At 39.0% G+C, this 57,671-nt stretch carries 45 protein-coding genes (2 of these 45 running past the window's edge); 20 read left to right on the plus strand and 25 right to left on the minus strand.

Features of this window, described 5'->3' with window-relative positions:
* On the minus strand, window positions 1–357 hold the 5' end (the start) of the coding sequence (locus ABD769_RS15245) for an anthranilate synthase component I family protein (RefSeq protein WP_344852260.1). Its footprint begins 1,041 nt before the window's first position; the window shows 357 of its 1,398 coding nt (coding positions 1–357); the start codon lies at window positions 355–357; its stop codon lies off the left edge, out of view.
* 450 nt (window positions 358–807) lie between these two features.
* A complete protein-coding gene (locus ABD769_RS15250; protein ID WP_344852261.1) occupies window positions 808–1,251 on the minus strand; it encodes a cytochrome B in 444 nt (147 codons plus the stop codon).
* Between the two features lie 112 nt (window positions 1,252–1,363).
* Here ABD769_RS15250 and ABD769_RS15255 point away from each other — a divergent pair, with 112 nt between their 5' ends.
* The gene (locus tag ABD769_RS15255) at window positions 1,364–4,384 is read left to right on the plus strand and encodes an amidohydrolase family protein (RefSeq protein WP_344852262.1); all 3,021 of its coding nucleotides are present in this window, start codon (window positions 1,364–1,366) and stop codon (window positions 4,382–4,384) included.
* A complete protein-coding gene (locus tag ABD769_RS15260) occupies window positions 4,374–5,690 on the plus strand; it encodes an amidohydrolase family protein (RefSeq protein WP_344852263.1) in 1,317 nt (438 codons plus the stop codon). The genes ABD769_RS15255 and ABD769_RS15260 overlap by 11 nt, the downstream gene beginning before the upstream one ends.
* A gap of 550 nt (window positions 5,691–6,240) precedes the next feature.
* Here ABD769_RS15260 and ABD769_RS15265 read toward each other — a convergent pair.
* A complete protein-coding gene (locus tag ABD769_RS15265) occupies window positions 6,241–6,735 on the minus strand; it encodes a hypothetical protein (RefSeq protein WP_344852264.1) in 495 nt (164 codons plus the stop codon).
* A gap of 51 nt (window positions 6,736–6,786) precedes the next feature.
* Window positions 6,787–7,470, minus strand: coding sequence for a hypothetical protein (locus ABD769_RS15270; RefSeq protein WP_344852265.1), 684 nt, complete (start codon window positions 7,468–7,470; stop codon window positions 6,787–6,789).
* 1,018 nt (window positions 7,471–8,488) lie between these two features.
* Between ABD769_RS15270 and ABD769_RS15275 the strand changes: the two genes are divergently transcribed.
* The 3 genes from ABD769_RS15275 (at window position 8,489) to ABD769_RS15285 (ending at window position 13,788) form a co-directional block, all read left to right on the plus strand.
* Window positions 8,489–11,698: a TonB-dependent receptor gene (locus ABD769_RS15275; RefSeq protein WP_344852266.1), complete on the plus strand. Its 3,210-nt coding sequence runs from the start codon at window positions 8,489–8,491 to the stop codon at window positions 11,696–11,698.
* Window positions 11,699–11,802: 104 nt separating this feature from the next.
* Entirely contained in the window at window positions 11,803–13,554 is a 1,752-nt protein-coding gene (locus ABD769_RS15280; protein WP_344852267.1) for an ABC transporter ATP-binding protein, read from the plus strand.
* 18 nt (window positions 13,555–13,572) lie between these two features.
* On the plus strand, window positions 13,573–13,788 hold the full coding sequence (locus tag ABD769_RS15285) for a PLDc N-terminal domain-containing protein (RefSeq protein ID WP_344852268.1): 216 nt from the start codon (window positions 13,573–13,575) through the stop codon (window positions 13,786–13,788).
* 643 nt (window positions 13,789–14,431) lie between these two features.
* Here ABD769_RS15285 and ABD769_RS15290 read toward each other — a convergent pair.
* The 7 genes from ABD769_RS15290 to ABD769_RS15320 all read right to left on the minus strand — a co-directional run bounded on the left by ABD769_RS15290 (window position 14,432) and on the right by ABD769_RS15320 (window position 25,792).
* Entirely contained in the window at window positions 14,432–15,718 is a 1,287-nt protein-coding gene (locus ABD769_RS15290) for an MFS transporter (protein WP_344852269.1), read from the minus strand.
* Between the two features lie 164 nt (window positions 15,719–15,882).
* A complete protein-coding gene (locus tag ABD769_RS15295) occupies window positions 15,883–17,757 on the minus strand; it encodes a RagB/SusD family nutrient uptake outer membrane protein (RefSeq protein WP_344852270.1) in 1,875 nt (624 codons plus the stop codon).
* 32 nt (window positions 17,758–17,789) lie between these two features.
* Window positions 17,790–21,062 carry a SusC/RagA family TonB-linked outer membrane protein gene (locus tag ABD769_RS15300; RefSeq protein WP_344852271.1) on the minus strand — a complete coding sequence of 1,091 codons (3,273 nt, stop codon included), beginning with the start codon at window positions 21,060–21,062 and terminating at the stop codon, window positions 17,790–17,792.
* Window positions 21,063–21,513: 451 nt separating this feature from the next.
* Window positions 21,514–23,619, minus strand: a complete 2,106-nt coding sequence (gene recG / locus ABD769_RS15305) for an ATP-dependent DNA helicase RecG (protein ID WP_344852272.1) — start codon at window positions 23,617–23,619, stop codon at window positions 21,514–21,516.
* A 199-nt stretch (window positions 23,620–23,818) separates the two neighbouring features.
* On the minus strand, window positions 23,819–24,199 hold the full coding sequence (locus ABD769_RS15310) for a RidA family protein (protein ID WP_344852273.1): 381 nt from the start codon (window positions 24,197–24,199) through the stop codon (window positions 23,819–23,821).
* An 11-nt stretch (window positions 24,200–24,210) separates the two neighbouring features.
* Window positions 24,211–24,348 carry a DUF6728 family protein gene (locus ABD769_RS15315; protein ID WP_344852274.1) on the minus strand — a complete coding sequence of 46 codons (138 nt, stop codon included), beginning with the start codon at window positions 24,346–24,348 and terminating at the stop codon, window positions 24,211–24,213.
* Window positions 24,349–24,445: 97 nt separating this feature from the next.
* A complete protein-coding gene (locus tag ABD769_RS15320; RefSeq protein WP_344852275.1) occupies window positions 24,446–25,792 on the minus strand; it encodes an OmpA family protein in 1,347 nt (448 codons plus the stop codon).
* 171 nt (window positions 25,793–25,963) lie between these two features.
* On the opposite strand from ABD769_RS15320, the gene ABD769_RS15325 reads away from it, so the two are divergent.
* Window positions 25,964–27,253 (plus strand): aminopeptidase P family protein, encoded by a 1,290-nt coding sequence (locus ABD769_RS15325; RefSeq protein WP_344852276.1) that lies wholly within the window; start codon window positions 25,964–25,966, stop codon window positions 27,251–27,253.
* Window positions 27,254–27,501: 248 nt separating this feature from the next.
* Here ABD769_RS15325 and meaB read toward each other — a convergent pair whose 3' ends face one another.
* On the minus strand, window positions 27,502–28,398 hold the full coding sequence (meaB, locus tag ABD769_RS15330) for a methylmalonyl Co-A mutase-associated GTPase MeaB (RefSeq protein WP_344852277.1): 897 nt from the start codon (window positions 28,396–28,398) through the stop codon (window positions 27,502–27,504).
* A 58-nt stretch (window positions 28,399–28,456) separates the two neighbouring features.
* Here meaB and ABD769_RS15335 point away from each other — a divergent pair, with 58 nt between their 5' ends.
* The 3 genes from ABD769_RS15335 to ABD769_RS15345 all read left to right on the plus strand — a co-directional run bounded on the left by ABD769_RS15335 (window position 28,457) and on the right by ABD769_RS15345 (window position 32,270).
* Window positions 28,457–29,332, plus strand: coding sequence for a glycosyltransferase family 2 protein (locus tag ABD769_RS15335; RefSeq protein WP_344852278.1), 876 nt, complete (start codon window positions 28,457–28,459; stop codon window positions 29,330–29,332).
* On the plus strand, window positions 29,333–30,319 hold the full coding sequence (locus tag ABD769_RS15340; RefSeq protein WP_344852279.1) for a glycosyltransferase family 2 protein: 987 nt from the start codon (window positions 29,333–29,335) through the stop codon (window positions 30,317–30,319).
* 130 nt (window positions 30,320–30,449) lie between these two features.
* A complete protein-coding gene (locus tag ABD769_RS15345; RefSeq protein WP_344852280.1) occupies window positions 30,450–32,270 on the plus strand; it encodes an ABC transporter ATP-binding protein in 1,821 nt (606 codons plus the stop codon).
* Here the strand turns inward: ABD769_RS15345 and ABD769_RS15350 are convergent.
* Window positions 32,267–33,403, minus strand: a complete 1,137-nt coding sequence (locus ABD769_RS15350) for a glycosyltransferase (RefSeq protein ID WP_344852281.1) — start codon at window positions 33,401–33,403, stop codon at window positions 32,267–32,269. The two genes, ABD769_RS15345 and ABD769_RS15350, sit on opposite strands and share 4 nt — an antisense overlap.
* Window positions 33,404–33,507: 104 nt before the next feature.
* Between ABD769_RS15350 and ABD769_RS15355 the strand changes: the two genes are divergently transcribed.
* Genes ABD769_RS15355 through ABD769_RS15375 form a run of 5 tightly spaced genes read left to right on the plus strand, consistent with a single transcriptional unit; the run spans window position 33,508 to window position 39,489 of the window.
* A complete protein-coding gene (locus tag ABD769_RS15355) occupies window positions 33,508–34,500 on the plus strand; it encodes a glycosyltransferase family 2 protein (protein WP_344852282.1) in 993 nt (330 codons plus the stop codon).
* Window positions 34,501–34,506: 6 nt separating this feature from the next.
* Complete coding sequence (locus ABD769_RS15360) at window positions 34,507–35,406, plus strand: glycosyltransferase (RefSeq protein WP_344852283.1); 900 nt, start codon at window positions 34,507–34,509, stop codon at window positions 35,404–35,406.
* A 21-nt stretch (window positions 35,407–35,427) separates the two neighbouring features.
* Window positions 35,428–37,560 (plus strand): glycosyltransferase, encoded by a 2,133-nt coding sequence (locus ABD769_RS15365; RefSeq protein WP_344852284.1) that lies wholly within the window; start codon window positions 35,428–35,430, stop codon window positions 37,558–37,560.
* Between the two features lies 1 nt (window position 37,561).
* Complete coding sequence (locus tag ABD769_RS15370; protein WP_344852285.1) at window positions 37,562–38,392, plus strand: glycosyltransferase family 2 protein; 831 nt, start codon at window positions 37,562–37,564, stop codon at window positions 38,390–38,392.
* Window positions 38,393–38,397: 5 nt separating this feature from the next.
* A complete protein-coding gene (locus ABD769_RS15375) occupies window positions 38,398–39,489 on the plus strand; it encodes a glycosyltransferase family 4 protein (RefSeq protein ID WP_344852286.1) in 1,092 nt (363 codons plus the stop codon).
* 26 nt (window positions 39,490–39,515) lie between these two features.
* Here the strand turns inward: ABD769_RS15375 and ABD769_RS15380 are convergent, their stop codons facing one another.
* From ABD769_RS15380 to ABD769_RS15405, 6 genes are all read right to left on the minus strand, one after another.
* Window positions 39,516–40,490 (minus strand): nucleotide-diphospho-sugar transferase, encoded by a 975-nt coding sequence (locus ABD769_RS15380; RefSeq protein ID WP_344852287.1) that lies wholly within the window; start codon window positions 40,488–40,490, stop codon window positions 39,516–39,518.
* Window positions 40,491–40,664: 174 nt separating this feature from the next.
* Window positions 40,665–41,744, minus strand: a complete 1,080-nt coding sequence (locus tag ABD769_RS15385) for an acyltransferase (RefSeq protein ID WP_344852288.1) — start codon at window positions 41,742–41,744, stop codon at window positions 40,665–40,667.
* 317 nt (window positions 41,745–42,061) lie between these two features.
* Window positions 42,062–45,154, minus strand: a complete 3,093-nt coding sequence (infB, locus tag ABD769_RS15390; RefSeq protein WP_344852289.1) for a translation initiation factor IF-2 — start codon at window positions 45,152–45,154, stop codon at window positions 42,062–42,064.
* Between the two features lie 62 nt (window positions 45,155–45,216).
* Window positions 45,217–46,461 (minus strand): transcription termination factor NusA, encoded by a 1,245-nt coding sequence (nusA, locus tag ABD769_RS15395; protein ID WP_025143392.1) that lies wholly within the window; start codon window positions 46,459–46,461, stop codon window positions 45,217–45,219.
* Between the two features lie 2 nt (window positions 46,462–46,463).
* The gene (gene rimP / locus ABD769_RS15400) at window positions 46,464–46,928 is read right to left on the minus strand and encodes a ribosome assembly cofactor RimP (protein WP_344852290.1); all 465 of its coding nucleotides are present in this window, start codon (window positions 46,926–46,928) and stop codon (window positions 46,464–46,466) included.
* 121 nt (window positions 46,929–47,049) lie between these two features.
* The gene (locus ABD769_RS15405; RefSeq protein ID WP_344852291.1) at window positions 47,050–47,286 is read right to left on the minus strand and encodes a hypothetical protein; all 237 of its coding nucleotides are present in this window, start codon (window positions 47,284–47,286) and stop codon (window positions 47,050–47,052) included.
* A gap of 213 nt (window positions 47,287–47,499) precedes the next feature.
* Between ABD769_RS15405 and ABD769_RS15410 the strand changes: the two genes are divergently transcribed.
* Window positions 47,500–47,844, plus strand: a complete 345-nt coding sequence (locus ABD769_RS15410) for a phage holin family protein (protein ID WP_344852292.1) — start codon at window positions 47,500–47,502, stop codon at window positions 47,842–47,844.
* 60 nt (window positions 47,845–47,904) lie between these two features.
* On the opposite strand, the gene ABD769_RS15415 is transcribed toward ABD769_RS15410, so the two are convergent.
* The 4 genes from ABD769_RS15415 to panC all read right to left on the minus strand — a co-directional run bounded on the left by ABD769_RS15415 (window position 47,905) and on the right by panC (window position 51,840).
* Window positions 47,905–49,044 carry an acyl-CoA dehydrogenase gene (locus ABD769_RS15415; protein WP_344852293.1) on the minus strand — a complete coding sequence of 380 codons (1,140 nt, stop codon included), beginning with the start codon at window positions 49,042–49,044 and terminating at the stop codon, window positions 47,905–47,907.
* Between the two features lie 391 nt (window positions 49,045–49,435).
* The gene (locus ABD769_RS15420) at window positions 49,436–50,419 is read right to left on the minus strand and encodes a lysylphosphatidylglycerol synthase transmembrane domain-containing protein (RefSeq protein WP_344852294.1); all 984 of its coding nucleotides are present in this window, start codon (window positions 50,417–50,419) and stop codon (window positions 49,436–49,438) included.
* A gap of 4 nt (window positions 50,420–50,423) precedes the next feature.
* Entirely contained in the window at window positions 50,424–50,774 is a 351-nt protein-coding gene (gene panD / locus ABD769_RS15425) for an aspartate 1-decarboxylase (RefSeq protein WP_205057665.1), read from the minus strand.
* Window positions 50,775–50,994: 220 nt separating this feature from the next.
* On the minus strand, window positions 50,995–51,840 hold the full coding sequence (gene panC / locus ABD769_RS15430) for a pantoate--beta-alanine ligase (protein ID WP_344852295.1): 846 nt from the start codon (window positions 51,838–51,840) through the stop codon (window positions 50,995–50,997).
* A gap of 149 nt (window positions 51,841–51,989) precedes the next feature.
* Between panC and ABD769_RS15435 the strand changes: the two genes are divergently transcribed.
* Together ABD769_RS15435 and ABD769_RS15440 are read left to right on the plus strand one after the other, a co-directional pair.
* On the plus strand, window positions 51,990–52,814 hold the full coding sequence (locus ABD769_RS15435) for a glycogen/starch synthase (protein ID WP_344852296.1): 825 nt from the start codon (window positions 51,990–51,992) through the stop codon (window positions 52,812–52,814).
* 21 nt (window positions 52,815–52,835) lie between these two features.
* Entirely contained in the window at window positions 52,836–54,257 is a 1,422-nt protein-coding gene (locus ABD769_RS15440; RefSeq protein ID WP_344852297.1) for a DUF4270 domain-containing protein, read from the plus strand.
* Window positions 54,258–54,461: 204 nt separating this feature from the next.
* On the opposite strand, the gene ABD769_RS15445 is transcribed toward ABD769_RS15440, so the two are convergent.
* Window positions 54,462–54,899, minus strand: coding sequence for a single-stranded DNA-binding protein (locus ABD769_RS15445; RefSeq protein ID WP_344852298.1), 438 nt, complete (start codon window positions 54,897–54,899; stop codon window positions 54,462–54,464).
* Between the two features lie 55 nt (window positions 54,900–54,954).
* Window positions 54,955–56,016 carry an A/G-specific adenine glycosylase gene (mutY, locus tag ABD769_RS15450; RefSeq protein WP_344852299.1) on the minus strand — a complete coding sequence of 354 codons (1,062 nt, stop codon included), beginning with the start codon at window positions 56,014–56,016 and terminating at the stop codon, window positions 54,955–54,957.
* Window positions 56,017–56,185: 169 nt separating this feature from the next.
* On the opposite strand from mutY, the gene ABD769_RS15455 reads away from it, so the two are divergent.
* The 3 genes from ABD769_RS15455 to ABD769_RS15470 form a co-directional block, all read left to right on the plus strand.
* Window positions 56,186–56,488, plus strand: coding sequence for an HU family DNA-binding protein (locus ABD769_RS15455; protein WP_025143406.1), 303 nt, complete (start codon window positions 56,186–56,188; stop codon window positions 56,486–56,488).
* An 11-nt stretch (window positions 56,489–56,499) separates the two neighbouring features.
* On the plus strand, window positions 56,500–57,378 hold the full coding sequence (locus ABD769_RS15460) for a tetratricopeptide repeat protein (RefSeq protein ID WP_344852300.1): 879 nt from the start codon (window positions 56,500–56,502) through the stop codon (window positions 57,376–57,378).
* Window positions 57,379–57,659: 281 nt separating this feature from the next.
* On the plus strand, window positions 57,660–57,671 hold the start of the coding sequence (locus ABD769_RS15470) for an Rne/Rng family ribonuclease (protein ID WP_113949101.1). It continues 1,539 nt past the right edge of the window; 12 of the gene's 1,551 nt are visible here — the first part of the coding sequence; the start codon lies at window positions 57,660–57,662; its stop codon lies off the right edge, out of view.

Raw genomic sequence — 57,671 nt, forward strand, 5'->3', positions numbered from 1 at the left:
ATGCTGTACGGCGTTCCAGGTGAAGTAACCGAACAATCCGCTCGAAATAAACTTGATTTCAGGTAATTCGGTTTCTTTAAATTTATCTTTAAAATCCGCTATTTCATCAATCAGGTTTTTGCTTTCGGTAATTTCTACCGCTACATCAGGGAAATAGGTTTCCAGCCGCGATCCCTTTAAGATAATTCCGGCAACAGGATCGGCACAAACGAAACTCATTGAGTTTTCCCTGCTGTGGTAATCAGAACTTTCGAGTAAGATGCTGTTGGGGTACACATCCCGTAAACGTAAATAAATGCTCACTGGTGTAGTGGTATCGGCAAGCATTTTTTTGTAAGTCGTATTTATTTTATACATGATAAAGGTAAATGGTGTAAGCTATAGGGCTTAAGGTTTGCATTTCCGTGTTTTTTTAACAATAAAAAGCCCGGCGTGTGGTTCTACGCCGGGCTTTAATGGTTCTTTAATAAGGTTTAGGTTGATAAACTATATTTTTTTCATACGCAGCCAGCGCAATCCGTTTTCGAATTACTTTGCCAAAGCCATGTATGTATATTGTTGATCATGAGCCACAAAAATATAAAGAATTTTGAAAAAGCGAAATATTTATGAAAATAAGTTTAGTCCGGAGTCGGAAGTCTGAAATCATGAGCCTTAATTCCCGTGTCATCCTGAGCGTAGCGAGGGATCCTTTAAAGCCTGTGATCCTTCGCTTTCAGATGCTTCATTGCATTCAGCATGACAGCAACGAAAAAATCCCGCTCGGTTAAAGCAGGATTCTATATTTAATTCACCAGAAATATCCTGTTAAGAAACCCCAAAAAAAGATCTTCCGGGAACATCTTTAACCATTAACAAAATGGCCACGATAATCAGGATTAACGCTAAGCTGAAGAAAACGGCAATGGTTCGGTGTTTTGCTACGGCTTCGGTTACTTTTTTCGATTTAGCATTACCTACGGTAATCAAAATGATGGCAATAATCATCATCGAGGTATGCTCGGCCTTAAAATAACGACCAATGGCATCGCTCATTGGTAATTTTGTTAAAGGACTCAGGAAATACAGCACCAACCCGATCAAAAATTGAATATGTACACTAATCAGTGTAAATACATTCAGTTTGCGGTTACCTTCTGTGTAAGTTTTATTACCCAACCAGCCCGATAAAGCATTGATTACCGCAATAACCAATAGAATTAATACGATGTAGCGCCATCCGGAGTGCGCAGATTTTAAGATGTTGTACATTTTTATCAAATATGTTTAGTCAAAAATAGACATTAATTGTAAAAAATAGGATATTCAACCAAATGAAGGCTAATTTATATTAGTTTTAAACAAATTAAACCCTAAACTTATTATGAAGAAAATTTTACTCGCCATTGGGCTGGTAATTTCTACTACATTTCTGTTTGCACAGCAAACTACCTTCCCGGTTAATGGCTCTTTTGATACCCGACCCGGAATGTTTGCCTTCACCAATGCAACAATAGTAGTTAATGCCAATCAAACCCTTACCAATGCAACACTTTTAATTAAAGGACAAACCATACAGGGCGTTGGCGCCGGTTTAGCCGTACCAAAAGGTTATGTCGTGATCGATTTAAAAGGAAAATTTGTTTATCCTTCCTTAATTGACGCATTTACCAGCTATGGTCTTGCAGAGGCGCCAGCACAGCAACGTGGTTTTGGCGGTCAGCGCCAGTCTATTTTCGTATCAACCAAAAAAGGTGCTTATGGATGGAACGAATCGATCAGACCGGAAACTTATGTGAAAAACATTTTTTCTACCGACAGCAAAAAAGCTGACGAACTGCGTAAAGTGGGTTTCGGAAGCGTAAATGTAATTAGCCGCGATGGCATTGCCCGTGGTGTTTCGGCAGCGGTAACCTTAAATGAGGGTGCAGATAACAGTGTGATTTTGAAAGACCAGACCGCAGCAAATTATTCGTTTAACAAGGGAACATCATCAAACGATTATCCTACTTCGTTAATGGGTTCGATTGCTTTGTTGCGCCAAACCTATTACGATGCACAATGGTATGGTAAACAAAAAGAGGAGTACAATATCTCGCTTGATGAATTTGGTAAACAACAAACCATGCCACAAATTTTTGAGGTTGATGGATGGCAGAACATCCTCCGTGCCGATAAAATAGGTAAAGAATTCGGCAAGAAATACATCATCAAATCAACAGGTGATGAATACCAACGCATCAACGAAGTTAAGGCAACAGGTGCAAGCTTGATTATTCCTTTAACTTTCCCTAAAGCTTATGATGTAGAAGATCCTGCAGAAGCCAGGAACGTTAGTTTATCGCAGATGAAAGGCTGGGAGCTGGCGCCAACCAATCCGGCCAGTCTGGAAAAAGCAGGCGTTAAATTTGCCTTAACAGCTTTCGGATTAGAGAACAGCCGCGATTTCTGGACCAATATCCGCACGGCTATAGAAAACGGTTTAACCGAAAAACAAGCTTTACAATCGGTTACAGAAATCCCTGCCTCATTATTAGGCATCAGCGATAAGGTAGGCTCGCTGGAAAAAGGAAAAGTTGCCAACTTTTTGATCTCTTCGGATAATCTGTTCAAAAACGGGAACATCATTTTTGAAAACTGGGTGCAAGGCAAACGTTTTGTGGTCAACAAAATGGATGTGAGCGATGTACGCGGCACTTATAATTTAAACGTTGACGGTGTTGGTGCCCTCACCTTAAAAATTACCGGTACCAGTGGCGGATCAACCGCTGCGATTGAAAGAAGTGGTGCCGATAGCGTAAAAACAACCGCTACTTTTACCCGAAACGGCGATTGGATTAGCGTTAATTTCAACTTAAAGAAAAAACCTAAGGGCGATGTCCGTTTAAGCGGTTACATTACTTCGGCAAATCCGGTAACCATTAAAGGAGAATCGGCTTTGGCTGATGGTAGCACCGGAAAATTTACAGCTATCTACAAAGAAGCAGCAAAAGAAACACCTAAAAAAGACGAACCTAAAGCTGCTTTAGCCATGGGTCCGGTAATTTATCCTTTCTCTGCCTTTGGCAGTACCGAATTGCCTAAACAGGAAACGGTGCTGATTAAAAACGGTACGGTTTGGACGAACGAGAAAGACGGCATCCTTCAAAATGCTGATGTACTTTTAGAAAACGGAAAGATCAAAGCCGTTGGCAAAAACCTTTCGGCAAGCGGTGCAAAAGTAATCGATGCTACGGGTAAACACATTACGGCGGGAATTATTGACGAACACTCGCACATTGCAGGTGCTGGTGGTATTAACGAGGGGGCACAATCGGTTTCGGCCGAGGTACGTGTGGCCGATATCATCAACTCCGAAGATGTAAATATTTACCGTCAGCTGGCGGGTGGGGTTACCACTTCACATATTTTACACGGTTCGGCTAACCCAATCGGCGGACAGTCGCAACTGATCAAATTACGTTGGGGTAAATCGCCCGAAGAGTTGAAATTTGCTGGTGCCGATGGTTTCATCAAATTTGCATTGGGTGAAAATGTTAAACAAAGTAACTTCGGTACGGGCGCCCGTTTCCCGGTTACACGTATGGGGGTTGAGCAAACCTTTGTTGATGAATTTACCCGGGCAAAAGAATACCAAAAAGCATTATCGGTAAAAGGTAACAGTGTACGTAAAGACCTTGAACTGGATGCCATTGTAGAAATTTTGAACAACAAACGTTTCATTACCTGCCACTCTTATGTACAAAGCGAGATCAACATGTTGATCCATGTTGCCGATAGCTTAGGCTTCAAAATCAACACCTTTACACACATTTTAGAAGGTTATAAAGTAGCCGATAAAATGAAAGCACATGGCATTGCAGGTTCTACCTTCTCTGATTGGTGGGCTTATAAAAACGAAGTTGCCGAGGCGATCCCTTACAACGGGAAAATTATGCATAATGTGGGCATTACCACTGCTTTCAACTCCGATGATGCTGAAATGGCCCGTCACCTAAACCAGGAAGCCGGAAAATCAGTTTTATACGGTAACGTTCCGGAAGAAGACGCTTTGAAGTTTGTAACGCTTAATCCCGCCAGGATGCTGCACATTGATGATAAAGTGGGCAGTTTAAAGGCAGGTAAAGATGCCGATGTGGTGATCTGGACAGCTAATCCGCTTTCTATTTATGCCAGGGCTGAGAAAACATTTGTAGATGGTGTGGCTTACTGGGATATCGATAAAGATGCTCAAATTATCAAAGCACAACAGGTAGAGAAAGCCCGTTTAATCCAAAAAATGTTAGAGAGCAAAAGCAAAGGTGGCCGCATGCAACGCCCGATGGGTGATGCCCCGCGCCTGTACAATTGCGAAACTTTAGAAAACTATTCAGCAGAATTAAACGAGAAAGAACATGCACACTAAAAGATATATTTTAAGTCTGGCTTTATCGGCAACAAGCTTGCTGTGTTTTGCACAGGCAAACATTTCGCCAGCTAAAAAACAGAGTAAAACCATTGCCATTACAGGTGCAACGGTACATGTGGGCAACGGAACCGTGATTGAAAACGGAACCATTCTTTTTGGCAACGGTAAAATTATTTCGGTTACGGCCAACGGGCAGGTACCACAGGATGATGTAGTGCGCATTGTAGCCACAGGCAAACACATTTATCCGGGTTTTATTGCGGCAACCACCAACCTGGGTTTAACAGAAATTGAAGCGGTAAAAGCCACGTTGGATTTTCAGGAAATAGGCGATTTTAATTCGCATATCCGTTCTATCGTGGCTTACAATACCGATTCGAAAGTTCCGGCTACATTACGCAGCAATGGCGTATTAATGGCACAGCCAACCCCACAGGGCGGCACCGTTTCGGGCAGTTCATCAGTGGTTCAGCTCGATGCCTGGAACTGGGAAGATGCAGCAATTAAAACAGATGATGCCATGCATGTTACCTGGCCGGTTATCCCGCGTTTCAGGGGCGGTTTTGGTGGTTTCGGCCGTCAGCAGGCATCGCCCGAGGCTTTGGCCGAAAGAACACAGGCTGCCATTGCGCAGTTAACTTCTTTCTTTGCCGAGGCGAAGGCTTATTCAGAAATCAGCAAACCTGAGGTAATTAATACCCGTTTCGAAGCGATGAAAAAGGTATTCGCCGGTAATGAGAAATTATTTATTGCGGCCGATAGTCAGAAGGATATCGTTGCGGCCGTTAATTTCGCTAAGAAATTCGGCATTACCCCGGTAATTACAGGCGCAGATGAAGCTTATCTGGTAATCGATTTCCTTAAAGACAACAACATTACTTTGGTGGTGAAACAGCCTCATGCTTTGCCGAATAACAATGATGATGATGTAAACATGCCCTATAAAAATGCCGCGGTATTGGCCAATGCGGGTTTAAACGTCGTGCTGAGTATTGATGGTTACTGGCAACAACGCAACCTGCCTTTTATGGCCGGTACGGTTACAGCCTGGGGACTGGATAAAGAAAAAGCATTATCAACCATTACCCTAAACGCAGCAAAAGCGATGGGTGTTGATAAAACCACCGGAAGTATTGAAACGGGCAAAGATGCAACATTTTTTATCTCTGCCGGCGATGCTTTGGATATGCGCACCAATAAAGTAGAACAGGCTTTTATTCAGGGAAGAGACATCAACCTGGATAACCTGCACAAACAATTAGATAAAAAATTCAGCGATAAATATACTGCTGAGAAGAAATAACCCTTGGGGTTAACTGGTTAATTGTTTGAATTGGTTAATTGATGCGAAACGCCTAATTGTTGCATTGCTTGATTGTTAAATTGTTAACTGAAAACTGCCATAATGGTTAATCGGTTAACTTTTTACCCTTCGACTACGCTCAGTGGGTTAATTGTGAATAGCGAACCGTTCAATTGCCTAACTATAACATTGTTAAATTGCTTACCGCAAATGGCCAACTGAAAACTGTTATGCATGGTTAACTGTAAAAGCGTAAAAATGAGAAACGGCCGGTATTAGTTTATCGGCCGTTTTTTGTCTTATATGATTTGTTTATTAATGAATAATTAACCAAACGTTCCTACGGAACGAAAACGCCAATTAAAAATTGGCTACCCGGCATACGTCCCGATGGGACGATATAAGACACCTTAGATTGGTCCACGCCGAAGTTATAAACTATAATATTAACAGATCGTCCCATCGCGACGAATCCCAGGTGAAAAAAAAATTTTATGTATGCAGGCTCGTATCCGCCTTTCATGATACAAGTCCGTCGGTATGCTTCCATTTAATCCATATTTAGTATTTCAAGCGCTTCTTTACTAAATTTTAAATAGACCACAGATACCTTTGTTCCTATTGCGTAACGCGAATAATCTTCTGGTTTTACCCTGATTCTTATTTTTTCATTTTTAGCAGGCCCGGCAAAAGTAAGGTATTCTGCATGTTCTGTTTTATCGCGGTTAATTACCACACTAATCAATTTGTTTTTACCCTCTTCTCTATCTTTTTTCCAATTGGCGCTATCGTAGCTCATTAACAGCCAGGCAAAGCAATAGCAAAAACCATAAATGGCAAAGCCGGCACCTACAAACAAAATATAATCGTAGTATTTAAAATCTGCAAAATGATGTTTCAACAGTAGCGCCGTAAATGCCATCAATAAAAATACACTTCCTCCTAACACCATCGGGAGCACCTTCTTAAATCCTTTTTCCTGAATTTCTATGTGCTTTAAATCTGCTTCGTTTAAAGGAATATTTTCTTCTAACTGTATTTCCATGTGTTTCGTCTATCGGTGGCGTGTTTCCACCCACCGAAATAGATTTGTTATCTACATTTGCGCCGGTGGCGTTCCGTCCTTTTTATGCCTTGCCCCTAAAGGAATCACAGTCCTGCCATTTTCATAATCCCTTACAAACTTTTCATTTGTGCTTTCCCAGATTTTAATTAAACGGTCAAGTTTAAAAAATGATGTTTTAAGCTCCATTATCAAGGTTGGTATGGCATTGTTAAATCCTTTTCGTTCGGCTATAACTACTCTTGGCTGGTCTTTATGCTGTTTAAAGTTTTCAATATGTTTCTGAAACAGTTCCAGGTCATCCTTCGATACACCATAAGGTTTAAGTTTATCTTTTAAGGCATTAATTCGGCTATAAATATGTTCCAATGTAGGGATTAATTGTTGATCAGTTAATCGTTCTAAGCTCCAGGCAGATATTTTAAGCTCATCAAATAATATGGTATTATTAGTTTCCAGCGCATGGATCTGCGCCAAACCGGAGTATTTAACCGCACAGTTAATGGCCGCATCTGCAGTTTGATATTTGGTTGCTGTTACCCCGGTGCTTTTAATACCAGCACTGTTTATGGCCGAATTAATACTGTGTACATCTTCCTCTATATCAGTAACAATTTTACTAAATACAGACTGCTCAGACCAGATCGACTTGTTCGCATTCAATACCTGAAGTGTTACATTGGCCATTGTTAAATAATTCTCTTCTTTTTGTGTCATTGTTTTTCGTTTTTAATAGATTATTACTAAATGATTTTCCTTTATTCAATGCGTTGTTAAGCAAGCCTGTTCCATCGATCTATTCCACTATCCTTTGCGAAACCGCCAGTATCAATTGCGCTATGTTCACTATCGAGTGCGCACCTGCCACTATCCTATGCGAAGCCGTCAGTATCAATTGCGCGATGATCACTATCAAGTGCGCACCTGCCACTATCTTATGCGAAGCCGCTAGTATCAGGTGCGCTATGTTCACTATCAAGTGCGTACCTTACAGTATCCTTTGCGAAGCCGTCAGTATCAATTGCGCTATGTCCACTATCAAGTGCGCACCTGCCACTATCCTATGCGAAGCCGCCAGTATTGATTGCGCTATATTCATTATCAAGTGCGCACCTTCCACTATCCTATGCGAAGCCGCCAGTATTGATTTCTACCCCTCCACCATCGATTGCGATCCTGACAGCATCAAATGCAGCCCCTTACGCATGCGATTTGTAGCTGCAACTACAGATTAATCTGCAGAGCGCATTAAAAAATATTCAAAAAATGCACTAAGGCTCTATGCCTAAGCACTGTTATTATTATGGGATGATTGGCTTTCGCCTTTTTTGGGATGAGATCAGGTAATTAAAACACCTGATAAAGAAAATATTGCTATTGGCCATGAAACAGATCTGTTTGCCTGGCAACCACATCACTAATTTAATAATTCTTTGTAAAAGCGAAAAGCAATTAAATTTTTTTTAGTGTTTGTGTTTGCGGGGTATGAATATAACCTAACATTGGCTTAACATAAATGGCCAATATTAAGTTATCTGACGTGATTTATTTTAATATCCCCCCAAAAAAACAGCAGACAATAACTTTTTATTAATACAAAATCAGAATTGAGTTAACAGCACAGTAACATCTTTGTGGTCATAAAATCAGAAAACTAATCATGATGAAACCTGCCTGAGCAACCTCAAAATTAATATGCTCAGGCAAGCTTCGTCACAACTAAAGAAAACAAACAATGACGAAAAATTTACTAGTTGCAGTGTTGCTACTGCTGTGCTGTACCTATCATGCAGCCCTGGCGCAAACTACACAGGCATCCATTTCGGGTATTATTACCGATCAGCAAAAGAAACCCATTCCTGGTGTTTCAGTACAGATCCGGAACAACTCAACCGGTTTTACCACCAAAACCTCTACCAATGCACAGGGAGAGTACACTTTTAAAGAGCTTCCGTTGGGCGGTCCTTATTCGGTAAAAGCTATTTATGTGGGCTTTGGTGAGCAAACCAGAACCGGTTATTATCTAAACCAGGGTGATGCGGTTAAAGTTGCCATCAATATGCAAGAGGCCTCTCAGGATTTAGAAGCCGTGCAAGTAGTAGGCACAACCTTAAAAAACAAAATTGAAAACATTGGTGCGGCTACCGCTATATCAGCAAAAGCAATAACACAGTTGCCGGTTAACGGGCGTAACTTTACCTCATTAATGGATTTATCCCCATTAAGCAGAGGTGGCAATATTTCAGGTCAGTTAGGTTCTTCTACCAACTATACCATTGATGGTATGAATGCAAAAAATCCAACATCGGCAGGAAGTACAACCAGTCGCAGCGGTGCACCATACTCTATTTCAATCGAAGCTGTACGTGAGTTTAAAGTAGTAACCAACCAATATGATGTTACTTACGGACGTAGTGGCGGTGGTACGGTTAGTGCGGTAACCAAACAGGGTACCAATACCTTAAGTGGAAGTGCATTCACCTATGGCCGCGCTGATTGGTTATCTAGCGGATACGACATCAGAGGGAATAAACGTCAGGCAGATTTCTCTACCTACCAGTACGGTTTCTCATTGGGCGGACCAATTATTAAGGATAAATTACACTTTTTTGTGGCCTGGGATCATCAACGCGATGCCCGTCCGCTGTTAATTGCAGATGTTCAATCTCCTGCAGATGAATTACGTTACAATATCAATCGCTCTACTCTTGATTATTTTGTAGGCGTTGCCCGTTCTAAATATGGGGTTGCAAATTCGCCACAGTATGGTTCATTCCCTAAACAAAGGGGATCAGACGCAGGTTTCGCCCGTTTAGATTGGCAAATTGATGAAAAAAACTTATTAACCATCCGCGATAATTATACCAACGACCGTAATAATTTAGGATTGGAAGATAATACGGCCATCAATTTATACGAATCAACCGGTAATGATAAAAACGTTGATAACAGTTTGTTGGCTACTTTACGTACCTCAATCAACTCGAAATTAACAAACGAATTGAAGGTTCAGCATTTATACACTTTTCAAAAAAGTTCTCCTGGCGATCAATTGCCATCATCGAATATTCCCCGTGTGATTGTAGAGGGAGTAACATCTGTAATCAATGGCACAAACAGGGCAACCAATATCGAAATGGGTGGTCACCGTTTTGCACAGGAAGGTTTTACCAACAATGTATTGCAATTTGTAGATAACCTTTATTATAATACCGATAAGGTAAAATATACTTTTGGTGTCGATTTCATGTACACTCATGCCAAATCATTATATGGCAGTGAGGTAAATGGCCGTTTCCACGTTCAGGCAGGCACCAAAGATGTAATTACCAGCGCTCCCGGTGTAACACCTGTGGTAACCACTAAAGTACCTAACTTTGATAATTATGAAAATGGAACCGCTTACCGTTATTTCAGGGAAGTGCCTTTAATGGCCGATCCGAGTGTGCGTTCTAGCATTATCAATGCAGGTATTTATGCACAGATGCAAACTAAACTGGCTAAAGGTTTAGATTTAACTGCTGGTATCCGTTTAGATTATGCACATTATCCTTCCTCTCCATTAAATCAACTGGTATTTGATGAATTGGGTGTACGTACCGATAATAAACTAAAATCGTTCGTTATTCAGCCCCGTGCACAGTTTACCTGGGATATTAATGAGCAAAGAACAGACTTTGTTCGTTTTGGAGCAGGGATATTTGCCTCTGACATCAATAACTATGTCACCATTAACAACTTAACTTTTGATGGTAAACATTACGGAACGGTTGATACACGTGTTGGTATCCCTACAGCTTATTTAACAGGTTATAGAAACGATCCATCTACCGCACCAACATTAAATCAATACCAAATTGCAACTATTAATACTTATGGAGAGAACGCTAAAGTACCAGTTGTTTATAAATCAAACTTGTCTTATAGTCACTTTTTCACCCCTAAATTAAGAGTGGGTATTGCAGGTTATGCAACTTTAGGCAGAAACAATTATGTATATGTAGACCGTAACATGGTTGCTAATCCATATTTCAGGTTATCGAATGAAGACAACCGTGGCGTATATGTTCCTTTGGCAAGTATCCCGCTTACCAATGGTGCGGCAGATTGGCAAAAAGGGCGTATTAGTGACAAAATTGGCCGTGTGTTAGAAATGAATAGTGATGGTAAGGTAAACCAGTTTGCTGTTGTGCTTGATGCCACCTGGCAATATTTCAGAGATGGTGAGGTTACGGTAAGTTATACCTATAATGACACCAAAGATAATACCTCATTTAACGGAAACGTGGCTAATACTTCAACCTTATCATTGCCGGTAAAAGATGATCCGCGTAATTTAAGCAACATGACTTATTCTGATAACCAGTTCAGGAACAAAGTTGTTTTTTATGCAACATCACCTAGCTTAGCCGGATTTAATATTGGCGTACGTTACTCTGGTATCGGTGGAACACGTTATAGCTTACTATCAGGCGCCAATACCAATGGCGATTTCGTAGGTACGAATGATCTGGCTTTCATTTTCGACAGGAACAACCCAAATGTTGCCACAAACGTGCGTAATGGCTTACAGGCTATTTTGGATAATCCTTTAGCCAGCCAGAGTTTGAAAGATTATATCACTAAATATTCAGGGCAGATTGCACAGCGTAATGGTGGTATTAATGGATTTTACGGCATTGTTGATGTGAGGGTAACCAAAAAATTCAAACTGTACAAAACCCATACCATCGAATTATCTGTTGATGCATTTAACGTAGGTAATATCTTCAAAAAAACATGGGGTGTTAACGAATCGTTGGGTTCGCAGGCTTTATATGCATTGCAAAACCCTGCATTTGATGCCACCAATCAGAAATTTAACTACAATGTAAACAATGCCGGTATTGTAACCCCATCGGGTAATCCTTACCAGTTCCAGATCGGTTTACGCTACGGTTTTTAACCTTTAAACTTAGCTAAGTATCTTAGCTTAAAGTCATAAAAAAGGGGAATGGATTTTTATCCGTTCCCTTTTTTTATGTTTGCATTCACAAACAACAAAACTTAATGGGATTATTACTTAACTACCTGAAACACCACAAGTGGATTGTGGCTTTAGCGCTATTGCTTGCAGGTATAAATATTGGCTTTTCACTTTTAGATCCATATATTACCGGTCGGATTTTAGACCGTTTCATCAATAAAAAAGATTCGTTAACCTATAGCCAGTACCTTTGGGGCTCGTTGGGTTTAATTGGCCTGGCCATTGGTGCGGCAATGGTATCGCGTATTGCCAAAAACTTTCAGGATTATTTCACCAGCGTAATCGTTCAAAAGGTTGGTGCAAAAATGTATGCCGATGGTTTACAGCACTCTTTAAAACTGCCTTACCAGGTTTTCGAAGATCAGCGCAGTGGCGAAACCCTGGGCATTTTACAAAAAGTACGTTTAGATTCGGAGAAGTTTATTACGGCTTTTATCAGCATCCTTTTTGTAAGCTTAATCGGAATGATTTTCGTAATTGTGTATTCCGTCTCAGTAAGTTATAAGGTTACTTTGGTTTATTTTTCGGCCATTCCGATCATCAGTTTCGTGAGCTGGTATTTAAGCCGCAAAATCAAAACCATCCAGCGTTCTATTGTTGGCGAAACCACTGCTTTGGCAGGTTCTACCACCGAATCGTTAAGGAACATCGAACTGGTTAAAAGTTTGGGCCTTGCAGATCAGGAAATCGAAAGGCTGAACAAAACCACCTATAAAATTCTTGGGCTGGAGCTTAAAAAGGTAAAATACGTCCGCAGTATGAGTTTTGTGCAGGGCACTACGGTAAACCTGGTGCGCAGTACCATGGTGCTGGTTTTATTGCTGCTTATTTTCGATAATACCATTTCTGCAGGGCAATATTTCTCCTTCCTTTTTTATTCGTTCTTCCTTTTCGGACCATTGCAGGAATTAGGAAATGTAATTTTATCATGGCGCGAAGCTGAAGTTTCGTTGGGTAACTTTAAAAAAATCCTAAGCACACCTGTTGATAAAAAACCTGAAAATCCAACTTCTATCGAAAAAATTAAAGACCTTATTTTTAGCGCTGTTGGCTTTAAACACCTTACTGCAAACAGAAATGCTTTAGAAAATATCTCGTTTAAAACCCACAACGGGCAAACCATTGCTTTTGTTGGCCCATCCGGTTCGGGAAAAACCACTTTGGTGAAATTACTGGTTGGTTTGTATCAGCCGAAAGACGGCGAAATTTTGTATAACGGCATTCCGAGCAATAACATCGATCTTGATGCCTTACGCGAAAAAATCGGCTTTGTTACACAGGATACACAGCTGTTCTCTGGTACTATTCGCGAAAACTTGTTATTTGTTAACCCTAATGCAACTGATGAAGAGTGTTACAAAGTATTGAACCAGGCTGCTTGTCAGACTTTATTAGCCCGCGCCGATAAAGGTTTGGATTCGTTAATTGGCGAAGGCGGGGTTAAAGTTTCTGGTGGAGAAAAACAACGTTTATCAATTGCAAGGGCATTGTTGCGTCAGCCTGATATCCTGGTTTTTGATGAAGCTACTTCTTCACTCGATTCGATCACGGAAGAAGAAATTACTAAAACGATTCGTTCGGTTTCTAATTTGACCGATCACATTACGATTCTGATTGCCCACCGTTTATCGACCATTAAACATGCTGATAAAATTTATGTGTTAGAGAAAGGCCGTATTATTGAGCAAGGTAAACATGAGGAATTAATTGCACAAAATGGTTTATATCAGGCCATGTGGCGCCAACAAATTGGCGAGCGGGTTGTTGAAGCTTAAGGAACAAATAATATTACCATGTTACTAGCACAAGTAGAAAGCAATCAGATCGCCATTATTGTAATTATTGCAGCCATATTATGGTTAGCGTTAATATTAACTGCGTTGTACCATATATCGCGAAACAGCAGCATGGGTTTCACGGTAAAAGTGCTCTGGTTTATCATTATCCTTTTTGCTCCGTTTATAGGCTCGATTATTTACCTGATTTGGGGCAAGAATAAAAAGTTTTAAACTTATTTGAAATTAATAGCCAGGGCTGCGTTTCGAGCCAAGGTCCGTGTTTCTACTGACCTTTGTTTTTTACCATGAAGTATAAAATCATCGGGCTAAAAATTTTTAACCACAGATGGACACGGATAAACACAGATTGGTCAAAGGTCTGTTTCTGTAAGGACCTTTTTTGATGTAATAATAATTCAGCGTTGTCAACTTTACAGCAAACGGGTTATTAAAGTTAACAACGCCTCGTAGCCAAGGTCTGTGTCTCCACAGACCTTTTTTATGTAATAATATTCAGCGTTGTCAACTTTCCAGCGAGCAGGTTATTAAAATTGACAACGCCCCGTAGCCAAGCTCTGTGTCTTCACAGACCTTTTTTATGTAATAATAATTCAGTGTTGTCAACTTTCCGGCGAGCAGGTTATTAAAGTTGACAACGCTAACCGCCCTGCATTTCAACCCCTAATAGCTGCAAAGGCCTTACTAAATTAAACCTGACTGTACGGAAATACTTTTTGCGGCACTGAATCAACAGAACATACCATCATTGCCAAAAAGATTGAAGGAAAGGCAGGACTACCGAAAAACCTTGCAGCCCATTGCTTTCCTATCACTAAAAAATAGATTATCAATCCCGAAAATTTGGAAGATTAAATTAAACAGCCTTCGTGGTTTGCTCGTTAATATCCTGTAAACTCAATTTGGTAAGCGATTTCGTTTTCAACCAGGTAATCCCGGCAATAGCGATCGTCATGCTGCCTCCAAAAACGACGGCCGGTACTAAAGTTAGCAACCTTGCGGATAAGCCGGATTCGAACTCGCCGATTTCGTTCGATGAACCTATAAACATACTATTTACGGCCGAAACCCTTCCGCGCATATCATCAGGTGTAAGCAATTGCATAATGGTTTGACGGATAATTACACTTACGCTATCAAACGATCCTTCGAGGAACAGGAAAAACAAGGTTAAGTAGAAATTTTTAGATAAGCCATAACAGATGATACTTAAACCAAAACCGGTAACTGCAATGAGCAGGTTACGCCACGGCTTTCCCATTGGCGAAAAGCGGGTCATGGCCAGCATGGTAATTACTGCGCCTAGCGAAGCCGCTCCACGCATCATGCCCAAACCATAAGAACCCAAATGGAAAATATCTTTCGCAAACATCGGTAACAACGCCACTGCCCCACCAAAAAACACCGAGAAAAGATCTAAACTCATGGCCCAAACCATCATTTTGGTTTTAAACACAAAGTGGATTCCCTCTTTTAAACTATGAAATATATTTTCTTTCGGAACGTATGTTGAAGGATGTTTTTTGAGTGTAAAAATGCAGATCAGTGAGATGGAAACCAATACCACAATAAAAGTATAGGCTGCTGTAATTCCCCATAGCCAGTTAACAAAACCACCGGCCACAGGCCCGATAATGGTAGCCAACTGCCAGCTGCTGCTGTTCCAGGTACTCGAATTTGGATACAGTTCTTTAGGTACAATTTTCGCCATCAGGGAGAATGTTGCCGGACCGAAAAAGCCTCTTGCAATCCCAATGCAGAAAACCAGGCCATACATAATGAGTACGATAAGGTCTTCTTTTAGGTGAAGGTATTTGCTGGTAATAATGAGCATCAGTACAGAGGCTAACCAAACTCCTGAAAATATCTTGATCAGTAAACTGCGTTTTTCGCTTTTATCGGCAATGTAGCCTCCATATAAAGCAATTCCAATCGCCGGAATGGCTTCGCACAAACCCACCAAGCCCAGTTTTAACGGATCGTGTGTTAAATCGTAAATGTGATAACCAATTACAACAGCCTGCATTTGGTAGGCCAGTGTAAAAAAGAAGCGCATGCCAAGGAAAGATCTGAATTCTTTATAGCGCAAAGCTGCGAAGGGATCTTGTTTTACAATAACGGGGTTGGGGTCTGAATCTGCCACAGAAAAAAGTTTATTTGCAAAACTAAGCTTTGAAAATTAAATATGGGAATAGATAAACGTTTAAGATGAGTTCTTTTTCCATTAAAAAGTAAAAATGACCAATCTTGATTCCACAAAAAACCCGATGGATAATATTATCCACCGGGTTATCTGGCAGGGTTAGTTTAGTAACCCGGATTTTGGTCGAGTGAATTATTTTTATTTACTTCATCACGGCTAAATGGCCTGAAATAAAGTTTATTATCCCAACTTCTGTTTTCCTGGGCGTTTTCTTCAACCGGACTATAAGTATAATCGTACACCGTTGGATCGTAATGGTAAGGTGCCGACATGGTTTTGCCTGGCTTAAATTTACCGGTAACCTTGATATAAGTAACTTTTCTACCCAGTGTTTCGCCCGCGATTAACCACCTGCGGGTATCATGATACCGTTGTTCTTCGTAAGCCATTTCTATACGGCGCTCATGGCGGTAAACTTCTCTCAGGCCAGCCTGATCTGTAGCGGTTACCGCCGGCATACCTGCCCTGAAACGGATTTTGTTTAACCAGCTTACTGCATCACTTAATTCTCCTAACTCAATGCTGGCTTCGATATAATTAAATACCGCTTCGGTGTATCTAAAGAAAGGCCATGGCACATTTTGCGACATAGAGGCATCTACAATGGTTGGATCCGGATCGATAAATTTATGGTAATAATAGCCTGTCCAGCTGCCGTTCCAGTTTTCGATAGAACTTCCACGGGTATCTAAGCCTTTAAAATCAATTCTGCCTCCGTTGTCTATCAAATCGTAAATACCGGTCTGGATCTGGTTGGCAGGATCAACATTGCCCGAAGCTTTATCGCGTGGTTTCCAACCTGCACCATCATATAAAACGGTGGCATAAAAACGCGGATCTCTGCTTTGATAAGGATTTGCCTTTTGCGCAGCGTTCTCCCAGCTAAATTTAGAGCCATCCTGCATTTCATAATCATCAACCAATAAACCGATAGGCGTGTTACCCGCCCAGTTATGGTAACCATTCGGGCCATTTTGCTGCGCATGTTTAATGTTGCTCTGGATAATAAAATAGCGCGCAAAAATTAACTCTGAAGCGGCCGTTGCATCTATGCCCGGGGCTTTACTTGCTCCCCCCATTGCAATACTTTTATAATTTAGCTGACCATTGGCAACTGAAGCCGGAGCCGCAAGATCTAATTTATAACCTGTACCCAGATCCATCACAGCTTTGGCGGCTGTTTTAGCCAACCGGTAACGATCTGGCTGGTTGCCGCTGGCATAACTTAAAAAATCTAATACCTTAACATCAATATTTTTAATTTTATCAGTAAGCTTTGCTCTGTTATGCAAATCGCTTGCAGCATAAATCAATACCCTCGATTTTAAGGCCAAAGCAGCAAGCGCAGTGGTACGCCCTTTATCGAGCGTTTTGCCTGTTAGCAACCTATTGGCTTCATCGCAATCTTTAACGATGAAATTTACACATTCTTCGTAGGTATTACGTTTTGCATTATAATTATCATCTAACACATAAATTTTTGTGATGAGAGGTACCGCACCATAATAGCGCAATAACTGTTGATAAAAATAAGCCCTCAGAAAATAAGCTTCGCCCAATAACTGATCTTTTAATGGTTGGCTGCTTAAACCATTGGCACCACTGGTTATTTTATCGATGGTAATATTACAGGCCCTGATGCGGTTATACATTTGTTTATAAGCCCAGGTATCATCTACCCAACCTAATGTTGAAGGATTAATCGTGGCATTGTTAACCAGATCGATACCACGGGTTGGGTGTGTAAACAGCGCTTCGTCCGAAACGGAAGCCAGCATTTGTTCGGAGAAGCCTCCATTACCTAATCCGTTATAGATATCGTTTACAAAGGCCTGTGCTGTTGCCGGATCCTGCCATACTGATTCTGACGGCACCTGGCCTGGCGACTCTACATTTAAGAAATCTTTCTTACAGGATGCGGCAAGAAGGATGGTAAAAATTAATATATAGCGCTTTATATTTTTATTTATTGCTTTCATATTCTTGATTGTAACGGTTAAACTTGAATACATTAAAAACCGGCTTTAATACCAAAGTTGATTACCCTGGCCTGCGGATAATACTGACCACTTGAATTGGTTGATTCGGGATCCCATATCTTGATTTTATCCAGCGTAAATAGATTCAGTCCGTTTGCATAAACTCTTACACTGCTAAGCCCCACTTTTTCCACTAAAGTTGTCGGTAAAGTATAACCTAACTCTACGTTTTTAAGTCTGATGTAATTATTACTGCGCAACCAATAAGTATTATTCAATGCATTGTTGCTATCAGTGTAGTAGGTAGCTCCCCGGTTTGATAAACGCGGATTTACAGAACTTGGGTTATCAATACTCCAGCGGTTCAGGTACGACCACTCCAGGAAATTACCAATATCACCCGATTCGGTTAAACCCACAATCTGCATCCCGCCGGTTGCTCCCTGCACAAGTACCGATAAATCAAAGCCTTTATATTGCAGGTTTAAATTGAAACCACCGGTGAAGGTTGGCGTGCCGTTTTTATCCAGACGGATTTTATCATCGGCATTGATTTTGCCATCGCCGTTAATATCCTTAAACTTCATATCGCCAGGACGTAAAGTGCTGGTTAGCGCGCTATAATTTAAGGTATTGGCATTAATTTCGGCCTGATCTTTAAAAACGCCATCATAATCGTACACCAACCACGAATTGGTTACGCGGCCGGTTGAGTGCTGCCACTCCGGAGCACCCGGGGTTTCATCCCAAAATATGATTTTATTCTTGGCATAACCACCATTAACACTCACGCCATAATTTAACTCACCAATTTTATCGTTATAACTTAATTTAAACTCGAAACCTTTGTTATTTACCTTCCCTAAGTTAACAGGCGGTAGGCGATCGGTAATACCTGAACTTTCTGGCACCGAACTGCCTCTGCTGATCAGAATATTTGTGCGTTTATTATAGAAATAATCAAATTCCAGCGCTAGTTTATTATCCAGGAAAGAGGCATCTAAACCCACGTTGGTATTATTGGCCACCTCCCAACCGAAATTAAAATTGGGCACTTTACCTTCGGTGAGTGTTTTGGTTACCAGATCATTAAAGATATAGTTTCCAAAATTCATTAAGCTCAGGTATTGATATTCTTGCAAGACATCACCGAAATAGGCCTCGGCGCCCATCTGACCGTAAGAAGCCCTCAGTTTTAAATTGTTTACGAACTTAACATTCTCCTTAAAAAAAGGCTCTTCAGATAAACGCCATCCAACAGATACGCCAGGGAAAAAACCAAAACGCCTGTCGGTTGGGAAAATATAAGAACCATCTACCCGCCACAAAAATTCGGCAAGGTATTTTTCTTTATAGTTATATCCTGCCCTTCCAAAATAACTTAAACGGGCCCTTTTAAATAGGTTATTCGGGTCGCCAGGATTGTTTCCTAATGATTGTTCGCGCTCATCTCCAGCCAGCAATTCCTGAACAGAATTTGAGATATAATATCTTCTAAAAGCAGTAAACCCATCATTATCAACTGTTTCGCGGGTTACACCGGCCATTAAACCAATGGTATGATCGCCGATTTTCTTATCGTAATTGACCATTCCTGTTAAGTTGATGGCCAGTTGCCCGCCTGCTGTTTCCCTAAGCCTCGGATCGGTATATTGTGAACGTACTGTACCTGTTAAAACCGGTGTTACGCCATCAGCTTCAAAAGTTTTCTTGTCCCAATCATAAAGTGTCCAGGGCAATTGCCAGTTTTTTTGCCTGCCCGAATATTTATCAATCGCAGCAGTTCCGGTTACTTTTAATCCTTCGACACCAGGAATTTTAACTTCAACCTTACCTGTAGTCTGGAAATAATCCCTAACATCTTTGTTATATCCGGTTAAATCTGTAGTAGAAACTACGGGGTTATAACCATATTCAATATCCCTTCCAGGTTTGCCATTTGGCCATATTGCAATTTCATTTGGCCTTCCCCGCATTAAAAACCTAAAAATATCGCCCGCACCAACAGTCGGGAAATTACGGTCTTCTTCTCTTGCAGATACCCCTAAAGTTGTGGTAATGTATTTGCTCAGCTTTGCTTCCAGGTTAAAGCGCATATCATATTGCTTATACCCTGTGGCTGAGTTTTTATAATAACCATCCTGATCGAGATAGCCTAATGAAACCAGGTATTTTACGTTTTCACTTCCTCCGTTAATCTGAACATTATGCCTTTGCTGAGGCGACCAGTTTTGGAAAGTGGTTTTAAACCAATCGGTATTCGGGTATCGCAACGGATCTGAGCCATCGCCAAATTTTCTGATTTCATCCGGTTTATAAGCCGCATTAATGGTTTTTCCGCCTGTTGACAGGTAAGAACCCGTTGTTTTAAAGCTGTTCCATGCTGCCGACCATTCGTTTGGATTAAGATCTGAACCAAAAATATTCAGCTCATTTAAAATCTCTGCATATTGTACCGAATTGGCCATTTTAGGAATCCTTGTAGGCTGTTGCAAACCATAACTGAAATCGTATGAAAACTGAGGCTTACCCGATTTGCCCAGTTTGGTGGTAATTAAAATTACCCCGTTAGCCGCCTGCGAACCATAGATGGCTGCAGATGCATCCTTTAAAACCGATACGCTTTCAATATCATTTGGATTTAACCTTTCGATCCCGCCCGCACGGTTAGGAATACCATCGATTACAATAAGCGCATTGTTGTTTCCGAGTGAATTTGTACCCCGGATCCTGATGGTAGAGCCATCATAACCAGGTTCTCCACTGCCCTGCAAGGCCGTTACACCTGGCAAACGACCAGCTAAAGAGTTGGTTAAGTTTACGGATGAAGATTTAGCGAGTTCTGTCCCTTTAACCGAAGCAACAGCACCTGATACAACGGCTTTCTTTTGTGTACCATAACCTACTACAACAACCTCTGAAAGGTTTTGGTTATTCTCTACCAATCGTACATTGATATTGGTTTGGTTCTTAACCTGAATTTCCTGGTCTACGTAACCTACATAAGTAAACACCAAGGTTGCATCTTCGGGTACTTTGATGCTAAAATTTCCGGAGCCATCAGTTACAGTGGTTGCAGTCCCCCCCTTTAATTTAACACTTACACCAGGTATCGGTCCTTTGGCATCGGTAACCTTTCCCTTCACGATGATATCCAGGAGGGGAGGTTTGTAAAAATCAAAGGGTTCTTTTTTGTGCAGTAATTTGCCCGGCGATGTACTTGCAGATGATGAAAAAACGAGACAACTACCACAAACAAAAAACACGCTACTTTTGGCAAAAGTCTTCAATAGATTTTTTTTCATAGTTTTCAATTTATTTTGGTTAGATATTGATTGTAATACTATTTAATACTCATGAGTAAACTTAAGTCCTCATCAATTGCATTATTAAAAATCTGATCTATTGAAATAATTATCTACATCCTGTTACCCTTAAGAAATTACTAATTTCTTACTGATTAAGACAATAAATCGCTGTTAACCATCGTGAAACCCTCTTATCTGATAAACAAACTAATGTTAGGACTAAAAAAATACTGAGTTTTAATACCCAGTTTTATAAATGTCAAATCAACAGTTTATATTTGGTTAGACGCAATATAGGAATATTAGGAACTTAAAAAAAAATATAAAATAATAATTTTTGAGCCCGGAGCCGCTGGAAAAAACATTCGTATATCACATACAGTAGTACAAATAATACGTTCGTAAATTTTATTATACAAAGAAAATAAACCCGGAACGGGCTATAGGATTAACTGATTTTATCAAAAGAAATTCCTCTTTCTAATTTTCGGAGGTAGACTTTTAAAGTAGCATTTTCTGGCTTTTCTAATTGAGGATCTTCTGAAAAAAGTTCGATTACCGTATTGCGGGCCTCCGATAAAATCACCTGGTCTTTTGCCAGATCGGCGAGTTTCAGGTCTAAAACCCCGCTTTGTTGCGTACCTGTAATATCACCAGGACCGCGGAGCTGCAAATCGATTTCAGAAATTTCAAACCCATTATTGGTCCTCACCATCGTTTCTAAGCGGATTTTGCCTTCTTTACTGAGTTTGTTACCGCTCATCAGGATACAAAAGGATTGCTCGGCTCCGCGACCAACCCTGCCCCGCAACTGGTGAAGCTGCGAAAGCCCAAACCGCTCCGAATTTTCAATCACCATTACCGAAGCATTTGGCACATTTACTCCTACTTCAATTACGGTTGTAGCCACCATAATCTGGCTTTTGCCGTCAATAAACTGCTGCATTTCGAACTGTTTATCCGCATTTGGCATCTGACCGTGTACAATGCTCATCTGATAATCAGGCCGTGGGAATTGATAGCTCAGTTGCTCTATCCCGGCCTCGAGGTGTAAAAGATCTAATTTCTCACTTTCCTTAATCAGAGGATAAACAATATAAACCTGCCTGCCTTTAGCAATTTCCTGTTTCATAAAGCCAAACATCCTCAGCCGCTGACCTTCGAAAAGGTGCTTGGTTTCGATCGGTTTTCTTCCTGCGGGCAGTTCATCGATGATAGAAACATCCAGATCTCCATATAATGTCATCGCCAGGGTACGTGGAATGGGTGTAGCAGTCATCACCAGGATATGTGGCGGAATGATGTTCTTTCGCCAAAGTTTTGCCCGTTGCTCTACTCCAAAGCGGTGCTGCTCATCAATTACCACCAGCCCCAGATTCTTAAACTGAACTTTATCTTCAATTAGGGCGTGGGTACCGATTAAAATATCAATTTCACCACTTTCCAACTGCTCATGCAAAATGGTGCGGTCTTTCTTTTTTGTATTTCCGGTTAAAATGGCCACCTTAACCAGATCGTCTGTAATCAGCTCGGTAATAGAAGCATAATGCTGACGAGCCAAAATTTCAGTGGGAGCCATCATACAGGCCTGGTAGCCGTTGTCATTAGCCAAAAGCATACTCATGAGTGCTACCGCAGTTTTACCACTCCCTACATCACCCTGCACAAGCCGGTTCATCTGCACGCCACGCTGGGTATCAATTCTGATTTCTTTCACTACCCGCTTTTGGGCATTGGTTAATTCGAAAGGTAAAAATTCTTTATAAAAACGGTTCACCTTTTCGCCAACCCTCTCAAAGGTTGCCCCTTTAAATTTTAACTGACGTAAGTGCTTATTGTGTAATAGCTGTAGCTGAATAAAAAATAACTCCTCAAATTTCAGGCGTCTTTCTGCATCATTTAAATCTTTTTGATTTTTCGGAAAATGAATATTCAACAACGCCATTCTTTTATCTGGCAGCTGATACTTATCTATGATATATTGGGGTAAATTTTCAGGAACCTGTGGAATAACCTGATCCAGCAAACCCGCTATTAAACGCTGTAATCCCTTAGAATCGAGATTAAACTTTTTGAGTTTTTCGGTAGAGTTATAAACCGGCTGGAGTGTTAGGTTTCCTCTGCCTACCTGTTTGCGTTGGTACAACTCCATTTCAGGGTGCGAAATACTGAATGTCCCGTTAAAAATGGTCGGTTTTCCAAAAGCAACATACGCAGTACCAACGGTGATGTTATCATCAACCCATTTGAGGCTCTGGAACCAAACGAGCTCCATAATTCCTGTTTCATCCTTAAAAACTGCAACAATCCGTTTTGCTCTTTTATCGCCAATAACCTTTTTACTGATCACCCGACCAATAATCTGGATATATTGCGAATCAGGATTGAGCTGATTGATCTTAAAATATTTTGTACGATCGATATACCTAAAAGGATAATGCGCAAGCAAATCCTGATAAGTGAACAGGCCGAGATCTTTTTTTAGCACATCGGCACGACTTGGTCCAACGCCTTTTAAAAACTCAACGGGTGTATCTAATACCGAATTATACAAAATATTTTACTGTTTCCTGTAAATAACAAATTTATCAACTGTGGATTAAAAATAGCGATCGGCAGCAGTAATAACAAATAGGACAGTATTACCGAATTCCTTTCCCCCTGAATTTTGATTATATAAAAAACGGGCATTGATCCTCAGAATACGTAAGGAACAGTGCCCGCTATAAAATGGTTGCTCAGTTATTTCGAAATTATCCGACGATGGCAATTACAGAAATTTCTACATTCACATTTTTTGGCAATACTGAAACCTGAACCGTTTCGCGTGCCGGGAAATCGGCCGTAAAATATTGACCGTAAATTTCATTTACCTGTGCAAAAGTACCCATATCGCTTAAAAAAATGGTCGATTTAACCACATGATCGAAAGTTAATCCGGCTTCTAATAGAACCGCTTTAAGGTTACGCATAACCTGATGCGTTTCTTCTTCGATATTGCTGATATTTAATTCTCCATTTTCAGGATTGATGGCTACCTGACCAGATACGAATAAGAAGTTTCCGGCCTGTACGGCTTGGCTATATGGCCCGATTGGCGCTGGAGCATTAGTAGTATTGATAATTTGTTTCATACGGTTTATGGTTATTTGGCAAGCCATTGAACAAGCTTGTAGATGATACCTGCCAGAAAAATAGTGATGGCCAGCGCATTAATGAAATGCATAATCCTGATGTTGATATTATTTGGCCTGTTAGGATCCTTTTTTCTAAAGAAGTACATAATACAAACTTAGCTAAAAAGCTTAACACCAAAAATTAAAAGGCATAAAAAAAGTCCCGATTTGCATCGGGACTTTCTTAAATCTTATATTGAAATACTAGTTTCTAGCAGTTTCAACACGACGGTTTTGGATACGACCTTCTTCAGTATCGTTAGAAGCAATTGGGTTAGCTTCGCCATTACCTTTAGTAGCAACCTGACTAGCGTTAACGCCAGAGTTTACTAAGTAAGTTTTAACAGAGTTAGCTCTGTCTTTAGATAATTTCAAGTTATATGCAGCAGTACCTTCACTTGAAGCGTAACCGTTTACAGTTACTTTACCACCGTTTTCACGTAACACTGAAGATAATTTATCTAAAGTAGGGTAAGACTCAGTTTTTAAAACTGAAGAGTTGAAATCGAAACCGATTTTTTCGAAACCAGTTGCAGTGCTAGCTGCAGTATCAGCAGGAGCTGGTTTTGGAAGAGGACAACCAGAACCATCAACAGCAGTACCAGCAGGAGTACCTGGACATTTATCGAATTGATCAGCAACACCGTCACCATCAGTATCTTTTTTCAAATCTTCAACAGATTTCTCAACAGCAGAAACACGGTTTTTCAATGCTTCAACTTCTTGACGTAAAGTTGGATCTTTTAACTCATCGTACATAGTAGCTAATGGGTTAGTCCACTCTAAACTTGGTTTAGCAGAAGAACCTAAAGAGAATTCTAAACCAGCATAACCGTAAGAGAATTTATCTTTAGTAGTACCTTTTGCATAAACTCCATCTAAGTTATCAGCGTCAACAAAGTTCATAGTGTAACCTAAGTTAAAGTTAACACGCTCAGAAACTTTGAATTTAACACCAGCACCTACTGGAATGTAGAAACCTTTTACGTAATCTTTAGCATCGTGTCTGTCATCAGCAGGACCTACAGCACTACCTTTCCAGTCGATAACTGAACCATTACCTAAAGTAACTTTTGGAGCATAAGCCATGTAACCAGCACCGGCAGTTAAGAAGAAACCTACTGAGTTCTCACGACGTAAGAAATCGATAGAACCTACGTTAACAACACCACGTAAATCTACAGCATATTGTAATTGAGTTTCGAATTCTCTTGTAGCTGGGTTAGTGATACCTTCGTTAGTACCAGAAAGTTTACCACGAGTTCCGTTTAATTCTAAACCGAAAGAGTGACCTAATTGTTTACGGATGTTTAAACCGTAACCTAAGTTAGCATCCCATTTGTTAAAGTCGTTAGAACCGCCGATAGCAACAACTGGCATTAAAACACCACCGTGTACACCGATAGACCAAGTTCTGTACTGTCCTCTACCGCCAAATACCTTGACAGCAGAAGAGGTTGCAGGAGCATCCTGAGCGACAGCAAGAGAAGCAACTCCTGTTAATGCCACTAAAGAAAGCGCAACACTTTTCTTTAAAGTAGAATAATTCATAATCTTTTTTCTTTTTTAAGGGTTAAACAATTTAATTGATTAATTTTTTAGTAATCGCAAAATTAAACAAAATTTTAAATTTTCAAACTTTTATACAAACTCCGTTCCAAACTTCACAGTAAATAATCATTTTATTACATTTGGCCATTTCCAATTAAAAATACCATTTTCATGAAATATCCTACTATAGATCAGTCATTATTTACTCTGAATAGAAAAAATTTCACTAAACAGCTAAAAAACAACTCATTAGCCATCTTCAATTCAAGTGATGAATTTCCCAGAAGTGGTGATCAAAGCTTCGTTTTCAAGCAAAATCCTGATTTATTTTATTTATCAGGAATTGACCAGGAACAAACAATATTGCTTCTATATCCAGATTGTCCTAATCCTTTGTACAGAGAAGTCCTGTTTTTAAGACAGACCAACGATTATATCAAGGTGTGGGAAGGCTATAAATATACAAAGGAGCAGGCAAAGGCTGCTTCGGGTATTGAAAGCATCTATTGGTTAGAAGATTTTGACAACATTTTACATAGTATTGTTAACTATGCAGCACATATTTACCTCAACACAAATGAAAACGACCGGTATGCGCACGAAGTTCCTTATCGCGATATCCGTTTCATTGAGAAAATGAGAGCAAAGTATCCACTACATCATTATGAGCGTTCGGCACCTATTATGCGTAGTTTACGTGCCGTTAAATCGGATGTTGAGGTAGAGTTAACTAAAAAAGCCTGTGCCATAACCCGCGATGCCTTTATAAGGGTATTAAAATTTACCAAACCTGGCGTAAAGGAATATGAGATAGAGGCAGAGATCATTCACGAATTTATCCGTCAGGGTGGTACAGGGCACGCCTATACACCAATTATTGCTTCTGGTCATAACGCGAATATCCTCCATTATAACGATAACAACCAGGAGTGTAAAAGCGGGGATGTGATTCTATTTGATTTTGGGGCAGAATATGCCAATTATAATGCTGACATGAGTCGCTCAATCCCGGTAAACGGCCACTTTACCCAAAGGCAAAAAGACGTTTATAATGCTGTTTTACAGGTAATGAAACAGTCCGTTAAATTAATTGGGGAAGGTGTATTGTGGAATACTTACCACGAACATGTTGGGAAAATTATGACCGAACAGCTGGTTAACCTTGGTTTAATCTCTTTAGAAGACGTTAAGAAACAAAATCCTGCTTACCCGGCCTATAAAAAATATTTTATGCATGGCACTTCTCACCATTTGGGTATTGATGTACACGATTTTGCCGGGAGATACACGCCATTTGCAATTGGCAACATTTTAACTGTTGAGCCGGGTATTTACATCCCGGAAGAAGGTTTGGGCATCCGTTTAGAAAACAATATTCTCATTACTGCAAATGGAAATGTAGATTTAATGGCTGATATTCCTTTAGAAGCAGAAGAAATTGAGGAAATTATGAATAGTTAATTTCAGTTAGCAGTTGTTAGTTTTCAGTTAACCTGTTATTGATTATTAAGAAGTTAAGAAAATTAAGAGTGTGGCGCTGAGCGTTTGATGTTGATTATAGATACCCCTCAACAATTTAAGATTTATGACTACTCAGTTAAACAATTAACCAGTAAACCAGCGCTAACAATTAGCAATAAAACAATCTCAACAATTAGCAGGTTATCAGTTAACCACTAAGCGTAGTCGAAGGGTTAACAATTAACCAGTTAACCCTCACCAAAGCTATCGGCAAAACGATAAACATTAAATCCATCATTTTTTAAGGCTGCCTGAATTTTTTCTCGCAGCTTTTTTTTATCTATATCCTGCATCCTTTTGTGCTGAATAAGTTTCCATGCTTTTTCGGCGAAAAGGAATGCTTTACGATCATTATCGGTTTTTTGGGGTTTAGCAATCCAGGCGCACAACTCATCTATGCCTGAGTTTTTATCGGCAATGGTTTTTAAAATCGGGATGGTCTTTATTCCCTGATGAACGATTTTTTTTAAATTATTGGCAAAAGTATCGGCTCCTTCCCTATCTGCTTTATTAATTACAAAACAATCTGCAATTTCCATCAGTCCCGATTTGATGTTTTGTACCTCATCACCCGATTCAGGAACCAGCACAACAATCGACTTATCGGCTAAGCCGGCAATTTCAACCTCCGATTGGCCAACACCAACAGTCTCTACAATGATCAGGTCAAAATTAGATGCTTTTAAAACATCAACCATTTCTATGGTTTTAGCAGAAATGCCACCCAATGCGCCCCGGGTAGCTAAAGACCGGATATACACATTGGGATTGTTAAACTGATTGGCCATCCGGATACGGTCGCCAAGCAAAGAACCAAAATTAAATGGTGAGGTGGGATCAATCGCTAAAATGGCAATACGCTTCCCTTTGGCAACAAAATGCTGAGTTATGGCGTTTACCAGGGTACTTTTACCAGCACCAGGAGGGCCTGTAATACCCAGAACCGGGATATTGATGTTACTATCTAATTCCTTTAAAATTGACTCAGCCGGTTTTATACTATTTTCCACAAGCGTTAATGCTCTTGCCAAAACTTTATAATTGCCGGCTTTTACTTCGCTTAAAATGGATAGATGCGTATTCATCAATAAAACTATCTTTGTACAAAGAAACAAAAATTATCAGCTACAAAGCGCCCCAATAATGAAAGTTACCGGTTTTACCTTTTTAAGAAATGCAATTGTAAACGATTACCCTGCCAAAGAAGCCATACTTTCGGTATTGCCTTTATGCGATGATTTTATAGTTGCATTAGGAAATTCGTCGGATGAAACTTCTGAAATGGTAAAAAGTATCGATCCTAAAATCAGGACCATTGATACCGTTTGGGATGATAGTATTCGTGAAGGTGGTCGTGTTTTTGCCGATGAAACCAATAAAGCTTTGGCCGAAATAAGTGCTGATACCGACTGGATGGTCTACATCCAGGGCGATGAAGCGATCCACGAGGATTATCTTCCGCTGATTAAAAAAGAAATGGAGCAGGAACTGAATAACAGTAATGTTGAAGCGCTGCTTTTGAAATACAAACATTTTTACGCTTCTTATGATTACCTGGCCGAATCGAGACGCTGGTATAGAAGAGAGGTTAGGATTATCAAAAACCTGCCTGGGGTAACTTCGTACCGGGATGCGCAAGGTTTCAGGATTAACGGCAGAAAGCTTAAGGTTAAATTAATTGATGCCTATATTTATCATTACGGATGGGTAAAGCCGCCAAAAGGACTCCAAGGCAAAGTACGTAACTTCAACCAGTTTTATCAAACAGAAGAATGGATTGAAGAAAATTATCCGGTGCAGGATACATATGATATGCACAATGCCGATCGTTTAGTTCATTTTAAAGGCACACATCCAAAAGTAATGCAGGCAAGAATTGCCGCAGCAAACTGGAAATTCGATAAAGACTTAACAAAAGAAACCCCAAAAATGAATTTCCGCAGAAGGGTTTTGCAAAAAATTGAAGATTTAACCGGATTGCGTTTATTTGAATACCGGAACTATAAAATTGTAAAATAAATGCAGAAGCGTGTTTCAATCGTAATACCCAATTATAATGGCAGGCACCTGCTCGAAAAATATCTTCCATCGGTTTTTATTGCAGCAGAAAATGCAAACACCGAATTCGAAATAATCGTAATTGATGACGGATCTAAGGATGACAGCATTTCTTTTATCAGGGAAAATTACCGAAATGTAAAACTGTTGATCAATGATCAGAACAGGGGCTTTTCTTACACCTGCAACCACGGCATAAGAGAGGCGAAATATGAGCTAATTTTGCTTTTGAACTCTGATGTAAAACTTACCCCCAACTATTTCGATCATCAGTGGAAATACTTTGATCAGCCCGATACTTTTGGCGTTATGGCCCGCATAATGAGTTTTGATGAAAGCCGGATTGAAGATGCTGCACGTCTTTTATACTATGGTGGCTGCCGCATTAAGGCTAATAAATTTTATTATAGTGAAAATCCTGAAGATGAGAGTGTGTACACTGCTTACCTTTCCGGTGCTAATGCCCTGGTTGATGCTCAAAAATTAAAAGAACTAGGTGGTTTTGACGAAATTTATTCTCCTTTTTCATCAGAAGATTTTGATTTGAGCCTACGTGCATGGCAACTGGGCTGGAAATGTTACTATGAGCACCGGGCATTTTGTTTTCACCATGTAAGCGGGAGTACCAAAACCCAAATCAAATCTAATTTTATTAAAAAGATTTATTACCGCAACCGCTATATTTTACAGGGAATTCATCTGCAGGGACTAAGAAAATTATTTTATCCACTACAACAGGTTTTTACAGAACTTATTCCAAAACTGCTTACAGGCAAAACCTGGGTACTGGAAAGCTATAGAGATTATCTGGCACATCGCGATCGCATTCATGCAAGTAAGGCGAAGCTCGGGGTATTGAAGCAGAAATACAATTCGGACCTAAATATTTCTGATGTAATGACTATTATAAATCAATCGGTTAGCAACAAAAACATTAAACGATTGTAATTTTAACGTACCCTTTTCTTAAAATCAGTTGGGTTGAGTTGAAAACCTTACCTTTGTCAAGTTTTAATTAGATTTTTTTGGAAATGTTTCAATACATCTTCCATATTTACCTATACCATTTCACATAAAAATGAAGACATACTTTCGTTTATTATCTTTTGCCAAGCCTATCGAAAAATTTGCAATACCATATGTTATTGCAACATTATTTGCTATTATTTTTAATACATTTTTATTCACACTGCTTGGCCCCCTTATGCAGGCGCTATTTCTTGGCAAAACGGTTACTAATATTAAAGCAGACAAAGCTGAAGGTTCGTTAAATTTCTTAGGAAAATTTAATGATTACATGGATGCAATAATCGCACATGATAAAATACATGCATTACAGATTATTTGTATTGTAATCATCGTAACAGTATTCTTATCAAACTTATTCAGGTACTTCTCTCAGCGCTACATGGAAGATCTGCGGGTACATACTTTATTAAATTTAAGAAAAACCGTTTTTAACAATGTAATGAATTTACATGTTGGCTACTTTAACAATGAGCGTAAAGGTGATATTATTTCAAAAGTGGCATCAGATGTACAGGTGGTTCAGTTTACCGTAACCAACACACTGCAGGTAGTTTTTAAAGAGCCGTTACAGCTTATGTTTTTTGTGGGGGTTTTAATCTCGATATCATTAAAGTTAACATTATTTTCATTGCTGGTTATTCCTGTTTCCGGATTTATTATCAGCAAGATTGTAAAAAGGTTAAAACAGCAGGCCACTCAATCTCACGAATCGTTTGCTAAAATGATCGGATTTCTGGACGAATCGCTTAGCGGAATAAAAATTATCAAAGCGTTTAATTCTACAGAAAGAATGAAGCAAAAGTTTGATGAAGAAAATAAGTTTTATTCTTTTTTGAACAGAAAAATGGCTAGAAGACAACAACTTGCTTCTCCTGTTTCGCAAACGCTCGGTGTTTTGGTAGTGGTGTTTATCTTATTATATGGCGGCACTTTGATTTTAAGCGGAAAAGGAGATCTCGAAGCAGCAGATTTTGTTGTTTATCTGGCTACGTTCTCTCAGGTAATGCAGCCAATTAAAGCTTTAACTGATTCTTTTAGCGGAATACACTCTGGCATATCTGCCGGTGAACGCGTTTTGGATCTGATTGATACTAAGCCATCATTAGTGAATAAACCTGGTGCTAGAGTTCTTGATGGTTTTAATAGTGCAATCAGCCTTCAGAATGTTTCATTCAGTTATGGTGATAAACAAATCTTGAATTCGATAAATTTCGAGATCGAAAAAGGAAAAACTGTAGCATTGGTTGGCCCATCAGGTGGTGGTAAAAGTACGTTGATGGATTTGCTACCACGGTTCCATGATCCAAAATCGGGAACAATCAAAATCGACGGCTATGACTATAAAGATTTAACTGTTGAGAGTATAAGAACACAAATGGGAACAGTTAACCAGGAGTCTTTTTTATTTAACGATACCATTTTTAATAACATTGCCTTTGCAAAACCCAATGCCACAATGGAGGAAGTAATTGCGGCAGCAAAAATCGCAAATGCACACGATTTTATTGAGAACACAGAAAATGGCTATCAATCTTTTGTTGGCGACAGAGGGAACAAACTTTCAGGCGGGCAAAAACAGCGTGTTTGTATTGCAAGGGCTGTATTGGCTAATCCACCAATCATGCTTTTAGACGAAGCTACTTCTGCACTGGATACTGAATCTGAAAAATTAGTACAGGATGCCTTAAATAATTTAATGAAAAACCGCACCTCAATCGTAATTGCGCACCGTTTAAGTACTATACAACATGCCGATAAAATTGTGGTGATTGATAAAGGTAGCGTTGTAGAAACCGGAAGCCATAGCGAACTGATGGCTAAAAGTGGCTTATACAAACGTTTAATAGATATGCAGGCTTTTAACGATTAGATTTCTTCTAAAATCGATTGTAGCTTTAAGGTTTGATCTGTTGCATTAAAACTCTTTGCATATTGTTTAATGTAATCCTTATCGTATGTCCCGTAGTTTTCTTCTATTTTTTCCATTGCCTTCGCCAGTTCAGTAAACGAAAGCTGGTTTACCACTATGCCGATTTTATCATTCACGTATTCCTCAATGCCACCCGAGTTAAAACCGGCTATTGGTTTCCCCAAATGTGCAGCTTCCTGCATCACTAAAGGAAAAGAATCCTGGCGGGATAATAATAAGAACCCCTTACCTAAATTAAAATAGTCGTAATAGTCGGTAGATTTTCGACCTACAAAAAACAGCCTGTCTTTAAATGCAGCCTTACCGGCTATTTGTGCATAAGCTGTTGTGCCCGAATCTTCAATGCCACCAATCCACATAATTTTATGATTGGGTTTAAGTTCTTTCAATAAAGGAATTACAAAATCAACACCCTTGATGGCATTAACACTGCCTGCCATTATCCAGATAAAGTCGGTAGGAGCAAAATTAAATTGCTCGCTTATTTTAGTCTCGCTTAAAGAAATAAACCGGTCGTCTACAAAGCTGTTCAGCAATTTCACATTTTGATGCCCCATATCTTCTAAATTTTGGCATACTACTTTAGAACATCCAATACACAGGTCCGATTTTAATAAGTTTTCTATGGTTTTTTCTTTAACCATATCGTAATACAACGGCATTTCATGAACGTGTGAAATAATCTTTACCCCCAGTTTCAACGCAATAGAATATGCATCTCTGTTTACAATTGTATTAATATACCAGTAATCTGCTTTAACTTTTTTCTGAATTTTTCGCAGTTGAAACTCTACAGGATTTACGTTAACAGCATATAGCAATAGCCTAAACAGCCTGAGCAGATAATTTCTGCTTTTTTTATAGCCAACAAAGTATTTAATATATTTTGGAAGGTCCTTAAGCAAGGACCCATCATTACGGGTAAATAAGCAGGCTTCGAATTTTTCTGCATTCAAATTTTCAAGGATGTAGAGTAACTGCATTTCTGAGCCTGTTCTGCCAAAAAACGGGGTAATAAACAATATTTTTTTTGGTGCTGTAGCTCCTTCTTTTTTTGAAAAACCTGTCGTCATTTTCTCTTTTTTTTCAGGCTTTAAAGATGCAAAAATCTATGCCATCTTTTATAAGCTTATTAACGCTTAAATTATCTTATTTTTACCGCACCTAAACCCAGTACATGATTGACGAGCAAAATAATCTTATTACGGTGTTAATGCCTGTTTTTAACAGCGAACTTTTTGTAAAGGAAGCTATAGAAAGCATACTCAATCAATCCTATAAAAACTTCGAATTTTTGATTATTAACGATGGAAGTACAGATCAGTCGCACGCCATAATCAGCTCTTTTTTAGATAGCCGGATAAAATATGTTAATAATAAAGTGAATAAGGGTATAGTAAATACGTTGAACGAAGGATTGGTGTTGAGTAAGGGCAAATATATTGCCAGAATGGATGCTGATGATATTGCCATGCCCGATCGGTTAACCAAACAAGCTGCTTTTCTAACTGCAAACCCAACCTATAAATTGTGTGGCAGTATGGCGATTGCTATTGATGCAACCGGAAAAGAAACAAACAACTTAAACCGGCCGCAGCATAGTGCTAAAATCAAAGTATTTAACTTGTTTCGCAATGCTTTTATACATCCAACAATTATGGCGGATGCTGAAACAATAAAGAAATTTGCCTACAATGAAAATTTTAAATATGCTGAAGATTATTTTTTATTTTCTCAAATCACAATGAGTTATCCGGTTGCAAACCTGCACGAGCGTTTGTTACAATACCGCATTCACGGAGAAAGTATAACATCAAAGAAAAAGGCAGAAATGGTGCAAAGCGAGCTCAAAACCATAGCCTATTTATTATCTTTCTTATTTGATAAAGTAGATCAACAAAGTTTATTGGTTCATCATTCAATCCTGCGCCCTGAAGATGCTGCTTTTTCTGAACATGAAATAGAGCACCACCTGGTAAATATATTAAGAGCCAATCGAAAAAAGCAGGTATTCAACCAAAGGCTTCTTAGCAAACAACTGCAAAAAGATTGGTATAACTACCTGCTTAAATCCAACAATAAATCTTCCCTTGGTAAGTTTATAGGATCAGATTTATTTACCTTTAGCAATTTAAATTTGAAACAGGTTATCAAACTCCTGCTAAAGTAATCGATCATGGAGCCACTCATTTCTATAGCGCTTTGTACCTATAATGGCGCTAACTTTTTACAACAACAACTGGATAGTATTCTTAACCAAACCTATAAACACATTGAACTGGTTATTGTTGATGATGGTTCTTCTGATGGCACAAAAGATATATTGAAACAATATGCTGCTAAATATGAACAGATTAAACTGTATTTTAATGAAACGAACATCGGTTTTAATGCCAACTTTCAAAAAGCCATATCTTTTTGTTCAGGCGATTTTATAGCCATAAGCGATCAGGATGACATATGGCTGGAGCACAAATTAGCGCTATTACATCAGAATATAGGAGATAACTGGCTGATTTTTTCGAATTCAGAATGGATAGATCAAACAGAAAATCTCATTGGGCGACAAACATTAAATCCCGATTTTAAATTGGGGAACCGTGATTACAGAAGCGCACTATTCTATAATTCGGTTACCGGGCATACCACTCTTTTTTCAAAGGCACTGTTACCCTACATATCTCCAATTCCTGAAACAGGATATTATGACTGGTGGATCGGGTTTGTAGCCCTATATCATCACAAAATTACTTGTGTAAATGAATGTTTAACACTGCACAGAATCCATAGTTCTTCAGTGATGCACAAGTTTAAAGGTAATGTAAAAACCAACATCAAAGCAGAACGTTTTAAAGAAATTGATCTGAATCTTTTCCTTTTAGGCAAATATAAAAACTTAAAAGAAGCAGATAAAAAACTGATTGGTAAAATATATGCCGCCCACCATAAAAAAGGATACAGTCTATATTTAATCAGGCTTATCTATAAACATTATCAAGCTTATTTTCCTGATCTGAAAAACAGAACAGGATTAAGCAGACTAAATTTTGCTATTAAATTTTCCAAAAAATTTTAGGCTACAGCACTTATTAAACACATGAAAATTTACCGTTGGATAGATAAATACAATTATAAAGTCTCAATTAAGATTACGAAGAGATATTATACCGGAATATCAAAAAGAAAAACAAAACTATATTCCTTATCGCCATCTTTTTGGGGAGATTACCTGCTGCGTTTATTACTGGTATTTGCGTCTGTTATTTTTGTTAAAAAATCTGCTTTTAAAGGATTTTACAATATTATATCCCGTAAATTCTCTCCGTTTTTCTCTTCCGATACCAACCCCATAATTTATATTAAAACAAGAGATTTAATTTCAGCATTATTTGGTTACCGGTATTTTGTTGATGAGGCTACTCCGGATCTTTTAGACAGGAAGACCATTCTTGCAGAAAAAATAGTATTTCAACGTTCAGAGGAGCCATTTATTAGCGTTATCGTAACTGGCAACTATCGCTTAGATTATCTTTATAACTGTTTAAAATCTTTAAGCGATCACATTTCTGAAAAACATACTTTTGAGGTTATTGTATTCAAAAATCAAGATCACCATGTCAATTCTTTCCTGAATAATAATGTTAAAGGAATTATTCTGTTAGAAACGGCTTCTTTTGCATCAATTTTAGAAAATGCGAAAGGAAATTTAATCTATATCCAGTCAAGTGAGGCTATAATAAAGAAAAACAGTGTTGAACTCCTTGCCGAAGTACTAAAAAATGAAGAGGTAGGCTGTGCAGGGGCAAAACACCTTTATAGGAATGGCTTACTCATTAGAACAGAAGGCAACACTATTTTTTATGAGGACAGTAATCATCCTGAATTTAATTCTCAAAGAGAAATTACACATTATGCTTCAGCTAATTTTATTTTCCACAGAGATCATTTGAGCAACTTAAACCTGTCTGATATTAATCTTCTTTCGTCAGTTAATATCGGAGATCAGATTGGTCAATCCCTTGCCGGCAAAAACAAAAAGGTTATTTATCAGCCTTTGGCAGAGGTGGTGTGTTATAATATTCAACAGTTAAAGGCCCAGGCCTTAATTGAAAAGCCTGCACAAAAAACTATATTATTTATCGATGATGTTATCCCTACGCCTGATCAGGATTCTGGTTCGAACAGGATATTCAAAATTATGCAGCTGGTAAAAGCCTTGGGATTTCATGTGATATTTTTACCTGCCAACGGCGAGAAAAAGCCACGGTATTTTGATCAGATGATTTTAGAAGGGTTCGAAGTGCTGTACCGTTTTCCTAATATGCGTGGAATGATCAAAATTCTCGAAGGTAAGCTTCAGGATATTGATGCTGTGTGGCTGTGCAAACCGCACAATAATGAGCAGTTTAAGTTTTTATTTGAACAGAAAAAAGATTTATTCTGGATTTATGACACAATTGATCTTCATTTTTTAAGGTTGCAGCGGGAAGGTGATCTTTCTGGAGACCAATCTGTTATTCAAGAGGCCAATGATATTAAACATGTAGAACTTAATATTGCAAAACTTGCCAATATTACCCTGGCCATTACAAGGGATGAAAAAGAAATTTTAGAAAACGAAGGCATAAAAAATGTTGAGATAATACCTAATATCCACGAAATAAAAATCTTAACCGAAGCTGCAGGTTCTTTCAGTTTAAGAAGTGGCTTACTTTTTATTGGTGGTTATCTGCACAAACCCAACATAGATGCTGTGCAATGGTTAGTTAAAGAAATTATGCCTCTGGTATGGGCCGCCGATCCGCGGATAACCTTAACGCTTTTAGGGAGCAATCCTACCGATGAAATACTTGCGCTACGCTCGGATAGGGTAATTGTTCCTGGTTATATACATGATGTTTCAGCATATTTCCATAGTAACCGCGTATTTGTATCACCATTACGGTTTGGTGCAGGCATGAAAGGGAAAATTGGCCAGAGTTTAGAATATGGACTTCCAATTGTTTCTACTGATATTGGCGTAGAAGGTATTGGGTTAACAAATGGCCACGATGTAATGGTAGCGAATGATACCAAAGATTTTGCAGAAAAAATCATTCAGTTATATAATTCTCCCGATCTTTGGAATAACATCAGAAACAATTCGATTAACGCGTTAAAAACATACACCCCCGAGGTGATAAAACAGCAACTGGAAGAATTATTGAGAAATTTAAGCAACAAAAAGTAGCATGAGCGAACAAAAGATCTCAATTATTACCGTTAATTATAATAATTGCACCGGGCTTGAAAAAACGATGAGCAGTGTTTTTTCGCAAAGTGCCACCAATATTGAATTTATTGTTATTGATGGTGGCAGTAATGATGGCAGCGCTAAATTATTAACCCAGAATACAGATAAGATTACCTACTGGATAAGCGAACCCGACAAAGGGATTTATCATGCAATGAATAAGGGAATAAACATTGCTACCGGAGATTACATCTTATTCCTCAATAGTGGTGACTGGCTTTACAGCAATACGGTAATTTCGCAGTCGCTAACGGCCATGAAAGAACAACTGGATATTTACTATGGCGACATTATTTATGATGAAATACATCAGCAGAGTAAACGAGTGTTTCCGGATCAGTTAAATTTTGCCTTCTTTTTTGAACAGAACATATCACACCAGGCCAGTTTTATCAAGAGAACTTTGTTTAAAACGATCTTTCCTTACAATGAAAATTTCAAAATTGTATCTGACTGGGAATTTTTTACCTATGCCATATGCAAGCGTGAAGCCTCGTACAAACACATCGATATCATCATCACCAATTATGATGCAACAGGCATTTCTTCCAATACCGATAACCATGTGTTAATGAATGCGGAGCGCGAAGCATCTTTAAATAATCATTTTCCTGAGTTTATAGCTGATTATAATTACTTTAAACATTTAAGGGATAAAAAAGCAGAACAGTTTTTGTACATTAAACAGCATCCGTTAGCGTACAAATTTTTAAAAGCATTTATTAATCTCATTTTACTTTTTTTACCAAAGTTTAAAAAATCAGCCTAAAAATTATGGTTAAGATTTTATACGATCATCAAATATTTACAGAGCAAACCTATGGAGGCATTTCCAGGTATTTTAAGTATCTGATGAATGGAATAAAGAAAACAGAGGAGGTAGAGTATAAACTGGGCCTTTTAAGATCTAATAACTATTATATCAGAGATGAACAGCAGCCTTTAAGCAGCTCGTTATTTAATCCGCTTTTTAAAACACAAGAGAAACTCCTTAAACGCAATAACTCGTACAGCAAGTACCTGCTTAAAAAAAATGATTTCTCTGTTTTTCACCCTACCTATTTTAACCCTTATTTTCTAAAGTACCTGAAAAAGCCGCTGGTTATAACCGTTCATGATATGACCTATGAGGCGCTGCCTCAATTTTTCCCCTCATCTGATCCTTTACCTTTTTATAAAAGAATATTAATGGAGAAGGCAAATAAAATTATAGCTATATCCGAAACAACAAAAACCGACATATTAAAATACAGCAATGTTAATGTAGATAAAATAGAAGTTATACATCATGGAATAGATCTGGCTGAACCAGTGTACGCTCCTGTTGAAGGCTTACCTGAGCAGTACATTTTATTTGTTGGTGCCAGGTGGAGTTATAAAAATTTCCATTTAACAGTAGAGGCTTTTAAAAAGTTAACACAAAAATACCCTGGGTTACGCCTGGTATTTGCGGGTGGCGGGGCTTTAAGCTATGGCGATTCTGAGTTTTTAATACGCAATAATATCTTAGAGAAGACCATACAATTATCTGTTAGTGATGATCAGCTGAATACGCTTTATAAAAATGCCTTATGCTTTGTTTATCCTTCACTATACGAAGGTTTCGGATTGCCAATATTAGAAGCTTTTAAGAATAATTGTCCCGTTTTGCTGAGTAATTGCAGCTGTTTTGAAGAGATTGCAGGAAACGCTGCACAGTATTTCGATGGCCAGTCTTTACAATCGTTGACAGAAAAGTTAGAAACTATTATCTCATCTCCTTCTCTTAGAAGAGAAATGGGTAATGCAGGGCAAAAAAAATCGCTGGAATACCCTATTGATAAATGTGTTTCGAAAACGATTGAGCTGTATAAAAAAATTATTTAAATGCCTGCAGTCTAAGCAAAAATTGTTTAACCCTTAAAAAGAGACTTGAACCATCTTTTAAACCTTCTTCTATAAGAATTGTGTTTTTTTAAATAGGCCATTTCCGCTAACTTACCCCGAATATTAAATTCTTCGAATAAAAGATTATAATCTGCCTCTTTTTCCGGCACCATATATTTTGGATGAACCAGCTCTCCCAGTTCCTCTAAAGGAACATTGGCAAAAGGACTATTGGCATTAGTGGTATTTTCTGCAAACTGATCGAATCCAATGTTACTTACGAGATTATAATTAGGGACAATGGTTAGTGAATGACTAAATAAATGTGAAAAAGTTACCTGATAATCCCATGTATCAATTTTACCTTCCTTGGTTTCATTAAATATTTCTACCCACCTATCAACAATCAAAGGATCTTCAAATATTTTTTGCAGTGGTCCTCTAACTTCATCTGCGTTGTACTGGCTTAAATTCTTATCATAGTTATTCCAGGATCTTTTCCAGGTAGCCCAGCCCCAACCATTAGTTAAATTAGAAAAATAATACGAGCCTTTACCCCATTTTTTTTTTGTATCGAAATTAAAGCCAGATATCAGCCAGATTCTTGTATCATTCCGGTATTTATCCAGCAAATTATCACAATAATAAAAAAAGCTCATAGAGGGCAAACAATCATGCTCTAATATAATTCCTTCTTCCTCATGTTGAAAAAACCAATCGATTGCAGAGGATATGGCTTCTTTTGGCCCCAGATTCTTTTCTCTGAATAAGGTATGTACTTCGCATTCCCAATCAATAAAACCCATTACTGATTCTTTAGCTTTACTACAATCTTCTGCCTCTGTTGCCCGGTTTTCACGTGGACCATCGCAGGTAAGATATAATCGCGAAGGTTTAGCCTGCTTAATTCGTTCTAAAACTTTCAGCGTAGTATCAGTTCTATTAAAAAAAATAAATAATATTGCTGATTGAGTTTGATAAGCGGTATAATTTGTAGACATATTGGGTTTAAGCAGGCAAAAATTGTGATGAATAATCCATATCAGGCGATTTAACAGTTTAAGAATACACTAAAAAGAATCACCTGAACAAATCTACAAAATAAAAAGAAAGCATTTAACTGGCTCCTACTTCATATTATCTGAACATTAAAATTTTTAATAATAGATTTAAAATTATCTGCCAATTATCCACTTTATTTTAGTCTTACTTATCAGGGCAATGAGCAACATTGTAGCAGAATAAACAATTGTAAACCTACAGGCAATATAAAGAAGCATGTTACCCAAAGACATTTCATTGAATTGAATTATGTGGAAGGGTCTGAAAACTTCAGGCAAAAGATGGGTAACTAATATATAGTGTATTAAATAAACACCAAATGTAGTTTCCCTTGGCTTTAAATATTTGACAAATCTAAACTCCTTTATTTTAAACAACAAAAAGATAGTGGCTAATGAATAGAAAACATTACTTATTCTTAATGTATTATATGGATCTTCACTTTTTACCTGTATTAAATGAATAATATCGAACACTGCTAAACAGAAAGTTAGCATAAATAAACCGATAAAGATATAGTATGGTGTTTTTTTAATAAAGGCTTCAATTTTACTCCAATACTTATTAAGAATGGCACCCAACCATAGATAAAAAATAAATCCAAAAATTGCGATAGTGTGCGATGTAATAAACCATTCGAAATATACATTAGCGCTATACGTTAAAGTAAGCACTAAAAAAATTGCCCCAAGCCACCATTTGTACAAATACTTCTTAAAGCATAAGAGTATTGCAATACAAAACATAAAATTGATAATAAACCAATAATTGGTAAATAGATAAATCATCTCTATTTTTTCTATCAGCAACTTACGGAGATGAAAATCGCCTGACCGATGCAGGGCAATGTAATTTTGAATGATGATAGCACACAAAAATACCAACGACCATATTAACCACGGTAGAAATACTGTGGATAAACGTCGTTTAAAATATTGCCAGGATGAATAGGTTGTAAACTTACTCCCCAATAAAAATCCGGCTAATAAAAAGAAGGATATGGTACCAAATTTAGAAAATTGAATTAATCCGATATAAACAATGTGTTTGGGTGGAAAGCCATTAAAAATATAGGTACCATTATAGGTACAGTGTTCCATAACTATCCCCATCATGGATATACAACGGATGGTATCTATAAAATCAAAATTCCTTTTTTCCTGGATTCCTTTTTCTTGTATTTCGGTATGCATTAAATTATTTTGGTAGTTGAACCAACAAATATCTGTTAAAAAAAAGAGTCCCGAATAATTCGGGACTCTTTTAACATTCATGTATGTAAAATATTACATAATACCCGCCGTAAAAATTATATCCAAAACACCCATTGGTTTTCATAAAAGCAATATTTCGACCAAATTCCTGTCATTTTGTAAATGCTTTTGATATATAATACACCATTCACAAAATCATCATTCAGTCAGATTTTAAACAGCACAAAATAATTTTGCTACAACAAAAAGGGCATCAATATTATTGATGCCCTTACTTTTATTTTGACAGAAACTAATTACAGCTTTCTGGCTACTTCAACCTGCTCGTAAGCTTCTACGATATCGCCAACTTCGATGTTATTGAAGTTCTGAATGTTTAAACCACACTCATAACCTTTGTTCACCTCTTTCACATCATCTTTAAAGCGTTTTAACGATGCCAGTTCACCTGTGTACACTACAACACCATCTCTAACGATACGGATCTTGCTGTTACGGGTAATTTTACCATCCAATACCATACAACCTGCAATGGTACCCACTTTAGTGATTTTGAATGTTTCGCGAATCTCCACGTTAGCCACAATTTTCTCTTCAAATTCCGGATCCAGCATACCTTCCATTGCCGATTTAATCTCGTTGATTGCGTCGTAAATGATAGAATATAAACGGATATCGATCTGCTCTGCTTCGGCCAGTTTACGTGCACCTGTTGATGGACGAACCTGGAAACCGATAATAATTGCATCTGAAGCTGAAGCTAACAATACATCAGATTCTGAAATCTGACCAACACCTTTACTGATGATATTGATCTGGATCTGCTCAGTAGACAGTTTCAGCAATGAATCGGCCAATGCCTCGATTGAACCATCCACATCACCTTTAACGATGATGTTAAGCTCTTTAAAGTTACCGATAGCCAAACGACGACCGATCTCATCCAAAGTAATGTGTTTTTGTGTACGTAGTCCCTGCTCACGTTGTAACTGCATCCGTTTGTTTGCAATGTCACGTGCTTCGGTTTCACTTTCTAAAGCATTAAATCTGTCACCTGCTGTAGGTGCGCCCTGCATACCCAAAACCTGTACCGGTTGTGATGGGCCTGCTGATTCTACTTTAGCACCACGCTCGTTGGTTAATGCTTTAACACGTCCGCTGTAACTACCTGCCAGGATCGGATCTCCAACCCTTAATGTACCAGCCTGAACCAGTACCGTAGTTACAATACCGCGTCCTTTATCTAATGCCGACTCAATTACAGTACCTGTAGCTCTCTTATTCGGATTCGCTTTAAGTTCTAATAATTCAGCTTCTAATAATACTTTATCTAAAAGTAAATCAACGTTTAAGCCGCTTTTGCTTGAGATTTCCTGCGATTGATATTTACCACCCCAATCTTCAACCAAAATATTCATGGTTGATAATTGCTCGCGCACTTTATCTGAGTTAGCACCCGGTTTATCAATCTTTGTAAAAGCAAATACCAATGGTACGCCTGCTGCCTGTGCATGATTAATGGCCTCTTTTGTTTGAGGCATCACTGCATCATCAGCCGCGATAACAATAATGGCAATATCAGCAGCCTTAGCACCACGGGCACGCATCGCTGTAAAGGCTTCGTGACCCGGCGTATCTAAGAAAGTTACTTTTTTACCGTTTGGTGTAGTTACCATGTAAGCACCAATGTGCTGGGTAATTCCACCCGCCTCACCAGCAACCACATTTGCTTTACGGATATAATCCAGCAATGAGGTTTTACCGTGATCGACGTGACCCATAATGGTAACAACCGGAGCTCTTTCGATTAAATCTTCTTCTTTATCTTCTTCTTCAATTACGTTTTCCTCATCTTCATCAGGTTTAACAAACTGAATTTCATAACCAAACTCATCTGCAACGATTGTTAAGGTTTCAGCATCTAAACGCTGGTTAATGGAAACGAACATTCCAAGGCTCATACAGGTACCAATAATTTTGGTAACTGGTACATCCATCATGCTCGCCAACTCATTAGCCGTAACAAACTCTGTTACTTTTAATATTTTCGATTGCGATTCAAGCTCGTTTGCGGCCTCTTCTGCATTGTAAGCAACATCATCACGTTTCTGACGACGTAATTTAGCACGTTGAGCAAATTTACCAGATTTACCAGCGCCACTTAAACGGGCAAGTGTTGCCTTAATTTGATCTTGAATCTCTTTTTCAGTAGGTTCTTCTTTAGGTCCGCTTGGTGTAGCATTTCTATTTTGGAAACCTGGTCTGTTATTATTGTTGTTTCTATTTCCCTGGTAAGGAGTACCGCCTTGTCCGGCTGGTCTGTTACCCTGGTATGGAGTACCACCACCTGGTCTGTTACCCTGATAAGGCTGACGAGGCTGTCCTGGCGCACCACTCTGACCCTGACCTGCAGGATTATTCTGTCCTTGCTGGCCCTGGCCACCATGTTGCCCTGGCTGACCCGGTGCTCCCGGAGTTTTTTTACGTTTACGCTTGCGTTTAGCAGCTTCACTATCGCTAGATGATGCTACCGGACCGTTTCTTCTATCCGGAGTTGTTGGTAAAACAATTTTACCAATAATGTTCGGACCAGTTAATTTAACGGTACGTGCTTTAATTACTTCAGGCTCGTTGCTTACCGGTTTGGCTGCTTCTGCTGGTTTTTCTTCCGCTTTTGGCTGTTCAACTGGTTTTGCCGGCTCTGGAGCCTTAACCACAGGTGTTGGTACAGCAGGCGCTGATGCAGCAGGTGCTTCTTCCTTTTTAACCTCAACAGGTTTTTCTTCAACCTTAGGCTGTTCAACCGGTTTTACTGGCTCGGGGGCTTTAGCAACAGGCGCTGGCGCAGCAGGTGCTTCTTCTTTCTTAACAGGACGGGTTTTTGAGTTAAGATCATTTAAATCAATCTTACCAACAATTTTAACGCCTGGTAATCCGGTTTCCTCTGCTTTTTCTTCTGCCTTGGTTTCTTTTACTGGCTCAACTGCTGCCGCAGGAGCTGGTGCAGGTGCCGGCGCCGGTGTTTCTTCCTTAGGAGTTTCAACTACCTTTGGTTTTTCTACCGGTGGAGTAAATGACTGAGCATTTTTAATTAAAATCTCTTCATTTTTCTCAAAATCGGTGTTTTTCTTCGGCGCTTCTACTGGCTTTTCAGTCTCAGGCTCGTCACGACGTATTTTACCAATCACTATTTGTTTGGCTTCTTCTCTTACGATCTTATCTCCCTGATACTCTTTTAACAAGGCATTATACATGTCTCCCGTAAGTTTAAACATAGGGCTTTTCTCGGCAGAGAACCCCTTTTTGTTTAAAAACTCAACGGCCGTACCCATGCCTATATTAAGTTCTTTAATAGCTTTAATTAAAATGATTGGTTTGTCGTCTGACATTTAGCTCCTGTTATTGTTTTTTATTTAATACAAAAGTAGTGTTTATTTGGCAATTACACCACTTATTCAAATTCTGACTTCAAAATTTGAACCACTTCTTTAATGGTTTCCTCTTCAAGGTCGGTGCGTTTTACTAAATCTTCTACTGTAAGTGCTAATACACTCTTAGCAGTATCGCAACCGATAGCCTTTAATTCATCAATGATCCAGCTATCAATCTCATCTGAGAATTCTTCTAAATCAACATCCTCGTCGCTCTCTTCTCCAGCTTCGCGGTACACATCAATTTCGTAACCGGTTAATTTACCAGCCAGTTTAATGTTGTGTCCACCACGTCCGATGGCCAATGAAACCTGATCTGGTTTTAAGTAAACTGATGCATGTTTGGTTTCATCATCCAGTTTAATGGAAGTGATTTTTGCCGGGCTCAAGGCACGGGTAATGTATAGTGAAATATTATTTGTGAAGTTAATCACATCAATATTTTCGTTTTTCAATTCGCGAACGATGCCATGGATACGTGATCCTTTCATACCCACACACGCGCCAACCGGATCGATACGGTCATCGTATGATTCTACAGCTACTTTAGCACGTTCTCCCGGTTCGCGTACAATTTTCTTAACAGTAATTAAACCGTCGAAAATTTCCGGAACTTCCTGTTCGAACAAGCGTTGTAAAAACTCCGGTGCTGTTCTCGAAATGATAATTTTCGGATTCGCGTTGATCATTTCTACTTTAGAGATCACTGCTCTTACAGAATCGCCTTTTTTGAAATAATCTGCCGGAATCTGCTCGGTTTTAGGCATTAAAAGTTCATTACCTTCATCATCTAAAACCAAAGTTTCTTTTTTCCAAACCTGGTAAACTTCACCGGTTACGATTTCGCCTACCCTGTCTTTATATTTTTTGAAAATTTCGTCTTTTTCTAATTCCAATACTTTAGAAACCAGGGTTTGGCGTGCTGCTAAAATTGCCCTGCGGCCAAAACTCTCTAAGGTAATCTGCTCGATATAATCATCGCCAACTTCCAAAGTGCTGTCTAATTTAGAAACTTCAGCAAGCTCGATCTCTAAATCATCATCTTCAGAAAAGCCATCTTCCATTACTTTTCTCGTTCTCCAGATCTCCAAATCCCCGTTATCCGGGTTTACGATAACGTCACAGTTTTCGTCTGTTCCGTATTTTTTACGCAACATGCTACGAAAAACTTCTTCCAGCACACTGATCACCGTTGGGCGATCTATATTTTTGAAATCTTTAAACTCCTGAAAAGAGTCGATCAAATTAATTGTTGTAGTACTCATTTTTACTTAAATGAAATTAACACACTTGTTTCTAATATATCATTAAACGGCACAGCTGTTTCAATCGCTACTGCCTTTTTCCCTTTTTCTTTAACCGACTCTTCAATCTGCAGGTCATTTTCTGTAACAGCCAGTAGCTTCCCTTCTTTTTTCAAGCCTTCTTTCAGCTTAATACTTACCGTACGGCCAATATTTTTATTGTATTGGCGGATCAGTTTTAAAGGCTCACCAACGCCCGGTGAAGAAACTTCCAGGTTATAAGCCTGATCTATTGCATTTTCTTCTTCGAGATGAAAACCAACATGCCTGCTAATGGCCACACAATCCTGTATGCTAATACCTTCGTCACCATCAACATGGATAATTAATTTATTGTTTGGCAACATTTTCACTTCTACCAGAAACAGTTCTGGGCGGTCTGCTATTTTTTCCTCAACGAGGGCTGCAACTCTCTTTTCTACCTGCATATTTTAACCTGATTTCATAGAAAAAGGGGACACTGTCCCCTTCTCTTTTCTTCGATTACGATGCAAATGTAGTAAATTTTTAGAAAAAATCAAACACTTGCTGCAATTATTATGCTGATTCTTACCGTTTAAGTGTTTGTTTTTGTGGCTGTAAGTTATGTTTGGCGCTACCTGTAATCAGGTTACCAACAGTGGCAAATTTTACCCCGATATAACTTTCTACCAAATAATCTTTGCCTTTCACAAATGGCTGGTCGGGATTAAAAATGAATGAATCGCCGACGATTTTAACTTTTCCGGCCACTTCCAGTTCATCCTGAATGCTGTCGAGTTCGCCGGGCATGATCAAAACCGACATTATATTAACAGTATCCACATTAGCCAGATAGGCATTTTTAACCTGCAAGAGACTTGCCTCATCAATATTTGTGATTATTATTGATGTGCTATCTCCCGAAAACTTAATGACCGGTTTGTTGTTTCTATTCGAACAAGAAAACGCAGACATAAAAACCGCAACAACAACCGAATATTTAAAAAAGCGTTTAAACATTTACAAAAATAAACAATTATGAGATTTATTATCGAAATCCTTTTAACAGGACTGGCGTTCTTTATCGGGGCGAAACTGGTACCCGGCGTAAGCATTGATGGTTATGGCAACGCGATTATTGCAGCGGTGCTGATTGCACTTGCAAATGCAACCATCGGTTTTATTTTAAGGGTACTAACCTTCCCGGTTAATTTTTTAACCTTAGGGCTGGTATCATTCATCATCACCGTTTTAATGATTTTACTGGTGGATAACATGATGACCTCTTTTAACACTTCAGGCTTTATTGCAGCGGCATTTTTGGCCATTGTAGTAGCGCTGATTAAAGCGGTGTTTAGCGCAGTAGCGGGAGAGAAAGATTAATTCAGTTTTCAGTTGGCGGTTTTCAATTCGAACTGCCAACTGAAAATTGATAACTGGAAACTAACGAATAACTTCCCTCGAAATCACCATTTTCTGAATCTCAGAGGTTCCTTCGTAAATCTGGGTAATTTTTGCATCACGCATTAAACGTTCTACGTGGTATTCTTTTACAAAGCCGTAACCGCCATGTACCTGAACGGCTTCGATGGTTACATCCATCGCTACTTTTGAAGCATACAATTTTGCCATTGACCCGGCCTGGGTATAAGGCAAGCCCTGATCTTTTAACCATGCAGCTTTATACACCAATAACCGCGCAGCTTCTATCTGTGTAGCCATATCTGCCAGTTTAAAGGCAATGGCCTGATGCTCGGAAATGGGTTTACCAAACGATTTCCGCTCTTTGGCATATTGTGTGGCCAGCTCGAAAGCACCCTGTGCAATACCCAGGGCCTGCGCAGCAATACCGATCCGTCCGCCCTCTAAGGTTTTCATGGCGAATTTAAAACCAAAACCATCTTCACCAATCCTGTTTTCTTTGGGCACTTTCACATCGTTGAACATTAAAGAATGTGTATCAGAACCGCGGATGCCCAGTTTGTTTTCTTTCGGACCAACGGTAAAACCTTCCATCCCTTTTTCTACAATAAAAGCGTTTATTCCTTTATGTTTTAGTTCGGGATGGGTTTGAGCAATAACCAGGTAGGTTGATGCGGTACTGCCATTGGTGATCCAGTTTTTGGTACCATTAAGCAGGTAATAATCGCCTTTATCTTCGGCGGTTGTGCGTTGCGAAGTGGCGTCCGATCCAGCCTCAGGCTCTGACAAACAAAAGGCACCGATTTTTTCGCCCGATGCCAATGGTTTCAGGTATTTTTCTTTTTGTGCTTCACTTCCGTATTTTTCGAGCCCATAACAAACGAGTGAGTTATTTACCGAAACCACTACAGAGGCGGAGGCATCGATTTTAGACAGCTCTTCCATTACCAGCACATAGGAAATGGCATCGAGGCCGCTACCGTTATATTTTGGATCAACCATCATCCCCAGGAAGCCGAGTTCGCCAAGTTTTTTCACCTGTTCGGCCGGAAATTTCTGATGTTCGTCTCTTTCAATTACTCCAGGCTTTAATTCCTGCTGCGCAAAATCGCGTGCAGCCTGCCGGATCATTAATTGTTCTTCATTTAATTCAAAATGCATAACATTTATGTATAAAAGGTTAGTAAATCAAATGTAGCATTTCTGATCGAAATTACTATGGCTGCATAGCAATTTATTTTTAGATTGATTTTGTGTAGCCGTGACTTACGTAGGTTGGTTTGTCACAGCTATAAAATCAATCTGGTTTATTTTTTTGGAAAGCAAAGGCAGCAATACTTCGGTTCCGATAGCCCTGCCCTTTGCTTAATCCAGATGGAAGAATCCGGATAACGCTGTCGGTCAGGTTTATTTAACCAAAGATAGTAGCACCATGCAGCCACCTAAACCCGGCAGTAGCAGCAGCTCCAGATCCTTCATCTGGACTATAGCGGATAACGGGGCCGGAGTTAACCTGTAAACCACGGAACTGCTTTCCAAAAAAATAATAATGTTAATGATGGTCAGTTTTTTTCGCCAGTACCAAAAACAAACTCAGGCTCCCTAAAATGAGGATAAGCAAAACCTGCGATGAATGGATAATGGTTGAATAGGCCAGCCCGTCTTTAAAAGTGATGCCATAAAGCACGAGGGATTGCGCAACCATCCAGTGGAAAACGCCAATACCGCCCTGAACCGGCGCTGCCATGGCGAAACCGGAAAACACGATGGCAGTAAATGCGGCATTAAAATGCAGCCCGGAAGTAGCCGGGATGGATGAAAAAGCAAAATACATGGATAAACAATAAAATACCCATATCAATAACGTATAAATCAGGAATAATCCCTTTTGTTTCAGTTTGCTGTAAGAACCAAAGCCCTGGCGCAGGCTTACAAAGATGCGCAGAAACTTTTTGCTGAATTTTTGACGGAGAAAATATATGGCTGATGCGATAAGTAACAATATAACAGCACCAATTGCGACCAGCCACCAATAATTAAGGGTATTTACTTTTTTGGCGAGGCTGAGGTAAATGGTGTCGTATAAAAAATCAGCAACAATATCGTGCTGAAAGATCAGCATGGCCAGGCCGGTAATAAAAAGTACGAGTACATCAAAAAGGCGTTCGGTAATTACTGTACCTATTGAGGCAAACATGGGCACTTTTTCTGCTCTATGGATTACAGAGCAACGGCCGATTTCGCCAAAACGCGGCAAGGCAAGGTTGGCCAGGTATCCGATCATTACGGCATGGTAGGCATTCCAGAAACTTACTTTGTAATGAATAGACTGATAAAGCATTTGCCAGCGCAATGCCCGTAAAACGTGGGCAATCCAAACTGCAAATGCCGAAGTGATGACCCAAAAATAATTCGCGGTTTTAATTTCCTGCCAGATCTTCCCTAAATCCTGACCCCGGAACGCTAAATATAATACCCCTACCCCGATTAAAAACAGGATAATGTACTTTAACGCCGTTTTGAGGTCGAATGTCACAAAGTTATTTTAGCAAGTGGTTGTTATCGTCAGGAAAAACCAGGATCGGATTGTACTTTTTAGCTTCTTCTATAGGCAGTGAGCCGTACGACATGATGATGAGAACATCGCCAAGCTGCGCCAAACGGGCTGTAGCACCATTTAAACAGATGGTTCCGGTACCACGTTCGCCTTTAATTACGTAAGTTTCGAAACGTGCACCATTGTTATTATTTACGATCTGCACCTTTTCATTAGCAATAATGTTAGCTGCATCCATCAAATCCTCATCTATCGTAATACTGCCAACATAATTTAATTCGGCTTGTGTTACTCTGACACGGTGTATTTTCGATTTTAATATTGTGATAACCATTTGGCAAAGTTACTAATAAAGCACCGGATGAAAAAAACGGAAAATGTAAGAAGGGTGTAATATGGAAAACGGATGATGGATTATGGATGATGTAAATATGTAAAACGGATGATGGATAATGGTTAAATAGTAGATAGTTTAATGGTTGATGGTTAGCACCCCAGACCATGATCCATAAACTATGAACTATAGCCCCCCATCTTACCTCTCCCATTTTACATCACTTTATAATCATATTATCAATCAATCTTGTCGAACCTACTTTTGCAGCCACCAAAGCAACCAGGTTATTTTCTTCTTTTGATTTTGCAGGTTCCAGGGTATCGCCGTTAGCAATGGTAAAATAATCAAGTTCTACGCCGTTTATGTTATTATAAAATGCTTTGGCTTTTTCTTCCAGTTCTTTTAAACTGTATTCTTGAAAATGATCAATCACAAACTGCAGCGATTTACTCAGCACCAGCGAATTTTTACGATCATTTGCTGATAGATGGATATTGCGGCTGCTCATGGCTAAACCATCATCTTCGCGAATAATAGGGCAGGTAATAATGGTGACAGGCAATTTAAAATAAGCCAGCATATTTTTGATCATCAGCACCTGCTGAAAATCTTTTTGTCCGAACATGGCCACATCGGGTTCCACAGCATCAAAAAGTTTTTTTACAATCTGCGTTACGCCCTGGTAATGGCCTTTTCTAAATTCGCCTTCCAATAAAAATTCTGCATTGCCCAAATCGATATGCCAGGCTTCGTCAGCACCTGTTGGGTACATTTCTTCTACATTGGGCATAAAAACGCCGTTACATCCGGCATCGGCCAACATGGCTAAATCGTGCTCAATGGGGCGTGGATATTTTTCTAAATCTTTAGGATCTGTAAACTGTGTAGGGTTTACAAAAATACTACAGATAATGATATCGGCATTTTGCTGGGCCAGTTTAATCAGCGATATATGGCCATTATGCAGTGCACCCATGGTAGGTACTAAAGCTATTTTTTTAGCTGATGCTTTCAAGGGCTGCAAAAAAGCCTTAAGCGCTGCTTTGGTTTTAAATATTTCCAATTCGGACAATCTAAATTAAAGCCGTAAAGGTGTAAATTAATCTAAACGAAACCAAACAAATGCTTGCTATATTGATAAATAGTATTATTATGCTTACCTTTGCAGCTCATTATCTTTTATTTAACTTAATATTTTCTTAGAATATGGAGATGGCAAAAACGAAGCTGCTGATTGTTACACACGAGATGTCGCCTTTCCTCGAGCTTACTAAAATTTCTGAAATTACGCGCCAGTTACCTCAGGCTATGCAGGAAAAAGGATTCGAAATCCGCATCCTGATGCCAAAATTCGGTAACATCAACGAAAGAAGAAATCGTTTACACGAAGTAATACGCTTGTCGGGAATGAACATCATTATTGATGACAACGATAATCCCTTAATCATTAAAGTAGCCTCCATCCCAGCTGCACGCATGCAGGTTTATTTCTTAGACAACGAAGAATATTTCCAGCGCAAACAGGTATTCAGAGATGCCAGCGGAAAATTCTTCGACGACAATGATGAACGCACTATTTTCTTCTGCAAAGGCGCATTAGAAACGGTTAAAAAATTAGGCTGGGCACCAGATATCGTTCACTGCCATGGCTGGATGAGTGCATTGGTTCCTGCTTACATTAAAACCACTTATAAAAACGATCCTACTTTCAAAAATTCTAAAGTAGTATATTCGATCTATGAGGATGGCTTTACTGAAAAATTAAATGCCGGTTTCGCTTCTAAAGCAGTAATGGCCAACATGACGGAAGATGACACTAAAGCATTTTTGCCGGCAGATTGCGACAGCATGCACATTGGTGCCATAACTCACTCTGATGCAGTGGTTTTAGGCGACGAAAACCTCAGCAAAGATGTGTTAAAATTTGTTAAAGATTCCAATAAGCCAACATTAGCTTTTAACTTAACCGAGAATTTTGAAAACTTCTATACTTTTTATGAAGAAATTTCAAATGATGAATTGGTTTCAGTAGCATAATCAGGTATTATTAATTAAAATATGAAATTTACAAAACAAGACTTATTAACCCTGTTGATAGGTCTTTTTCTTTTTGCATCGTGTAAAAACCCCGATGGTGTTGGTTTAGATGTTGATCCGGGCAGTGCGGTTACTGGAACCCTGGTTGTATCGCCGGTAAAAACACAACTGGTTGAAGAAACTGCAGCAAATACCTTAGGGCAGCCCCGTTATCCGTTAGGTTATATGGTTGATCCTGTTTTTGGTAAAACAGAAGCTGGCATCGCCATGACGGTTTACCCGGTAAGCACCAGTTACGATTTTGGAACAGCGCCCCAACTTGATTCTGCTATTTTAGTATTAAAATTTGATGAATCGAGCACGGTGACCAAATTTTACGGTGATACCACTAACTCTAAATACAGCATAGATGTATTCCAACTGGCCAATACGGTAACCAATTATAAAAGTTCGGATGTGCAGGCCATTAACAATACCTTGTTAGGCAATTTTACAGGCAAACTGGCCCCGAATACCAAAACTAAAGTATATGATATTGTTGCCGGTAAAGCTGATACGTTAAAAGTAGTACCTGCACAGATCAGAATTCCGCTTAACAAAACATTTATCCAGAACAATATTTTAAACCTGGGTACGGCAGGAACTTCTTCAAATGCCAAGTTTATAAATGCGTTTAAAGGATTGTATGCACAGGTAAATAAATCATCATCAACAGGTACAGGTGGTATTGCTTTCTTTAATTTCACAGGTTCCGATTCTTATGTTCAGTTGGTTTGGAAAAAAACCAATTCTTCAAGCGGGGTTGATACGGCAAGTGTAAACTTCCCGATTGGGGCATTAAATACAAGCAGTCAGATTACTGGTGTAGCCGCAAATATTAAACACGATTATGCCGGAACTCCTGTACGCACACAACTTGATGCTTCAGCTGCTTCATATGATGTAACTTACGTGCACGGACTGGCTGGTGTTAAAACAAAAATTAGTTTTGATGAACTAACAGGTTTTACAGGCAGATACGGTAAAGCGATTATCAATAAAGCTGAACTGGTTGTAGAGCTTGGAGGTGGAGCACCGGCATACCCGTTTAATGCGGCACAAAGACTTTCTTTGTACCGTTGGGATATTGCACATCAACCATCCAATATTCCTGATTATAACAATTATGCGGTTAGCTCATCTGGTATATCAGCGGCCGGCGAGGCCCTGTTTGGTGGATATTTTGATTCGACAAAAAACCGTTATATTTTCATCATTACCAGTTATGTGCAAAGCCTGATTGATGGTACACTAAAGGACGAAGGCACTTTTCTGGCGCCAACTTCTTATAACCTTTTCCAGAATGTTCCTACGGCAACTTCTGCAGAAAGATCAATTATTGGAAGTGGTAATGCAGTCACCAATAAAATGAAACTGAATATCTATTATACCAAGATTAATTAATTTTGATATCATTGATTAAAACCTCCTGTTCTTAAAAAGAGCAGGAGGTTTTTTGTTTTACGGGAGAGAGATCTGTTTAACCGGCTTTAACTTCACTGAGGTTCTCATCTGCGTTACACTTCGCCCGAAACAACGTTAACTCAGGAGTTTAAACAAAAAGAGCCACCCTCAGGCAGCTCTCTGTATTAGATTGGTATTTTTTAATTAAAACGGAAGGTCTCCACTTTCATCCGATGGGCCAATGGTAAATTCATCTTCAATTTTCGATTCGGTATTTTGATGCGTGGGCGTAGTGGGGCTTTGTTCAAAATCACTCTTTCTGCCCAGCATGGTAAAGTTTTCGGCAACAATTTCTGTTACATATTTTTTAACCTTTTCTTTGTCTTCAAAGGATCTTGTTCTCAGCTTTCCCTCTATATACACCAATTTACCTTTTTGCAGGTATTTAGAAGCTACTTCGGCCAAACCGCGCCACAATACAATGTTATGCCACTCTGTTTGCTCTACTCTCTTACCGTCTTTGTTGTACGTTTCAGATGTAGCCAACGGAAAACTGGCTACTGTTACGCCACCGTCTAAATGCCGCACTTCAGGGTCTTTGCCTAAATGGCCTACTAAAATAACTTTGTTAATCCCAGACATAAATATTTTTGGTTAGTTGTTTCGTTTAATAAATATACTCAGCCAAGATGGTTAGTTACTCCATTTTATCACTAAAAAAGTATTCCTGTACAAAATCGTGGATTACTTTTGGCTGCGGTAACTCATCTAACTTATTTAAAGAAACCCAATTAAGTTCCTTTTGTTTATTAAAGTTAAATATATAATTTTTTAATGCAAAAAATTGAACGTGTATTATTTGGTGTGTTAATATATGTTTTTTGGCACTGATAAACTCAAAATATGCGTCGTTTCCGAAGGTGCTTTTTACCTGATCTACCAAGAGCCCGTTATCCGTATCTTCATGTGTAAGCATTTCTATGCCCGGAAAATCGTACAGATGCTGCCAGACATCGCCAGCCTGCCTTTCCCTCACCAATACCTGCCCGCCATCAAAACACACAAAATAATTGATGTAACGGTGCTTTTGCGCGGCTTTTTTTTTCTTAACCGGAAGCTCATTTACCATTTTATGGTTAAAAGCATAACAGGTTTGGTTAAGCGGACAAATGCCACAGGCAGGCGATTTAGGTTTGCATTGCATGGCCCCAAATTCCATTATAGCCTGGTTGTACAATGCCGGATCATCCCGGTAAAGCAGTTCATTAGCAAGCGCAAAAAACTCTTTTTTACCTGCCGGAGAATTAATTGCAGTAGCGATGCCGTAATACCTGGATAACACCCGGAATACATTTCCATCTACCACAGCACGTGCCTCTCCAGACGAAAAAGAGGAGATTGCAGCCGCTGTATATTCGCCAATTCCCTTTAACTTTATCAGCTCATCGTGCAGGTTTGGGAAGATTCCGTGGTAATCTTTCACCACAATCTGCGCCGTAGCATGCATATTTCTACCCCGAGAATAGTAGCCCAACCCCTGCCAAAGCTTTAAAACTTTAGCCTCGGTGGCACCGGCAAAATCACTAACAGTTGGAAAATTTTCTAAAAATTTATTGAAATAAGGAAGCCCCTGCTCTACCCTTGTTTGTTGCAATATAACCTCTGCTAACCAGATGGTATAAGCATCATTGGTATGCCTCCAGGGCAGATCTCTCTTGTTTAGCAGATACCAATTGATGAGTTCATTTTGAAATGTCATTACTGCAAATTACGGTGTATTTATCCGATTTAAAAAAAACTTGCAATCGGGTGATAAGTCTGGAGATAAAAAAATCATCTTTTATTTCCCTATCTCATTAAAAAGCAATACTTTTGCAACCCCAAAACAGTAGTAATATTAAAACACATAATATAATAAATAATAAAATATGACTAAGGCAGATATTATTTCAGAAATATCAACAAAAACCGGAATTGAGAAGGTTGATGTACAGGAAACAGTTGAGGCATTTTTCAAGGTTATCAAAACCAGCATGATTGGCGGTGAAAATGTATATGTTAGGGGCTTCGGAAGCTTTGTTGTTAAAAAGAGAGCGCAAAAAACTGCGAGAAATATCTCAAAAAACACTGCAATAATTATCCCGGAACATTTTGTTCCAAGCTTTAAACCAGCAAAAGTATTTGTTGACAAAGTAAAAAGCAATTCAAAAAAAATTAACGTAGAAGCCTAAGTCTTAAATTTATGAATAGCAGCATCAGATCAAAACAAACCATCATTATTGGAGCGATTGTATTGCTTGTTGCCTTTCTATTTACCAGAGACATTAAGGGTTTAGTAAAACCAACTGAAGAAAACGGCAAAATGCCTGCAAACGGTCCAATGGCCGGTACTGCAGCAGCTGCTTCTTCATCGGCACTAAACATCGAAACATCATCTACTGCTGCAAAAAATGTAATCAACAAAAACCTGGCTACAGATATTACGGCTTTAGAAAACACCTACAAAGGTACTAATGGTGCAGAAAAGATCGAAGTTGCAAAACAACTGGCCCAGAAATGGGATGATGTGGAGCAAATTACGCCGTCTGCCCTTTATTTAGAAATTGTTGCCCAGGGCGAACCATCAGCAAAATCGTGGTTGGCAGCTGGTAACCAGTTTATAAAAGCCTTTGAAAGTACACAAGATAGCCTGGCACAACCTGCTTTATTGCAGAAAGCCAATACATCTTACAAAAATGCATTAGAGAAAGACTCTGCAAACATTGAAGCTAAAACAGGCCTAGGTGTAACAATAGTAAACGGCTTAGGTGCACCAATGCAAGGTATTGCGATGTTGCTCGAAGTGGTGGCTAAAGAACCTAAAAATGTTAAGGCGAATATGAATTTAGGCTTATTCTCTATCAAATCAGGTCAGTTTGACAAAGCAATTCCTCGTTTTAAAACTGTAATTGCAGAAGCACCAACGCCTGAAGCTTATTTCTACTTAGGCACCGCCTTAGAAAATTTAGGCAGAAACAAAGAAGCAGTAGATGCTTATTTAGCAAGCAAAAAATTAGCGGCTAACCCAACCTTATCATCTTTTATTGATAAGAAGGTGGCTGAACTAAAGAATAAAAATTAATTAACAGATTAATAAAAACATTTAAAACTTAAAACTATGCCAAGCGGTAAAAAAAGAAAAAGACATAAAATGGCTACCCACAAACGTAAAAAACGTTTAAGAAAAAACAGACATAAGAAAAAATAGTTTCTTATTTTGATTAAGCCAGTTAAACCTCATAGTAAACACTATGAGGTTTAAACAATTATATGATTTTTTTTATTGTATATCTTTCTGGCTATATCAATGTTTTTTATTTACTATCCATTTGTTAATAGGCGAAAGCCTTAAATCTGTAGCTGTTGGTAAAAGAA

This window comes from Pedobacter jeongneungensis, assembly GCF_039538295.1.
GTDB classification, from domain to species: Bacteria; Bacteroidota; Bacteroidia; order Sphingobacteriales; family Sphingobacteriaceae; genus Pedobacter; species Pedobacter jeongneungensis.

Bases quoted from the DNA above. Each gene is read 5' to 3' on its own strand.
- ABD769_RS15250 (WP_344852261.1), bottom strand. From the start codon at position 1,251: ATGTACAACATCTTAAAATCTGCGCACTCCGGATGGCGCTACATCGTA.
- ABD769_RS15255 (WP_344852262.1), top strand. From the start codon at position 1,364: ATGAAGAAAATTTTACTCGCCATTGGGCTGGTAATTTCTACTACATTT.
- ABD769_RS15260 (WP_344852263.1), top strand. From the start codon at position 4,374: ATGCACACTAAAAGATATATTTTAAGTCTGGCTTTATCGGCAACAAGC.
- ABD769_RS15265 (WP_344852264.1), bottom strand. From the start codon at position 6,735: ATGGAAATACAGTTAGAAGAAAATATTCCTTTAAACGAAGCAGATTTA.
- ABD769_RS15270 (WP_344852265.1), bottom strand. From the start codon at position 7,470: ATGACACAAAAAGAAGAGAATTATTTAACAATGGCCAATGTAACACTT.
- ABD769_RS15275 (WP_344852266.1), top strand. From the start codon at position 8,489: ATGACGAAAAATTTACTAGTTGCAGTGTTGCTACTGCTGTGCTGTACC.
- ABD769_RS15280 (WP_344852267.1), top strand. From the start codon at position 11,803: ATGGGATTATTACTTAACTACCTGAAACACCACAAGTGGATTGTGGCT.
- ABD769_RS15285 (WP_344852268.1), top strand. From the start codon at position 13,573: ATGTTACTAGCACAAGTAGAAAGCAATCAGATCGCCATTATTGTAATT.
- ABD769_RS15295 (WP_344852270.1), bottom strand. From the start codon at position 17,757: ATGAAAGCAATAAATAAAAATATAAAGCGCTATATATTAATTTTTACC.
- ABD769_RS15300 (WP_344852271.1), bottom strand. From the start codon at position 21,062: ATGAAAAAAAATCTATTGAAGACTTTTGCCAAAAGTAGCGTGTTTTTT.
- ABD769_RS15310 (WP_344852273.1), bottom strand. From the start codon at position 24,199: ATGAAACAAATTATCAATACTACTAATGCTCCAGCGCCAATCGGGCCA.
- ABD769_RS15315 (WP_344852274.1), bottom strand. From the start codon at position 24,348: ATGTACTTCTTTAGAAAAAAGGATCCTAACAGGCCAAATAATATCAAC.
- ABD769_RS15320 (WP_344852275.1), bottom strand. From the start codon at position 25,792: ATGAATTATTCTACTTTAAAGAAAAGTGTTGCGCTTTCTTTAGTGGCA.
- ABD769_RS15325 (WP_344852276.1), top strand. From the start codon at position 25,964: ATGAAATATCCTACTATAGATCAGTCATTATTTACTCTGAATAGAAAA.
- meaB (WP_344852277.1), bottom strand. From the start codon at position 28,398: ATGAATACGCATCTATCCATTTTAAGCGAAGTAAAAGCCGGCAATTAT.
- ABD769_RS15335 (WP_344852278.1), top strand. From the start codon at position 28,457: ATGAAAGTTACCGGTTTTACCTTTTTAAGAAATGCAATTGTAAACGAT.
- ABD769_RS15340 (WP_344852279.1), top strand. From the start codon at position 29,333: ATGCAGAAGCGTGTTTCAATCGTAATACCCAATTATAATGGCAGGCAC.
- ABD769_RS15345 (WP_344852280.1), top strand. From the start codon at position 30,450: ATGAAGACATACTTTCGTTTATTATCTTTTGCCAAGCCTATCGAAAAA.
- ABD769_RS15350 (WP_344852281.1), bottom strand. From the start codon at position 33,403: ATGACGACAGGTTTTTCAAAAAAAGAAGGAGCTACAGCACCAAAAAAA.
- ABD769_RS15355 (WP_344852282.1), top strand. From the start codon at position 33,508: ATGATTGACGAGCAAAATAATCTTATTACGGTGTTAATGCCTGTTTTT.
- ABD769_RS15360 (WP_344852283.1), top strand. From the start codon at position 34,507: ATGGAGCCACTCATTTCTATAGCGCTTTGTACCTATAATGGCGCTAAC.
- ABD769_RS15365 (WP_344852284.1), top strand. From the start codon at position 35,428: ATGAAAATTTACCGTTGGATAGATAAATACAATTATAAAGTCTCAATT.
- ABD769_RS15370 (WP_344852285.1), top strand. From the start codon at position 37,562: ATGAGCGAACAAAAGATCTCAATTATTACCGTTAATTATAATAATTGC.
- ABD769_RS15375 (WP_344852286.1), top strand. From the start codon at position 38,398: ATGGTTAAGATTTTATACGATCATCAAATATTTACAGAGCAAACCTAT.
- ABD769_RS15380 (WP_344852287.1), bottom strand. From the start codon at position 40,490: ATGTCTACAAATTATACCGCTTATCAAACTCAATCAGCAATATTATTT.
- ABD769_RS15385 (WP_344852288.1), bottom strand. From the start codon at position 41,744: ATGCATACCGAAATACAAGAAAAAGGAATCCAGGAAAAAAGGAATTTT.
- infB (WP_344852289.1), bottom strand. From the start codon at position 45,154: ATGTCAGACGACAAACCAATCATTTTAATTAAAGCTATTAAAGAACTT.
- nusA (WP_025143392.1), bottom strand. From the start codon at position 46,461: ATGAGTACTACAACAATTAATTTGATCGACTCTTTTCAGGAGTTTAAA.
- rimP (WP_344852290.1), bottom strand. From the start codon at position 46,928: ATGCAGGTAGAAAAGAGAGTTGCAGCCCTCGTTGAGGAAAAAATAGCA.
- ABD769_RS15405 (WP_344852291.1), bottom strand. From the start codon at position 47,286: ATGTCGGTTTTGATCATGCCCGGCGAACTCGACAGCATTCAGGATGAA.
- ABD769_RS15410 (WP_344852292.1), top strand. From the start codon at position 47,500: ATGAGATTTATTATCGAAATCCTTTTAACAGGACTGGCGTTCTTTATC.
- ABD769_RS15415 (WP_344852293.1), bottom strand. From the start codon at position 49,044: ATGCATTTTGAATTAAATGAAGAACAATTAATGATCCGGCAGGCTGCA.
- panD (WP_205057665.1), bottom strand. From the start codon at position 50,774: ATGGTTATCACAATATTAAAATCGAAAATACACCGTGTCAGAGTAACA.
- ABD769_RS15435 (WP_344852296.1), top strand. From the start codon at position 51,990: ATGGCAAAAACGAAGCTGCTGATTGTTACACACGAGATGTCGCCTTTC.
- ABD769_RS15440 (WP_344852297.1), top strand. From the start codon at position 52,836: ATGAAATTTACAAAACAAGACTTATTAACCCTGTTGATAGGTCTTTTT.
- ABD769_RS15445 (WP_344852298.1), bottom strand. From the start codon at position 54,899: ATGTCTGGGATTAACAAAGTTATTTTAGTAGGCCATTTAGGCAAAGAC.
- mutY (WP_344852299.1), bottom strand. From the start codon at position 56,016: ATGACATTTCAAAATGAACTCATCAATTGGTATCTGCTAAACAAGAGA.
- ABD769_RS15455 (WP_025143406.1), top strand. From the start codon at position 56,186: ATGACTAAGGCAGATATTATTTCAGAAATATCAACAAAAACCGGAATT.
- ABD769_RS15460 (WP_344852300.1), top strand. From the start codon at position 56,500: ATGAATAGCAGCATCAGATCAAAACAAACCATCATTATTGGAGCGATT.